The organism is Micromonospora sp. NPDC051227 (assembly GCF_044455385.1).
In the GTDB taxonomy this organism is placed as follows: Bacteria; Actinomycetota; Actinomycetes; order Mycobacteriales; family Micromonosporaceae; genus Micromonospora.
The window spans coordinates 570,285-627,162 of sequence record NZ_JBITET010000002.1 but is presented as its reverse complement, the minus strand read 5'-3'; the positions used below and the strand labels follow the sequence as shown (position 1 = coordinate 627,162).

53 protein-coding genes, 2 tRNA genes and 1 pseudogene (1 of these 56 running past the window's edge) are annotated in these 56,878 nt (G+C 70.6%); 36 read left to right on the top strand and 20 right to left on the bottom strand.

Annotation, left to right across the window (positions count from 1 at the left end):
* Positions 1–42: 42 nt before the first annotated feature.
* A complete protein-coding gene (gene trxA, locus ACIA47_RS06995; protein WP_030329190.1) occupies positions 43–405 on the bottom strand; it encodes a thioredoxin in 363 nt (120 codons plus the stop codon).
* Positions 406–952: 547 nt separating this feature from the next.
* On the opposite strand from trxA, the gene ACIA47_RS06990 reads away from it, so the two are divergent.
* The 11 genes from ACIA47_RS06990 to ACIA47_RS06940 all read left to right on the top strand — a co-directional run bounded on the left by ACIA47_RS06990 (position 953) and on the right by ACIA47_RS06940 (position 9,376).
* Positions 953–1,468 (top strand): MaoC family dehydratase, encoded by a 516-nt coding sequence (locus tag ACIA47_RS06990; protein ID WP_030486570.1) that lies wholly within the window; start codon positions 953–955, stop codon positions 1,466–1,468.
* A gap of 92 nt (positions 1,469–1,560) precedes the next feature.
* Positions 1,561–2,097 (top strand): hypothetical protein, encoded by a 537-nt coding sequence (locus tag ACIA47_RS06985; protein ID WP_396706109.1) that lies wholly within the window; start codon positions 1,561–1,563, stop codon positions 2,095–2,097.
* Between the two features lie 51 nt (positions 2,098–2,148).
* Positions 2,149–2,772, top strand: coding sequence for a TrmH family RNA methyltransferase (locus tag ACIA47_RS06980; protein ID WP_396706107.1), 624 nt, complete (start codon positions 2,149–2,151; stop codon positions 2,770–2,772).
* Between the two features lie 10 nt (positions 2,773–2,782).
* Positions 2,783–3,529, top strand: coding sequence for a DUF6758 family protein (locus ACIA47_RS06975; RefSeq protein WP_396706105.1), 747 nt, complete (start codon positions 2,783–2,785; stop codon positions 3,527–3,529).
* 116 nt (positions 3,530–3,645) lie between these two features.
* The gene (locus ACIA47_RS06970) at positions 3,646–3,804 is read left to right on the top strand and encodes a hypothetical protein (RefSeq protein WP_007455302.1); all 159 of its coding nucleotides are present in this window, start codon (positions 3,646–3,648) and stop codon (positions 3,802–3,804) included.
* A 6-nt stretch (positions 3,805–3,810) separates the two neighbouring features.
* Entirely contained in the window at positions 3,811–4,686 is an 876-nt protein-coding gene (locus ACIA47_RS06965) for a PH domain-containing protein (protein ID WP_088951386.1), read from the top strand.
* Positions 4,687–4,788: 102 nt separating this feature from the next.
* The gene (locus ACIA47_RS06960; RefSeq protein WP_396706103.1) at positions 4,789–5,571 is read left to right on the top strand and encodes a SigE family RNA polymerase sigma factor; all 783 of its coding nucleotides are present in this window, start codon (positions 4,789–4,791) and stop codon (positions 5,569–5,571) included.
* Positions 5,568–6,830, top strand: coding sequence for a hypothetical protein (locus ACIA47_RS06955; RefSeq protein WP_396706101.1), 1,263 nt, complete (start codon positions 5,568–5,570; stop codon positions 6,828–6,830). The genes ACIA47_RS06960 and ACIA47_RS06955 overlap by 4 nt, the downstream gene beginning before the upstream one ends.
* A 53-nt stretch (positions 6,831–6,883) precedes the next feature.
* Positions 6,884–7,756 (top strand): PHP domain-containing protein, encoded by an 873-nt coding sequence (locus tag ACIA47_RS06950; protein ID WP_396706099.1) that lies wholly within the window; start codon positions 6,884–6,886, stop codon positions 7,754–7,756.
* 41 nt (positions 7,757–7,797) lie between these two features.
* On the top strand, positions 7,798–8,412 hold the full coding sequence (locus ACIA47_RS06945) for a MarC family protein (RefSeq protein ID WP_091394729.1): 615 nt from the start codon (positions 7,798–7,800) through the stop codon (positions 8,410–8,412).
* A gap of 13 nt (positions 8,413–8,425) precedes the next feature.
* Positions 8,426–9,376: a RecB family exonuclease gene (locus ACIA47_RS06940; RefSeq protein ID WP_396706097.1), complete on the top strand. Its 951-nt coding sequence runs from the start codon at positions 8,426–8,428 to the stop codon at positions 9,374–9,376.
* 20 nt (positions 9,377–9,396) lie between these two features.
* Here ACIA47_RS06940 and ACIA47_RS06935 read toward each other — a convergent pair whose 3' ends face one another.
* Positions 9,397–10,260 carry an oxygenase MpaB family protein gene (locus ACIA47_RS06935; RefSeq protein WP_396706095.1) on the bottom strand — a complete coding sequence of 288 codons (864 nt, stop codon included), beginning with the start codon at positions 10,258–10,260 and terminating at the stop codon, positions 9,397–9,399.
* 59 nt (positions 10,261–10,319) lie between these two features.
* Positions 10,320–10,748, bottom strand: coding sequence for a Fur family transcriptional regulator (locus ACIA47_RS06930; RefSeq protein WP_396706093.1), 429 nt, complete (start codon positions 10,746–10,748; stop codon positions 10,320–10,322).
* A gap of 201 nt (positions 10,749–10,949) precedes the next feature.
* On the opposite strand from ACIA47_RS06930, the gene ACIA47_RS06925 reads away from it, so the two are divergent.
* Positions 10,950–11,432 carry a DUF2231 domain-containing protein gene (locus ACIA47_RS06925; RefSeq protein ID WP_396706409.1) on the top strand — a complete coding sequence of 161 codons (483 nt, stop codon included), beginning with the start codon at positions 10,950–10,952 and terminating at the stop codon, positions 11,430–11,432.
* 34 nt (positions 11,433–11,466) lie between these two features.
* Here ACIA47_RS06925 and ACIA47_RS06920 read toward each other — a convergent pair whose 3' ends face one another.
* Positions 11,467–11,973 (bottom strand): hypothetical protein, encoded by a 507-nt coding sequence (locus ACIA47_RS06920; RefSeq protein WP_396706091.1) that lies wholly within the window; start codon positions 11,971–11,973, stop codon positions 11,467–11,469.
* A gap of 143 nt (positions 11,974–12,116) precedes the next feature.
* On the opposite strand from ACIA47_RS06920, the gene ACIA47_RS06915 reads away from it, so the two are divergent.
* Positions 12,117–12,299, top strand: coding sequence for a hypothetical protein (locus tag ACIA47_RS06915; protein WP_145787501.1), 183 nt, complete (start codon positions 12,117–12,119; stop codon positions 12,297–12,299).
* A gap of 74 nt (positions 12,300–12,373) precedes the next feature.
* On the opposite strand, the gene ACIA47_RS06910 is transcribed toward ACIA47_RS06915, so the two are convergent.
* A complete protein-coding gene (locus tag ACIA47_RS06910; protein ID WP_396706089.1) occupies positions 12,374–12,694 on the bottom strand; it encodes a hypothetical protein in 321 nt (106 codons plus the stop codon).
* Between the two features lie 316 nt (positions 12,695–13,010).
* Between ACIA47_RS06910 and ACIA47_RS06905 the strand changes: the two genes are divergently transcribed.
* Positions 13,011–13,238, top strand: a complete 228-nt coding sequence (locus tag ACIA47_RS06905) for a hypothetical protein (protein ID WP_396706420.1) — start codon at positions 13,011–13,013, stop codon at positions 13,236–13,238.
* A gap of 14 nt (positions 13,239–13,252) precedes the next feature.
* Here the strand turns inward: ACIA47_RS06905 and ACIA47_RS06900 are convergent.
* Together ACIA47_RS06900 and ACIA47_RS06895 are read right to left on the bottom strand one after the other, a co-directional pair.
* A pseudogene (locus ACIA47_RS06900) lies at positions 13,253–13,393 on the bottom strand (FmdB family zinc ribbon protein); the annotation flags it as partial.
* 61 nt (positions 13,394–13,454) lie between these two features.
* Positions 13,455–14,132, bottom strand: a complete 678-nt coding sequence (locus tag ACIA47_RS06895) for a 5-formyltetrahydrofolate cyclo-ligase (protein WP_396706087.1) — start codon at positions 14,130–14,132, stop codon at positions 13,455–13,457.
* A gap of 85 nt (positions 14,133–14,217) precedes the next feature.
* Between ACIA47_RS06895 and ACIA47_RS06890 the strand changes: the two genes are divergently transcribed.
* From ACIA47_RS06890 to ACIA47_RS06865, 6 genes are all read left to right on the top strand, one after another.
* Complete coding sequence (locus ACIA47_RS06890) at positions 14,218–16,572, top strand: diguanylate cyclase (protein WP_396706085.1); 2,355 nt, start codon at positions 14,218–14,220, stop codon at positions 16,570–16,572.
* A gap of 9 nt (positions 16,573–16,581) precedes the next feature.
* Complete coding sequence (locus tag ACIA47_RS06885) at positions 16,582–17,544, top strand: UTP--glucose-1-phosphate uridylyltransferase (protein WP_396706083.1); 963 nt, start codon at positions 16,582–16,584, stop codon at positions 17,542–17,544.
* A complete protein-coding gene (gene glp, locus ACIA47_RS06880; RefSeq protein WP_091394702.1) occupies positions 17,541–18,854 on the top strand; it encodes a gephyrin-like molybdotransferase Glp in 1,314 nt (437 codons plus the stop codon). Before ACIA47_RS06885 ends, glp begins: the two co-directional genes overlap by 4 nt.
* Before the next feature lie 112 nt (positions 18,855–18,966).
* The gene (locus tag ACIA47_RS06875; protein ID WP_396706081.1) at positions 18,967–19,617 is read left to right on the top strand and encodes a GNAT family N-acetyltransferase; all 651 of its coding nucleotides are present in this window, start codon (positions 18,967–18,969) and stop codon (positions 19,615–19,617) included.
* Positions 19,618–19,823: 206 nt separating this feature from the next.
* Positions 19,824–20,600 carry a hypothetical protein gene (locus ACIA47_RS06870; RefSeq protein WP_396706079.1) on the top strand — a complete coding sequence of 259 codons (777 nt, stop codon included), beginning with the start codon at positions 19,824–19,826 and terminating at the stop codon, positions 20,598–20,600.
* Between the two features lie 241 nt (positions 20,601–20,841).
* Positions 20,842–20,918 (top strand) — tRNA-Ala (locus ACIA47_RS06865).
* A 159-nt stretch (positions 20,919–21,077) separates the two neighbouring features.
* Here the strand turns inward: ACIA47_RS06865 and ACIA47_RS06860 are convergent.
* Together ACIA47_RS06860 and ACIA47_RS06855 are read right to left on the bottom strand one after the other, a co-directional pair.
* Complete coding sequence (locus ACIA47_RS06860; RefSeq protein ID WP_396706077.1) at positions 21,078–21,890, bottom strand: hypothetical protein; 813 nt, start codon at positions 21,888–21,890, stop codon at positions 21,078–21,080.
* Between the two features lie 274 nt (positions 21,891–22,164).
* The gene (locus ACIA47_RS06855; protein WP_396706075.1) at positions 22,165–22,764 is read right to left on the bottom strand and encodes a helix-turn-helix domain-containing protein; all 600 of its coding nucleotides are present in this window, start codon (positions 22,762–22,764) and stop codon (positions 22,165–22,167) included.
* 1,057 nt (positions 22,765–23,821) lie between these two features.
* On the opposite strand from ACIA47_RS06855, the gene ACIA47_RS06850 reads away from it, so the two are divergent.
* Complete coding sequence (locus tag ACIA47_RS06850; RefSeq protein WP_396706073.1) at positions 23,822–25,084, top strand: ATP-binding protein; 1,263 nt, start codon at positions 23,822–23,824, stop codon at positions 25,082–25,084.
* Positions 25,085–26,067: 983 nt separating this feature from the next.
* Here the strand turns inward: ACIA47_RS06850 and ACIA47_RS06845 are convergent.
* Complete coding sequence (locus tag ACIA47_RS06845; protein ID WP_396706071.1) at positions 26,068–31,008, bottom strand: HEAT repeat domain-containing protein; 4,941 nt, start codon at positions 31,006–31,008, stop codon at positions 26,068–26,070.
* A 27-nt stretch (positions 31,009–31,035) separates the two neighbouring features.
* Here ACIA47_RS06845 and ACIA47_RS06840 point away from each other — a divergent pair, with 27 nt between their 5' ends.
* A complete protein-coding gene (locus ACIA47_RS06840) occupies positions 31,036–31,218 on the top strand; it encodes a hypothetical protein (RefSeq protein ID WP_396706069.1) in 183 nt (60 codons plus the stop codon).
* Between the two features lie 393 nt (positions 31,219–31,611).
* Here the strand turns inward: ACIA47_RS06840 and ACIA47_RS06835 are convergent, their stop codons facing one another.
* Complete coding sequence (locus tag ACIA47_RS06835; RefSeq protein ID WP_396706067.1) at positions 31,612–32,349, bottom strand: hypothetical protein; 738 nt, start codon at positions 32,347–32,349, stop codon at positions 31,612–31,614.
* Between the two features lie 59 nt (positions 32,350–32,408).
* Between ACIA47_RS06835 and ACIA47_RS06830 the strand changes: the two genes are divergently transcribed.
* Both ACIA47_RS06830 and ACIA47_RS06825 read left to right on the top strand, forming a co-directional pair.
* Complete coding sequence (locus ACIA47_RS06830) at positions 32,409–33,494, top strand: Gfo/Idh/MocA family protein (protein ID WP_396706065.1); 1,086 nt, start codon at positions 32,409–32,411, stop codon at positions 33,492–33,494.
* Between the two features lie 120 nt (positions 33,495–33,614).
* On the top strand, positions 33,615–34,634 hold the full coding sequence (locus tag ACIA47_RS06825) for a hypothetical protein (protein ID WP_396706063.1): 1,020 nt from the start codon (positions 33,615–33,617) through the stop codon (positions 34,632–34,634).
* A gap of 65 nt (positions 34,635–34,699) precedes the next feature.
* Here ACIA47_RS06825 and ACIA47_RS06820 read toward each other — a convergent pair whose 3' ends face one another.
* Positions 34,700–35,470, bottom strand: a complete 771-nt coding sequence (locus ACIA47_RS06820; RefSeq protein ID WP_203122826.1) for a DUF4352 domain-containing protein — start codon at positions 35,468–35,470, stop codon at positions 34,700–34,702.
* A gap of 202 nt (positions 35,471–35,672) precedes the next feature.
* Entirely contained in the window at positions 35,673–36,329 is a 657-nt protein-coding gene (locus ACIA47_RS06815) for a 4'-phosphopantetheinyl transferase (protein WP_396706061.1), read from the bottom strand.
* A gap of 198 nt (positions 36,330–36,527) precedes the next feature.
* Here ACIA47_RS06815 and ACIA47_RS06810 point away from each other — a divergent pair, with 198 nt between their 5' ends.
* A complete protein-coding gene (locus tag ACIA47_RS06810) occupies positions 36,528–36,797 on the top strand; it encodes a hypothetical protein (protein ID WP_203122828.1) in 270 nt (89 codons plus the stop codon).
* Positions 36,798–36,843: 46 nt separating this feature from the next.
* On the opposite strand, the gene ACIA47_RS06805 is transcribed toward ACIA47_RS06810, so the two are convergent.
* The 3 genes from ACIA47_RS06805 to ACIA47_RS06795 form a co-directional block, all read right to left on the bottom strand.
* Positions 36,844–37,626: a peptidase gene (locus tag ACIA47_RS06805; protein WP_396706059.1), complete on the bottom strand. Its 783-nt coding sequence runs from the start codon at positions 37,624–37,626 to the stop codon at positions 36,844–36,846.
* Positions 37,626–38,903, bottom strand: coding sequence for a VWA domain-containing protein (locus ACIA47_RS06800; RefSeq protein ID WP_396706057.1), 1,278 nt, complete (start codon positions 38,901–38,903; stop codon positions 37,626–37,628). The genes ACIA47_RS06805 and ACIA47_RS06800 overlap by 1 nt, the downstream gene beginning before the upstream one ends.
* 365 nt (positions 38,904–39,268) lie before the next feature.
* Complete coding sequence (locus tag ACIA47_RS06795; protein WP_396706407.1) at positions 39,269–40,930, bottom strand: dolichyl-phosphate-mannose--protein mannosyltransferase; 1,662 nt, start codon at positions 40,928–40,930, stop codon at positions 39,269–39,271.
* Between the two features lie 140 nt (positions 40,931–41,070).
* Here ACIA47_RS06795 and rsmI point away from each other — a divergent pair, with 140 nt between their 5' ends.
* A complete protein-coding gene (rsmI, locus tag ACIA47_RS06790; protein ID WP_396706405.1) occupies positions 41,071–41,910 on the top strand; it encodes a 16S rRNA (cytidine(1402)-2'-O)-methyltransferase in 840 nt (279 codons plus the stop codon).
* 31 nt (positions 41,911–41,941) lie between these two features.
* Here the strand turns inward: rsmI and ACIA47_RS06785 are convergent, their stop codons facing one another.
* Positions 41,942–43,000: a hypothetical protein gene (locus ACIA47_RS06785; protein WP_396706055.1), complete on the bottom strand. Its 1,059-nt coding sequence runs from the start codon at positions 42,998–43,000 to the stop codon at positions 41,942–41,944.
* Positions 43,001–43,149: 149 nt separating this feature from the next.
* On the opposite strand from ACIA47_RS06785, the gene metG reads away from it, so the two are divergent.
* The gene (gene metG, locus ACIA47_RS06780) at positions 43,150–44,952 is read left to right on the top strand and encodes a methionine--tRNA ligase (protein WP_396706053.1); all 1,803 of its coding nucleotides are present in this window, start codon (positions 43,150–43,152) and stop codon (positions 44,950–44,952) included.
* Positions 44,953–44,992: 40 nt separating this feature from the next.
* Here metG and ACIA47_RS06775 read toward each other — a convergent pair whose 3' ends face one another.
* Positions 44,993–46,240, bottom strand: coding sequence for a hypothetical protein (locus ACIA47_RS06775; RefSeq protein WP_396706051.1), 1,248 nt, complete (start codon positions 46,238–46,240; stop codon positions 44,993–44,995).
* A 129-nt stretch (positions 46,241–46,369) separates the two neighbouring features.
* Between ACIA47_RS06775 and ACIA47_RS06770 the strand changes: the two genes are divergently transcribed.
* The 6 genes from ACIA47_RS06770 (at position 46,370) to ACIA47_RS06745 (ending at position 52,433) form a co-directional block, all read left to right on the top strand.
* Positions 46,370–47,269 carry a TatD family hydrolase gene (locus ACIA47_RS06770; protein WP_396706049.1) on the top strand — a complete coding sequence of 300 codons (900 nt, stop codon included), beginning with the start codon at positions 46,370–46,372 and terminating at the stop codon, positions 47,267–47,269.
* Positions 47,270–47,315: 46 nt separating this feature from the next.
* Entirely contained in the window at positions 47,316–48,185 is an 870-nt protein-coding gene (gene rsmA / locus ACIA47_RS06765; RefSeq protein ID WP_396706047.1) for a 16S rRNA (adenine(1518)-N(6)/adenine(1519)-N(6))-dimethyltransferase RsmA, read from the top strand.
* 86 nt (positions 48,186–48,271) lie between these two features.
* Entirely contained in the window at positions 48,272–49,219 is a 948-nt protein-coding gene (locus ACIA47_RS06760; protein WP_396706045.1) for a 4-(cytidine 5'-diphospho)-2-C-methyl-D-erythritol kinase, read from the top strand.
* Positions 49,220–49,338: 119 nt separating this feature from the next.
* Positions 49,339–51,144, top strand: coding sequence for an ABC-F family ATP-binding cassette domain-containing protein (locus ACIA47_RS06755; RefSeq protein ID WP_396706043.1), 1,806 nt, complete (start codon positions 49,339–49,341; stop codon positions 51,142–51,144).
* Between the two features lie 100 nt (positions 51,145–51,244).
* Positions 51,245–51,700: a DUF4383 domain-containing protein gene (locus tag ACIA47_RS06750; protein ID WP_396706041.1), complete on the top strand. Its 456-nt coding sequence runs from the start codon at positions 51,245–51,247 to the stop codon at positions 51,698–51,700.
* A gap of 256 nt (positions 51,701–51,956) precedes the next feature.
* Complete coding sequence (locus tag ACIA47_RS06745) at positions 51,957–52,433, top strand: DUF4383 domain-containing protein (protein ID WP_203125349.1); 477 nt, start codon at positions 51,957–51,959, stop codon at positions 52,431–52,433.
* Between the two features lie 6 nt (positions 52,434–52,439).
* Here ACIA47_RS06745 and ACIA47_RS06740 read toward each other — a convergent pair whose 3' ends face one another.
* Both ACIA47_RS06740 and ACIA47_RS06735 read right to left on the bottom strand, forming a co-directional pair.
* A complete protein-coding gene (locus ACIA47_RS06740; RefSeq protein ID WP_396706039.1) occupies positions 52,440–53,138 on the bottom strand; it encodes a TetR family transcriptional regulator in 699 nt (232 codons plus the stop codon).
* A 224-nt stretch (positions 53,139–53,362) separates the two neighbouring features.
* Complete coding sequence (locus ACIA47_RS06735) at positions 53,363–54,328, bottom strand: acyl-CoA desaturase (protein ID WP_091394639.1); 966 nt, start codon at positions 54,326–54,328, stop codon at positions 53,363–53,365.
* Positions 54,329–54,645: 317 nt separating this feature from the next.
* Here ACIA47_RS06735 and ACIA47_RS06730 point away from each other — a divergent pair.
* The 3 genes from ACIA47_RS06730 to ACIA47_RS06720 form a co-directional block, all read left to right on the top strand.
* Positions 54,646–54,717: transfer RNA gene (locus ACIA47_RS06730), tRNA-Gln, on the top strand.
* Between the two features lie 110 nt (positions 54,718–54,827).
* Positions 54,828–56,360: a bifunctional UDP-N-acetylglucosamine diphosphorylase/glucosamine-1-phosphate N-acetyltransferase GlmU gene (glmU, locus tag ACIA47_RS06725; protein ID WP_396706037.1), complete on the top strand. Its 1,533-nt coding sequence runs from the start codon at positions 54,828–54,830 to the stop codon at positions 56,358–56,360.
* 58 nt (positions 56,361–56,418) lie between these two features.
* Positions 56,419–56,878 carry the start of a ribose-phosphate diphosphokinase gene (locus tag ACIA47_RS06720; protein WP_091394633.1) on the top strand. 521 nt of this gene lie beyond the right edge of the window, so the window shows 460 of its 981 coding nt (coding positions 1–460); it begins with the start codon at positions 56,419–56,421; its stop codon lies off the right edge, out of view.

The window sequence follows — 56,878 nt, the reverse complement described above, 5'->3', positions numbered from 1 at the left end:
GGCCCGATGCGGGCCCGGCCTCGCGTGTCGTCGTGGGACGACTCAGTGGTTGTGCTCGGCCAGTTGCTTGCGGACGTCGTCCATGTCCAGCGCCTCGACCTGCTCGATCAGGTTCTCCAGCGCGGACTCGGGAAGGGCGCCCGGCTGGGCGAAGACGATGACGCCGTCACGGATCGCCATGATCGTCGGGATCGAGCGAATGTCGAACTTGGCGCCCAACTCCTGCTGAGCCTCCGTGTCGACCTTGCCGAAGACGATGTTCTGGTGCTTCTCCGAGGAGCGCTCGTAGACCGGGGCGAACCGCTTGCACGGACCACACCAGTCGGCCCAGAAGTCGACCAGGACGATGCCGTCGTTGCCGGTCACCTCGTCGAAGTTCGCCGAGGTCAGCTCAACGGTTGCCATTGCACTCTCCGATCACCGCGGTTTGTCTACGTCCCGTAGAACCAGGGCTGACCGTATCGAATTCCCGCGCGGTGGGGCACGAAACGTGCGCGGGGCTGCCGGGGGTGCCGCGGGTCATCGATGCGCATCTCTTCACACCCGACCTGCGGAACGCAAGTGCATGACGCACTTGCGTGACCTGCCGTAATGGGAGCGTTTCCAGGGAGATCCACGCGATTGACCACTACGAATCGGTAACTTGGGCCTTGACGAGGAGGTATCCGGCCTGCGGAGATCGCTGGTCAACCTCCGCTTCGTCACGCACAGTAGTGTTACAAAAAGATAAATGTGACCGCGATCTCTGTTGAACCTACGCAGGCGTAGGGCAGAATTCCTCACATCAGAGCGTGGGCGGCGGGTGCCGGGGAGGGCCCCGCCGCTCATTGCGTCTCCCCCCGGAAGGGTGACCGGTGTGACATTTCCGCCGCCGTCGCGCCCCGCCGGTCGCCTTAACCATCGGTAAGGCATGCTGTGCCGAACTCCATCGCCGCCCGTCGAAGGGACCAGCATGCAGTTCGGTCGCTACTACGAGGAGTTCGAGGTCGGCGCGGTCTACCGGCACTGGCCGGGCAAGACCGTCACCGAGTACGACGACCACCTCTTCTGCCTGCTCACCATGAACCACCACCCGCTGCACATGGACGCGCACTACGCCGCGACGGCGAGCCAGTTCAAGCGCAACGTCGTGGTCGGCAACTACATCTACTCGCTGCTGCTCGGCATGTCCGTGCCCGATGTGAGTGGCAAGGCGATCGCCAACCTGGAGGTCGAGTCGCTGCGGCACGTCGCGCCGACCTTCCACGGCGACACCATCTACGGCGAGACCACCGTGCTGGACAAGCGCGAGTCCGGCTCGAAACCCGACCGGGGCGTGGTGTCGGTGGAGACCCGCGGCTACAACCAGGACGGCACGATGGTCTGCGTCTTCCGGCGCAAGGTCATGGTTCCCAAGCGGGAGTACGCGGCCGCCGCGGTGCCCGACGGAGTGGATCCGGAGCGGCCCAGCTTCCCCGAGCCGCGCTGACCGTCGCGGCGGGCTCGACCGTCGACGAACACCGGCCTCCTTCCCCACCGCGGGTCTGCTGGGGAAGGGGCCCTGTTCCCGTCGCGGGGCATATGCTGACGCCGGAGGTTCCGATGAGCCACTCCGTAGCGGGAGAGCCGTCCTCTGCCGGCCGCCGAGCCGCACCCTTGACCACCGCTGTCTACTCCGCCGCCGAGTGGGATCTGCTCACCGGCCTGCCGGGTCGGGTTCTCGTGGCCGCAGCGGCGCCCGGTCCTGGCCGGACGGAGCGTGGAGTGATGGCCGGCCTGGCCGGCCTGGATGCCGTGGCCGCGGGCCGAGCCTCCGACAGCGACCTGGTCCGCGCGGTGGTCGCCACGATCTACGCCCGCCATGACGGCACCCCGCAACCCGCCGAGCGGCTCACCGACCTGGTGGACCTGCTGGCCGCCTGCCGGGCGGCGAGCCGGGTCCTCCGGCGACGGGCCGATCCCGCCGACTCGGCCGCGTACCGCCAGTGGGTGCAGTCGGTCGCGGCCCGGGTCTGCCGCGCGGTGCCCGGCACCGGCGCGCGCCGGGTGGACCCACCGGCCAGCCCTACGGACCGGCGCTTCCTGGACCGGCTCGGTGCCGCCCTCGACCTGGGCTGACCGGCAGGTCGCCGCAGCCGGCGCCGACGCGGTCCGTACCCTCTGATGACCGTGACCGACGACCAGCTCGAGGTGGGCGTGGGCCCCTGGCCGGGGGACCCACCGGACGACCCCCGTTACGACCCGCAACTGCTGGCGGAGGGGGACCGGCGCAACGTCGTCGACCGCTACCGCTACTGGCGGCACGAGGCGATCGTCGCCGACCTGGACCGGCACCGGCACGGCTTCCACGTCGCGATCGAGAACTGGCAGCACGACTTCAACATCGGCACTGTGGTGCGCAACGCCAACGCGTTCAACGCCGCCGAGGTGCACATCGTCGGACGGCGACGGTGGAACCGGCGCGGCGCGATGGTGACCGATCGGTACCAGCACGTACGGCACCACGAGACGATCGAGGAGTTCGTCGTCTGGGCGGCCGAGCGGCAGCTACCGGTGTTCGGCATCGACAACCTGCCCGGGTCGCGTCCGCTGGAGACCGGCACCCTGCCGCGGGACTGCGTGCTGCTGTTCGGCCAGGAGGGGCCCGGCCTCTCCGCACCGGCCCGTGCCGCCTGCGCCCAGCTCTACTCCATCGCCCAGTACGGCTCGACGAGGTCGATCAACGCGGGCGTGGCGAGCGGAATCGCCATGCACGCCTGGATCCGCGCGCACGCCGGTTCGCCGCCGGACTGACCCACGTACGGTGCCGAATCGGACGTTCCGGCTTGACGTGCCGGCGGTGCGGGGAGACGGTGGGGATGTGAGTGTCGCGGTGAGTTGTCCGAGATGCGGGGGCCCGGTACGGGCGCCGGATCTGATGAACACCGACTCGAGGTGTGTGCGCTGCGGCCCGGTGCCGCCATTGCACGTGCCCGAGCACATCGGAGCGGACATCGTGGCGAGCGTGGTGGAACGGATCACCGCGACCGGCGATCCGCCGGTGACGCCGCTGTGGTGCCCGTGGCCGCTGCCGCCCGGTTGGACACTCACCGGCGTGGCGTACGCCGGGGACGACCGGACGGGCGTGCGGGCGACAGTGGTGGCCTGCGCGGGCCCGGCGCCGCTCGGTGGTGGTCCGGCCGATCTGGTCTTCGTCGCCGAGGAACCCGGTGTCGGCCTGGGCGCCCGGCTCGCCGGTCTGACCGGCCCGGATCCAGGGCCGGAGTTGGTGGACGCGCTGACCGACCCGGGGTCGGGTCATCCTGACCACGTCGGACAGGCGAAGATCAAGGTTGGTGGGCACCCCACTCCACTGTGGTTGGTGAATTCACCGACGGATCGAAGCGCGTACGCCGGCGAGGCTCGGGGAATGTGGCTCCATGCGATAGCCTGGCCGGCGAGTGCGGGTCACCTGCTCGCGGAAGACGTCGTGCTACACGACCTGACCGAGTGGACTCCGCCCGAGCTCGTGTACGGCGCACCGTCCCCGTATCTACCCGGTAGAGCTTGACAACTCTTCCGGGTTGACGGAGAACGGACGCAGATATTCACTGTACGACACCACACTGATACTCTGGGTGCCGCTGCGGTAATGGGACCCGGCGCCGCGCGAGAGGATGGCCCGCCATGGTCAAGAAGGTCCTCACCTGGGCCGGAATCGCATTCTTGATCTTCTTCGTCGCCTACCGGCCAAACTCTGCGGCAGACGTGTTCAAGTCGCTCGGCGGCGGGATCATGGATATCGCCCAGGGGTTTGGCGACTTCTTCACCAGCCTCGTCGCCTAGCCGCCGATGGGCAGCCCCTCCGGTCCACCCTTCGACCCGGACGACCCCGACCGGGAACGTCGCGAGCGAGACACCGAGCCGATCCCGCGGATCGGGCCTGACGACGGCCCGGGCTACGGGGCCGGTCCCGGCCTGTCCGACGGTCCGTCCCTTTCGGACGACGTCGGCTATGGCGACGGGCCCGGCTATGCCGGTCAGGGTCGTTCCGGTCGGGGGTGGATCCGTGATCCGGAGGCCAGCTACCAGCCACCGCAGATCTCCGAGGACGAGCTGGCCGGGTTGCGCGCCGACGCGACCGGCTCGACCCCTCGGCGGGTGCTGCCACTGGAAGACGAGCCCAGTTCGCTGGTGGCTCGCTACCTCTTCCCCACCGAGCGCTACCGGGGCGAGTGGAAGCGACACTGGATCCACCTCACCAACCCGCTGTTGATCGGCGTCGCGGCGACCTTCGTGCTCGGCTACCTCTCCGGCTTCCTCGCCGGCCAGGACGTCGGCGCGTTGACCACGATCGCCGTGCTGCTGTGGTTCGCGGTGATGGGCTGGGTGGCGTGGAAGGTCGCCGACTGGTGGTATGACCGGTTCATCCTGACCAACAAGCGGGTCATGGTGGTCAACGGCATCGTCACCCGCAAGGTGGCGATGATGCCGCTGGTCCGGGTCACCGACATGAAGTACGAGCAGACCCCGACCGGCCGAGCACTCAACTACGGCACTTTCGTGCTGGAGTCCGCCGGCCAGGAGCAGGCACTCCGCGAGATCAAGAACCTGCCCAACCCGAACGAGCTCTACCTGCGCGTCGTCGAGGAGATGTACGAGCCTCAGGCCGTCGAGGCGCGGCTCGGCAAGGAGGCCGACGAGGCCAAGGCCGACGACGGGGCGTGAAGGTTTTCGACCGAACATCGGAGCAAGTGCGCACCTTTCGTCATGGACCAGAGCGCCCCTGACGTGGCACTCTGCCAGGACGGCAGGGTGTGGAGGTGGGCGGTGACGAGCAAGGACTCGTTGGAGGAGCAGTTCCGCGAGTTCGTCGCGGCCCGCTCCGCCGCGCTCCTACGCACCGCTTATCTGCTCACCGGCGACTGGGCCACGGCCGAGGATCTGCTCCAGACGGCGCTGACCAAGACCTACCTCGCGTGGAAGCGGCTCGGCGGAATCGAGGCGGTCGAGCCGTACGCCCGGCGTGTGATGGTCAACACGTCGACCAGTTGGTGGCGGCGGCGCTGGCACGGCGAACGCCCGACCGAGGTCCTGCCCGAACGGGCCGGCGTCGACGAGATCGAGCAGCAACTTGACCGTGACCTGCTCTGGCGGCACCTCCGGGAGTTACCCAACCGGCAGCGGGCAGTGCTGGTGCTGCGCTACTACGAGGACATGTCGGAGGCGCAGACCGCCGCGATGCTGGACATCTCACCGGGCACGGTGAAGAGCCAGGCGTCCCGGGCGCTCGCCACGCTGCGTCGGCGACTGGGCGCTGACGCACCGGAGCTCGCAGCCGCCGCCGGCATCGCCGGCCGGTCGGCCGCTGCCGCCGGTGCAGGGGCCGCGATCGGTGCCGCCGGCCGGACGACGGGCTCGGGTTCCCGGACCGGGCGGGTCCCGGCCACCGGTGCCGTGGCCACACCCCGTCCCGAACGGGCGGCCGGCCGACCCGTGCCCCGCCCGGCCGCTCCGCGCGCCGCTGCGCCGCGTGCGATCAGCCCGCAGGCCGTGCTGCCCACCGCCCCGGCGGCCGTGCCCGTCGGCACGGGCTCCGGGGAACAGCAGTGAGTCAGTTCCCAGGCCGGCGCGACAACCTGACGGACGGCCCGCAGCGTTCATACCAGGTGCGGCCTGACGAGCTGGAAGGTGCGGTGCGGGAGACCCTCTCGCACCAGGTCGCCGTTGCCCGTCCACTGAGCGTCGATCCGGCCGGCCAGGCCATCCGCCGCGCGAACCGTATCCGGCGTCGACGCGGCGCCGCCGGCCTCGCCCTCGCGGCGGTCACCACCGTGCTGCTCAGCGCCGGCATGGCCCAGCTCGGTGCCGAGACCAGGCGGGACGGCTCACCCATCGTCGTGATCGGCGACCCGGACCCGACCAACCGGCCGCTCCCGACGGCCAGCGTTCCCGGCTCGACCCCCTCGCCCAGGACGTCGACCTCCCTTCTCTTCAGTGAGACCCTGGTCAACGCCGACGGGCGGCGGCTGGTGCTGCCCGACGTGGGGCCGGCCGAACACGTCCAGCCGCTGCCCAGCGGCGGCGGTTGGCTGGTGGTCGGCGCGCCGAGCACCGCAGGACGCTCCCTGTGGGTCGTGCAGGACGACGGCCTGGTGCAGGTGCTGCTGGCTGGCGCCGGTGCGATCGTCCTGGCCCCGGACAGCCTCCAGGTCGCCTGGCGTGACGGGGACGATCTGCTGGTGGCGGGCGTGGTCGGCACCCAACTCATCGGGGCCGTGCGCACTCCGGTGCCGGCAGCGGCGGAGCCCGTCCGGTTCGTCGCTGACAGCGTGCTGGTCCGACTCGATCCGGCCAGCGCCGGTCACACCCTCTGGCGGCCCGGTGCGGGGCCATTGCCCGAGGCCCTCGACCAGAAGAGCCTCAACGTCTACGGGCGGCTGCCCGACGGGCGGCTCGTCGGGCAGGTCACCACGACCGCTCCGGGCCGGACCTGCCTCGCCATCCTCGCCCCGACACGTCGCCTGGACCCGGTACGCACCGGCTGCGGTCCAGACCTGAACCGGGACGGCGTCGGCGGGGTCTCGCCGGACGGGCGGTGGCTGCTGGTCAACGGTGGGAGCGGCACGGCCGGTCGGTCCCTGCTGGTCGACCTGCAGCGGCTCGGGCCCGGTGCGACCGCCGTTGCGGCCGGGCCGCCGATGACCGGGGCGATCGTGTGGAGCGACGAGACCCAGGCCTCCTACCTCGACGGCACCGGCGAGCTGGTCCGGGTCGACGTCGGCCAGGTGCGGGCGGGAAAGCCCGCCAGCCCCGCTGCGGTGCCCAACGTGCCAGCCGGAGAGCGGCCGATCCTGGTGCAGGGCTTCTGACCCCGGGTGGCCCATGTGAATCCGGCTCGCTGTTTCCTCGGTAACGTCGGGCGGTGACCTCGCGTACCGGCTCCGCCCCAGGGATCGACCTGCACGCCCACTCGACGGCCAGCGACGGCACGCTGACCCCGGCCGAGCTGGTTGGCGCGGCCTTTGACGCCGGGCTGGGCGTGCTGGCGATCACCGACCACGACACCACGGCCGGCTGGGCGCCGGCTGTCGGCGCGCTGCCGCCAGGTCTGCGTCTGATCCGGGGTGCGGAGTTGTCGTGTCGCTGGTCCGGCGCGCAGCCGGCGGTGCCGCTGCACCTGCTCGCGTACCTGTTCGACCCGGACCACCCGGAGCTGGTGGTCGAGCTGGCGCGGGTCCGAGCCGCCCGGGAAGAGCGCGGCGAGCGGATGGTCGGCCTCCTGCGGGCCGACGGCATCGACGTGAACTGGCCGGACATCCTGGCCGGCGCGGGTGGCGGCACCGTGGGACGCCCGCACATCGCGCAGGCACTCATCCGCGCCGGCCTGATCGGCAGTGTCCGGGAGGCGTTCGGCCCGGACTGGCTGGGCGAGCGGTACCGGCTGCCCAAGGAGGACATCGACGTGTTCCGGGCCGTTGGACTGGTCCGGGAGGCCGGAGGCGTGCCGGTCTTCGCCCACCCGCGAGCCACCCGACGCGGCCGGGTGGTGCCCGACGAGCTGATCGCCGAGCTGGCCGCCGCCGGGCTCGCCGGGCTCGAAGCCGACCACGAGGACCACAGCCCGGCCGAGCGGGAACACGTGCGGGCGCTCGCCGCCGAGCTGGGTCTGCTCGTCACCGGCTCCTCGGATTTTCACGGCACCCACAAGACCGTCCAACTCGGCGCTTTCAGCACCAGCGTCGAGGCGTACGAGCGGATCGTCGCCGAGGGGGTGACCGAGGTCGCTTCGGGCTGATCCGGGTATTTCGCCCATCGCGGCGCGGCTAGGTTGATCACGTGGATCTGAAGCTGTTCGGCGAGGTTTTCGTGACCCTGCTGGTGATCACCGACCCGCCGGGCATGATGCCGATCTTCCTGGCGCTGACCGGCCCGCTGCCCGCCCGCGACCGCAACAGGGCAGCCTGGCAGGCCGTCGCGTTGGCGCTCGGCGTCATCGTGATCTTCGCGGTGGCGGGGCAGACCCTGCTCGACTACCTGCACGTGGACCTGCCGGCGTTGCAGGCGGCCGGTGGGCTGCTGCTCGTGCTCGTCGCTCTGGAGCTGCTGACCGGCAAGGCCGACGACCCGAGCCAGCAGGTCACCTCCAACATCGCGCTGGTGCCGCTGGGCACGCCGTTGCTGGCCGGTCCGGGCGCGATCGTGGCCACCATGCTCTTCGTCCAGCAGGCCGACGGGCTGGGCGAGTTCAGCGCCATCGCCGTGGCGATCCTCGCCGTGATGGTCGCCGTCTGGATCGTCCTGCGCTTCTCCGGCGGCATCGTGAAGATCCTCCGGCCGGGCGGGATCGAGGTGCTGACCCGCATCGCCGGCCTGCTGCTGGCCGCGATCGCCGTGCAGCTCATCGCCGACGCGGTGGCCGCCTTCGTCACGCAGTACGTGAACATGGCCTGACGGCACGCACGCGATGTCGGAGGTGGATGGCAGGATCGCAGGCGTGCGACGATCCTCATCAGCGGGGCGGCCGGCCGCCGGCGGCCGGGCCCCGCGGCAGCGCGCCGGCGACGCCGAGCAGCTCGGCTTCGAGGGCATGCCGGAGCGGCTGTTCGTCTGCACCCCGAGCAAGCTCGGCGCGTACGCGGACTGCCCGCGTCGCTACCGCTACTCCTACGTCGACCGGCCCACCCCACCCAAGGGCCCTCCGTGGGCGCACAACTCGCTCGGTGCCAGCGTGCACACCGCCCTGAAAAACTGGTATGCGTTGCCTGCCGACCGGCGGCGTCCCGAGGCGCTGGCCACGCTGCTCAAGGGCACCTGGGTCCGCGAGGGTTACCGCGACGACGAGCAGGAGCGGGCTGCCTACCGGCGGGCGTTGGGATGGCTGGAGGCGTACGTCGAGACGCTGGAGCCGGATTCCGACCCGCTCGGCGTGGAGCGGGTGGTGGCGGTCAAGACGGCGGTGTTGGCGTTCAACGGTCGCGCCGACCGGATCGACTCGCGGCCCGGCCTCGAGGGGCCGGAGCTGGTCATCGTCGACTACAAGACCGGCCGCACCGGGCTGGACACCGACGACGCCCGGGGCTCGCAGGCGCTGGCGCTCTACGCGTACGCCGCCGAGCGGGTGTTCCGTCGGCCGTGCCGCCGGGTGGAGCTGCACCACCTCCCGACCGGCACGGTCGCCGGCCACGACCACACCGTCGAGTCGCTGGCCCGACAACTGACCCGCGCGGAAGAGACAGCCCGCGACATCATGGCCGCCGAGCGGGCAGTCGCCGACGGCGCCGACGCGGACGAGGCTTTCCCGGTGGCACCCGGCCCGCGCTGTGGCTGGTGCGACTTCCGGCGGCACTGCCCGACGGGCGCGCAGGCCCCGGGCAAGGAGCCGTGGGCGGCCATGGACCGGCCCGCCGACGGCTGATCGCCCTGCCGAGGGTCGGGTCAGCCGGCCAGCGAGGCGGCGGCGTGCCGCGCGGCCCGCTCCTTGGCTGCCTGTATCAACGGCCCCTCCAGGTAGCGGCGGGGGACGGCGGCGAACGCGAGCCGCAGCGCGCGCACGGTCAGGTCCGCCGACAGCGCGGTGGTCGGTAGACCGAGACCTCCGTACATCCGGCGTGCCCACGTCGGCAGCAGCGCGAACGCGGTGCCGGCGATCCCCAGGTACGCCCAGCGTGGCGGGCCCAGCGTGAGCCCCAACCGGACCGGCAGGCTGAGCTTCCACGGCAGCGGCGGGGCGGTGAGGAACACCGCCGTCTCGGCGGCCTCCCGGGTCATCCGCAACTGTGGCCGTACGGCCTCGTAGTAGTCCGCGACCTCGGCGGCGGTCCCCGGGACGGTGGCCGGGTCCAGGCCGACCAGGGCGGCGGCGCGGCGCTGCTCGGTGTAGTAGCCGTCCACCTCGTCGTCGCTCAGCGGCAGCCCGGCGCGTCGAGCCGTGCTCAGGAACGACTCGACCTCGGTCACGTGCACCCAGCGCAGCAGGTCCGGTTCGTCGATCCGGAACTGCTCACCGGTGAGCGTGTCGGTGGCCCGCAGTCGGTCGTGCAGGCGGCGCAGCCGGGCCCCGGCGGCCTCCGCCTCGGCGGTGGTCCCGTAGACGGTGGTCGCCACGTAGGTCGCGGTGCGGACCAGCCGGCCCCAGGCGTCGGTGCGGTAGTTGCTGTTCTGCGCGACCCCGGCCATGGCCCGGGGGTGCAACGCCTGGAGGTAGAGCGAGCGTAGGCCGGCGACGATCAGGATCGGCTCCTCGTGCACCTTCCACGTGACCGAACCCGGACCGAAAAGGCCGAGGTCATCGGAGTCCACCGGTCAAGAGTGCCACGGTGCGGCCGACCTCGCCGGTCACGTGCCGCCGGTGCCGGTGATCAGACGTCGGCGGAACGGCGGGCCCGGCAGCTGGGGCAGAGACCCCAGAAGGTTACTTCGGCCTCGTCCACCTCGAACCCGTGCGCGCTGTTCGGCTCCAGGCACGGGGCGCTGCCCACCGCGCAGTCGATGTCGGCGATCTCGCCGCAGCCCCGGCAGACCACGTGGTGGTGGTTGTCGCCCACCCGCGCCTCATAGCGGGCGGGACTGCCCGCCGGCTCGATCCGGCGTGACAGCCCGGCCCGGGACAGCGCACCCAGCACGTCGTAGACCGCCTGGGTGGAGACCGAGTCGAGGCGTTCGCGAACCCGCCGGGTGATCTCGTCGACCTCCAGGTGGCCGCCGCCGGCGAGCACGTCGAGCACCGCGAGGCGGGGGCGCGTGACGCGTAGGCCCCTCGATCGCAGCAGCTCCTCGGCACCGGACATTGGCCAATGACAACACGCCCGACCCGCATCGACAACCGTCGCCCGCTCCGGGTGGCCACCGACACAGCCAGGCAAGATCGGGAGTACGGCCCGGAGGATGAACCCGATCGACGCGGCGCGCGTGTCACCGGTCGAGAGCCTGGGGACGATCGGCGGCCCATAGGCTGACCACCCCTGACCATGATCCACCTGGAGGGTCCGATGTTCGAGGAGATCCTGGGTCTACCGGTGCACGTCCTGGTAATCCACGCGGTCGTCGTGTTCGTGCCGCTGCTGGCGGTGCTGGCCATCGCGTACGTGGGGCTACCGCGGTGGCGGCACCGGCTGGACTGGGCCCTGGGCCTCCTCGCCGTGGCCGCGCCGGTGACCGCCTACGTCGCGGTCAAGTCGGGTGAGGCACTCACCGACGCGCTGGTGGCCCGGGGCTTCCAGGGGCCGATCCTCGATCAGATCTTCGAGCACTCCCGCTACGGTGACATCCTGTTACGCGTCGTGGTGCCGCTCGGGATCGTGGCCATCCTGCTGCTCGTGGCGACGAGTGGGCACCCCCGGGTGCCGCAGCTGCCCGCGCTGGTCATCCCGGTGCTGGCGGTAGCGGCCGTGGGGCTTTCCATTGCCGCAGTGATCTACGTCTACCTGACCGGCCACTCCGGCGCCGAGACGGTTTGGGGCACCACCCTCTGAGCTGCTGTTCACTGCCGCTGCCCGGGGATGGGCATCAGAAGATGACTCGCGAGCAGAGCAGGCAGAGCAGCACCAGAAGCACCACGCCGGCCGCAGCGCCGAAGCCGTAGGTGACCCGCTGCGAGCGCTGCTCGGCCGCGTCCAGGTCGGCCATGTCCTGCGGTGGCAGCTGTCGCGGCGGCGCCGGCTGCAGATGTACGGGTGGACGCCAACCCGCCGGCGGCGGCACGCTGGGCGGCGGGCCGGAGTACGCGCTGGCAGTACCGCCCTCCGGCGGTGGACCGGTCTGCCCGGCCAGCGGCGGGCCGGCGTTTCCGCTGGGAGGATGCCCCGTCGATGCTGGGCTGGCCGGCTCGTTCCGCAGTGGGTTGGTGGGCCCGGTCGGTGGTGGGTTGCTGGGCCCGCTTGTCGGTGGGTTGGTGGGCCCGGCCGGTGGTGTGGTCGCGGGCGCGGCGGGAGGTTGGTCCGCCACCGCGTCGTCACCGGTGTCGGGCCGTCGCCAGTAGTCGTCCGGGCTGCTGCCACCGCTGGGGGTCGTCACGCCGTCCGACGCTACCAACGCCACCGGCGGCTCGGTCGATTCTGGCCGGCGCGCCCGGGTTCGGCGGTCCGGCCGGCTCTGGCCGGCGTGCCCAGCGCCGATGGCCCGGTCCACCGCCGTCGGCTGCGCTAGTCTTGCCGCTCGTGAGCACCGAGGACCCCGGCACGCACGGCGCACCTGGAGACGATGACCGCGCCGTCGACCTGAGCGAAGACTTCGTGGTGCTGCCCGAGCAGACCACTGACGACACCGACCGTGGCTGGGGCGAGCGGTCGGGTGGCAACGACGACTGGCTGCTCGCCGAACGCCCCCCGCACTGGGACTGACCCCGGCGGCTCGGCCAGCTCCCCACGATGCCGCGGGTCCGCGACGCCGAGCTGGCCCGCGACACCGATCCGGACTAGGCCGGCGGGGCGGGGCCTACGCGGCCGGGTTCTGCGGCCGACTCGTCAGGGGCGCTCGTTGACCTGGGGACATTGAAGACGCCCGTCCTGCTGGATTCGGCCGATCGGCTCCCGTCGACCTGCCGGGCCGTGTCGTCAGCGACCGACGGCGCATCGGAGGGCACAGCGGTCGGTGGGCATCCGGCCGGGGTGTGCAGGACTGCGGCGGCCAGGCCGAGCAGCGCGGCGACCAGACCGGCCCGAAGCAGGGTGCGCCCGCCGGGCAGGTTGAGCCGTCGCAGCGGGCGCAACGCCCGCGCGGAATTCGGATCGAGCATCGCCTCTGCCGCCTCCCGTCCCCGAGCGCCGCAGTGGCACCCATGGACGGCAGGCTAGGCATTTCCCGCCGCCTCGACGGACCCTCCGGCCCACGCCTGTGGACAACCGCGCGGCCTGTGGATAACGCCCATCCGCCGGTTCGATCTGTTAGGGCACCCCGCCTTGATCGACTCGCGATCAAGGAATCCGGGCGGTCAGCGCAACGAGGACAGGCCGATTTCCTGGAACCCGAGTGGATCATCCGACCGGCTGAGGCGGCGATCGAGTTGATCGAGGCCCGACCCGTGGTGGGGTCGGGCCTTCGGCGATCAGGACGTGGAGCTGGCCGCCGCCGCCTTGCCGCCGCCCGATCCACCCGAGGACGACCCGGAGGAGGACGACGAGCCCGAGGACGACCCGGACGACGACGAGGACCCCGAAGAGGACGACGAGGACGACGAGGACGACGAGCTGTCACCGGAGGACGACTCGGACTTCGCCGGCTTGGTGGCCGTGCCGCCGGCGGTCGTCTCGGAACCGGAAGCCCGGGAGTCGGTGCGGTAGAAGCCCGAACCCTTGAAGACGATGCCGACCGAGTTGAAGACCTTGCGCAGCCGCCCCTGACACGCCGGGCACTCGGTCAACGGCTCGTCAGAGAAGGACTGCACCGCCTCGAGCTGCTGACCGCACGTGGTGCAGGCGTACTGGTACGTGGGCACGTTCTCCTCCGGATCTGGCTCAGCCAGTTGGCACTCGACGTATTCGAGTGCCAATGGTGCGTCATTCGCCCCGGGTTCGTCCAGCAGACGTGTGGGGCGCGACACCGTGCGCCGCTCCCGGGCCGCCGTCAAGCGTACGCACCCCGTCGGCGGGAGTGACGACTGCGCGCACCCGACGGTCGTGGGGCTCTGCCGGCAGCGCCTCGACCAGCTCACCGTCGTGCAGCGGCACCACCGTCAGGGCCGCCTCGGGTACCCGGGCGAGTGCGCGGTCGTACGAGCCGCCACCGCGCCCGAGCCGCCGACCGTGGCGGTCGACCGCGAGAGCCGGTACGACCACGAGTTCCGCGTGTGCCACGGCGGTCACCCCGAGGCGGGCACCGACCGGTTCTCGGATACCCCGTCCCGCCGGGATCAAGGCATCGGGCCCGGTATAGGCCGCCCAGTCCAGATCCAGGTCGGCGAGGAGCACCGGCAGCAGCAACTCGGCGTCCGCCGGCAGCGCCGCCCGCAGCACCTCGGGCAGGTCGGCGCCGCCCGGTTCGGAGCCGACCGGCACGTACGCCGTCATCCGGTGCGGGCGCAGCCGGTGTACCAGTGCGACCAGTTCGGCCTGCACGCGCTCGGCGGCGGCTGCCCGGGTTGCGGCGGGCAGCGACCGGCGGCGAGCGAGCCGCTCGACGCGGGTGTCCCGCTTCTCCATCCGGGTCACTTCCGCTTCATCAGAAAATTCCGGCACGCAACACTCCTGACGCAACGCCTCTCCCACGGTTGCACTGTGTCAGCATCGCAAGCAACGGAGGCGGAACTTCCGGGGGGACCGAGTGACGCTACGCGGGCGGTTGACGGCAGCCTTCCTCGTGGTGGTGCTCGGGCCGGTCCTGCTCGGCGCGCTCTTCGTCGCCTCCACCGTCGCGGCGGTCGACCGCAGCCGCTCCACCGAGCGCCTGGCGGTGGCGGCGTCCACCGTTCGTACCTCGGTCGACGCGCTCTGCCAGCAGCTACGCGCCACCGCCGACGCGGTGGCGCTCACCGCCGATTCGGCCGTCGCCGCCGCGCAACTGGTCGGCCGGGGTCTGGCCGCCGCGGTGCTGATCACCGACGTGGCCGGACAGGTCACCTACATATCGCCCGGTGCGCCGCCGACCCCGTGGCAGGACTGCGCCGGCTCGACCGAGGGCGCGAACGGGGGCTCGAACCCAGGCTCGGCCGGCCCGGTCCGTGCGCTGGCCGCCCAGGTCGACCTGCACGATCGCGCCGGCACGCGGCTCGGCACGGTGACCGCCGCGCAACTGGTCGACCCGCCCTTCGTGGCCCGACTGGCGGCGGTGACCGGGGTGGCGGTCACACTGCTCGACAGTGGGGCCAGCGCCGCGCGGGTCACCCACACGACCGAGTCCCGTGACGTCCGCGACGCGGTGCTGGCCGCCGCCGTCGGCGTCCGGGGCGAGCAGGTCACCGAAACCAACGAGGGCCGGTACGTGCGCAGGCTCGGACCCTCCGACGCGCAGCCGCTGCCACTGGTGCTCTCCGTGCCCAGTGAACGGCCACCGGGGCTGCACGCCACGCTGCTCGGGGTGGTCGTGCTGGCCGGGTTGCTCGCGGTGCTGACCGCCTGGCGGCTGGCCCGGGTGACCACCCGGCCGCTGGCGGAGCTGGCCGGTGCGGTCGACCGGGTGGCCCAGGGTGACCTGACCGCCCGGGTGCCGGTACGCAGTCGCGACGAGTTGGGACGGTTGGCCGCCGCGTTCAACCGGATGACCCGGGAGACCGGCGCCTACGTCGCGGCGTTGACCAGCAACCGGGACCAGCTGCGCGGGCATCTCGCGGTGCTCGGCGACACGCTGGCCAGCACGCACGACCTGCAACGCATCCTGCGGGTGATCCTGCGCAGTGCCATCGGGGCGACCGGCGCGCGAGCCGGTGCCGTACTGCTGGTGGAGACCGGCGGGGTGCTCGTCTCGCAGTGCACCGAGGGGTTGGACGGTCGCTGGCCGGCCGAGGAGGCGGACGGGTCGCAGACGCTCCGGGTGCCGGTCGGCGTCGGCGTGGTCGGTGAGGTCGCGGCCACCGGGGAACCGCAGCGGGGCAGGGCGGAGCCGACCGAGGCACCAACGGGCGAGCCACGCTGCCGCACCTACGTCGCGGTTCCGTTCGCCGCCCCGGCCGGCGGTGCCACGGCCACTATCGGCGGACCCTCCGGGGCGCTCGACGAGGCGGACGCGGCGGCCGCGCTCGGCGTGCTGGCTCTCTACGACCGGCTGGGCGCCGACGAGTTCGACGACGACGACCTGGCCACCCTGCGCACCTTCGCCGGTCATGCGGCCGTGGCGGTGGACAACGTCCGGGTGCACGAGGAGGCGCAGCGGCTCTCCCTCACCGACCCGCTCACCGGGCTGTGGAACTACCGCTACCTGCGCGAGTCGATCCGGCGGGAGGTGGAACGGGCCAGCCGCTTCGGGCGGATGCTGAGCGTCCTCGCGTTGGACCTGGACCGGTTCAAGGACGTCAACGACACCTACGGGCACGCCGCGGGGGACACCGTCCTGGCCGAGTTCGCCCGGCGGGTGCGCGGGGAGATCCGTGAGGTCGACCTGGCCTTCCGCCAGGGTGGTGAGGAGTTCGTGCTGCTGCTGCCGGAGACCGACGCGCGGGGCGCGGCGATCGTGGCCGAGCGGCTCGGCGCGGCGGTGCGCGACACGCCCATCGCCGTCGAGGCGTACGCCGGGCCGGTCCTGGTGACCGTGTCGGTGGGCATCGCAGTCTTCCCGGACCACGGCAGCACCGGGCGCGAGGTGCTGGAGGCCGCCGACGACGCGCTCTACGCGGCCAAGGCGGCGGGTCGCGACACGTACCGGGTCGCCGAGGTGCGCTCGGATCTGCCGACCCGGGAAATTCCGGTGCTCGCGTGTGCGGTGAGCCCACCCGACGGGCTGCCGCGCGCCGGCCAGCCGGTGCAGGCCAGCCGGGAGCCGGGCGGGCCCGCCCGGTCCGACCCGGCGGTGGGCGTACCGGAATCATCGCTGGCGGGCCCGGCGCACGCCCGACCGGATTCGGCCGACGACACGCCGGACAGCGCGACGGGCCCGGCGCGGGCCGGCCCGGACGTGGCGTGGCCGGGGCCGGGTGGCGGCGCGTCTTCTGGGCCACACCCGCCGCGGCAGAGCCGTGGCCGATAGTCTCGCGGCATGTCGGAGCACTCAGCGAACCCCTCATCGACGGTCGCCGCAACTGGCCGTCCCCTGGCGGTCAAGGCCGTCATCCCGGCCGCCGGACTGGCCACCCGGTTCCTGCCGGCCACCAAGGCGGTGCCCAAGGAACTGCTGCCGGTGGTGGATCGGCCGGTGTTGCAGTACATCGTCGAGGAGGCCACGCAGGCTGGCATCGGTGACGTGTTGCTGATCACCGGTCGGGGTAAGACGTCGATGGTGGACCACTTCGACCGTCGCCCGGACCTGGAGACCAGGTTGGAGGAGAAGGGCGACTCCGAGCGGTTGGCCGCCGTACGTCGGCCCAGCGAGCTGGCCGAGATCTACACCGTGCGGCAGCCCGAGCAGCTCGGGCTCGGCCACGCCGTCGGGTACGCCGAGTCGCACGTCGGCGACCAGCCCTTCGCGGTGCTGCTCGGCGACGAGTTCGTCAAGCCGTCGGAGCCGCTGCTGCCGGCGATGCTGGAGTTGCAGGCCCGCACCGGCGGTGTGGTGCTCGCCTTCTTCGAGGTCGACCCGGCTGAGACCAAGCGGTACGGGATCGCCTCCGTCGAGCCGGCCGAGTCGGAGCTGACCGACATCGGCGAGGTCGTCAGGGTGACCGGGATGGTGGAGAAGCCGCAGCCCGAGGACGCCCCGAGCAACCTCGCGGTGCTCGGCCGCTACGTGTTGCCGGGCAAGATCTTCGACGCGATCCGGCGGACCAAGCCGGGCAGCGGCGGCGAGATCCAGCTGACCGACGCGATGGAGCTGCTGCGTACCGAGGGCGTCCCGGTGCACGCGATCGTCTACCGGGGCACCCGCTACGACACCGGCATGCCGCTGGGGTACCTCCAGACGGTGGTGCAGATCGCCGCCGAGCGCGACGACCTGGGCGCCGAGTTCCGGTCCTGGCTGGCCGACTTCGTCAAGGCCGACGCGGCAGGCGGATCTGGTACATGACCGCGACGGCCGACGCCGAGGCGGCCGCGAACGAGTTGACGCCGCTCGCCGACTACCTGGGCAGCGTGCTGCGCAGGTTGCGCGCGCTGCCGCCACTCGACCTCGACCTCACCCAGGCGCACGGCAATGTCCTCGCTGAGGACGTCGTCGCGCCGCACGCCTTCCCGGCCTTCGACCAGGCGGCCGTGGACGGCTACGCCGCGCGCTGGGAGGACATTTCCGGAGGGGGTCGGGGGCCGAGCTACGTCCCGGCCCCCTCCGGCACGCCCGGTGGCCGCACCATCCGGCTCAACGTGGTCGGCGATCTAGGCGCCGCGAGCTGGCGGCCGGTCCGGCTCACCCCCGGCTCGTGCTTCTCGGTGGCCGCCGGGGCCCCGCTGCCGGTCGCCGCTGACGTCGTGGTCCCGGTGGAGTGGACCGACCAGGGCATGGCCGCGGTGGAGATCTTCCGCACCCCCAAACGGGGGTACGGGGTACGCCGAGCGGGTGAGGAGCTGCCCGCCGGCACCCTGCTGGCTCGGGCCGGCACCTACGTGTCCCCGGCCCTGGTCGCCGTCTTCGCGGCTACCGGCATCGGGCACGTGGTGGTCCGGCCCAGTCCACGGGTGGTCATCGTGGCCACCGGTGACGAACTCGTCGACGTGGGCCGGGGCAGTCAGCCCGGCCAGGTGGTGGACGCGAACTCGCACGCGCTGACCGCCGCGGCGGCCGAGGTGGGCGCGCTGGCATACCGGGTGGGAATCTGCGACGACGACCCGGAGGGGCTGCGCGGGCTGCTGGAGGACCAGACGCTGCGCGCCGACCTGATCATCACCACCGGGGGCACCGGCACCGGCCCCGGAGACATGGTGCGTCGGATCCTCTCCCGCCGTGAGGGCGGTCGCGCCGGGCCGGTCACCTTCACCGACGTGGCGCTCTATCCCGGCACCGCGCTCGGGTTCGGCACGGTCGGCGCCGAGGAGGTGCCGGTGGTCTGCCTGCCCGGCGACCCGGGCGCCGCGTTGATCGGCTTCGAGGTGCTGGCCCGCCCCGCCATCCAACTGCTTGCCGGCGCCGAGCCGGTGTTCCGACCCAGTGTGCGGGCACACCTGCTGGAGACCGTGTCGTCGCCGACGGGGCTGCGCGAGTTCCGACCGGCGCACGTCGCCGAGCGACGCGGCGGCGGGTACACGGTCCAGCCGCTCAGCGGCGGGCCGTTCACCCTCTCCGGGTTGGCCGAGGCCAATGGGCTGCTGGTGCTCGGCGAGCGGGTCACCACGGCCGCAGCCGGCTCCACCGTGGACGTCCTGCTGCTGGACCGCCGCCGGTGACGCGTTCCCGGCCGGTCCGCTCGCGGCCCGCGTCGGGTGATCGTCGGATCTGTGCGGTGAACGTGGTGGAGCTACTTGCGCGCGACACGGTCCCGCGCGGGAGACTGTGCGGGTGAGTCTCTTCGGACCCGCGCGGGCCCCGGGCTGGCCGGTGGAGCTGGCCGACGGCCCAGTGCTGCTGCGGCCCTACCGGCGCTCCGACGCGGCGGCGTGGTCGGAGGTGCGACGGGCCAACCGGGCCTGGCTGGCACCCTGGGAGTCGTCACTGCCCGGCGGTTGGGACGAGATGAACTCGCCGGCCGCGTTCCGCTGGGTGCACCGTGACCAGCGGCGTTCGGCCCGCGACGGTGAGGGCATGCCGTTCGCGGTCTGCCTGCGTGAGGCCGACCGGGACCGGCTGGTCGGGCACATCAACGTGGGCAGCATCGTGCGGCGGGCGCTCTGCTCCGGCTACGTCGGCTACTGGGTGGACGCGCGGGTCGCCGGCCAGGGTGTGATCCCGACGGCGCTGGCGCTCGCCGTGGACCACGCGTTCGGGCCGGGCGGGCTGCACCGGGTGGAGGTGAACATCCGTCCGGAGAACCGGCCGTCCCGGCGGGTGGTGGAGAAGCTGGGCTTCCGCGAGGAGGCGTACCACGTGCGCTACATGCACATCGACGGCGCGTGGCGGGACCACATCGGGTACGCGATGACGAGTGAGGAGATCGCCGCCGAGGGTGGCCTGCTGGCCCGCTGGCACCGGGTTCGCGCCAACGCGCGGTAGGAGGATTTCCCGACATCCGCCCACTCGTCCCACGGACGGGATCGGCGCGGCGCGGTGGCATCCCGGTCGGTGCGCCGTAACCTCAAGTAACTGCAAGCTGCGGCAAGCGCTCCCCGGCCGGACGATCCACGCGCCCACGCGTGATCGATGGAAGATCCTGCGGTCGGATGGCGGTTGCTTCGAATTCGGTGACGGGAGGGGTGAGGGTGCCGACCTCGGTGCTCCTCGCCGTCCTCGCCGCCGCCGGCCTGCTCGCCCTGGCCCCGGCGTTGGTTCGCCGGTACGACGCCACCGAGCGGCTGGTGGCGGAGCGGGCGCAGTCGACGGCGCGGGTGCTCCAGCGCCGCCGACGGCGCCGCACTGTGCCCGGACGGCGACCCGTCCATCCTCCGCGCTCACTGGTAGTCACCCTCAGTGAAGACGCGACTACCGGTGCGTTGAGCGCGCCGGTCTCCTCGCCACCGGCCGTCCGCCGCTCCGGTCGCCTGCGCGCCGTGCCCGCCGCACCGAAGCGGTCCCGTCGCCGCCCGCCGCCGCGCCGACAGCACACCCCCGCCGTGTACCGGCGTCGCCGGGTGCTCGCCGCCCTACTGCTCCTCAACGTCGTCGAGCTGATCGGCGTGCTGTTCGTCAGCCCCGGCTTCTGGGTCGGCTTCGGGGTCACCTTCCTGCTCCTGGCCCTGTACGTCGTGCACCTGCGGGGCCAGGCCCTCGCCGGGCGTCGCCGCCGTCGCGCCCGGGCCCGGGAGGCCGCCTGGTTGGCCGCCCGGCAGGCCGAGGTGCGCCGGGAGCAGGCCCGGCGGGCCGCGGCCCGCCGGGAGGCGCAGCGCCGCCTCGCCGCCCAGCGCGAAGGGGTACGCCGAGCCGCCATGGGCCTGGACCGGCCGGGAGACCTGCCGGCGGCGGTCAACGGTGGATCGGTCTCGTACCGGCGCTCGGGCGGCCTGCGTGGCCGCCCCTACGAGGCCGGCCGAGGCGCCTGACGCGGGTGCTGGTCGTGCCCCGGGCCCGGCCGTGCCTGGCCGGCTTGATCGACTCGGGTTCCTGGAAGTCGGGTGGTTGTTGCGTCCGGGATGCCCCGATTTCCAGGAAGCCGAGTCGATCTTCGGGCGGGCCGCGGCGCCGGGTCGGGGGCGGATTCGCGGTGGAGGCCGGCGACCTGTTAGCCTTGCTGCCGGCCCGCCCGGTGTAAGCCGGGTGGGACCGAAGCCGGTTCGCCGGCGGGGGGCTGTGGCGCAGACTGGTAGCGCACCTCGTTCGCATCGAGGGGGTCAGGGGTTCAAATCCCCTCAGCTCCACCAGCAACACGTACGACCTGGGGAAACCCCGCTAGCAAGATCAGCGGGCACAGATCCGGCACAGATCAGCGAGAATCCAGGGCCTTCGGGCCCTGTTTTCGTTTGGCGCTCGCGTCGCGGAGTGCGCCGCTGATGATGTTGCGGCGGCGGTCTTTCTTGGGCCTAAGGGGCACTTGTGGGTGCCACAGATGGCTGTGGAGATGGATTAGGGGTCGTTTTGGGAATTGGGACTGCATCCTCTGGACACTCAGGAACGTGTGCATGCGGGCCGTTGAAGTAGCTAAAGAATGGGCGTACCCAAAAGGAGCGAGTCGTGCCACACGGTTGACGGTCGGTAATATCGTCCGTTTTAAGAGCCATGATCGTTCGGTCATTTTCCCGCATGATGGTCGTAAAGCGGTCATCCTCTTTCAAGATGTAAGCGGTAGTAGTTTCATTGCCGTGCGTCACGACTTGTTGCGGAAGCCACATGCCGCTGGAGAAGAAAACCAGGATAATGAGCGCATATGCATTCATCTGGAGTTGGTGCTCAGTATCGCTCCTCTGTTCGGCACGCAGTTCACGGTAGGTTTTGGCACGCTTGCGAACCCTCCGCATGAAGAAAACCTGTATCGCGCACATGATCGCAAAAAAGCCGACGGTAAGGGGCGACTGGATTAAAAGTATGACGATGCCAAGCGGCCCAAGAATCCGAGCGGATAGATGCTGCTGGCGAAATTTTGCGGCAGGAAGGGCACTGTCGTTGATAATAAAAAACGCAAGCAGTAGGTAAGCCACTATCAGCGGAAGTGCTTCCAGTGTTGATGCGAGCACGAGGGGGATCAGGCCGACCGACTGCGCGAGAAGAAGAAGGACCGCCGGATCAAGCTCGGAAACTCGAGTAAGCTTGAAGGCTGCAATGGTGATCGGGACAAGGGTTATCGCCAGGCCAATTACCTCCCAGGGTGGACGCGCTTCTCCACCTGACCTCCGCATCAAATCGCCCTCCGAAGTCAAGAGTTGGTACGAACGGGCCCGCAGCAAGGGTAAGAAGCAAGTTCAAGCCAACAGCGACAGCACACCCGGTCCCGTGCCCGGTCCGTGCCAGACGCAGCGGTCAACATCGGCCAGCAAGGGTCCGTCGGAAGGCTGGCGTGCTGGCCTGCGCTTTCCAGGTCAGCAGGCACCACGCCCGGGGCGGTTGCTCAACCCGATGCCCAAGCTGATGCTCGCCACCCTTCGGGAGTCGGTCGACGCCGCCGTTTATGCGTCAACCCACGAGCAGCGTGGGAATCAGGCCCAGCAGCGCACCTACTACACCGCCGACCAGCGTCCAGACCAGCTTGGACCGCCACCCCGAGTCGGCTAGAAGCTGCTCGATCAGCTTGCCCTGTTGCTCGATCGCCTGGCCGAACTGCTCAAGCATCCGGCGCATCTCTTCGGTGCCCTCGCCAGGACGGATTCGCGATAGGAGATCCTTTGCGGTCGCGGCTGCGTTAATTTCGCCCTGTCGGACGTATGCGACGCCCCGTGCGAGAACAGGCCTGATCACGGACGGCTTGATGTCGACAACGACGACGTCCTGGCCGTCGATGGCCACAGTCTCGATGTCAACGCTTGGCATCGGCGTCAACATGTCGAGTGCATGCATGATCGCTCGCTGGGCTCGTCCTGCATCCACTCCGCGGACGGCCGGCTCTGCCCCGGTAGCCTCGGTGACTCCGAGGATCAGGCGACCCCCCGAGGCGTTGGCGAGCGCACCGATGTTCTGGGCGATGACACCGGGGTGGGGCACAGCCCCTTTGAACTCGGTGTGCTGGTCTTCGCCGTGGGAGACGAGCGCTCTGAGTTCAGCCGGAGAGATGGACATGCGCTGCATCCTAGGAGAGCCGATCAACTGCCCGTCCCCGCTACCGACTCGACGGGCCAGCAACGAGACGCTAGAGGGACCCGAGGAAGCGGGTCCCTCTCGGCCATAGCAGCCGATCAAACGACACTGCGTTGGCGACTTCGGCGGGTGACGCGGCCACCGTGCGCTTGAAGATCACCGGGCACAGATCCGGCACAACCGGGACCGAAAGGCCGTGTCAAACGTCGAGAGGCGTTGGCGACGGATGCGCAGGCCAGCCCGGCAATCCGTCCGATAGGAGATGATCTATCAAGGGCGAAGGTGTAAGGGGTTCAAATCCCCTCAGCTCCACCAAGAAACAGCAGATCAAGGGCGGGTTTCCGGATGACGGGGAGCCCGCCCTTGATCGTTTGACCGTCGGACAGAGCCCCAGACCGCGGCACAGGGCGGCAGAACTCGAGCCGAACGGCTGAGTTCGACGGAGGCGGTGGCCCCAAGCGTGAGGTTGCGCAGCGGTCGAGTGCCCCCACGATGTGCGTCACCGTGCGGCTCATGGCTCCCGCCCGTCACTTTGACGGGGCGCTGTGCGTCGATGAAGACGTGGTTCGCTGAATGCTGAAGTAATTGCTAGCTACAGGGTGCGTCCCGGTGTGAGAGAACTTGACCGCTAGCACTCCTGGCGTTGAATCGCTGACGCCAGCACCGATCCGCGGCGCATCGATCCACCGGCACGTAAAGAACCTCTGGCGGATTATCGAACCGGACCTGGACGTCCGCGAAACCGGTCGGTACCTCCTGCTGGCTGGCACGGGCCACCCGGGTCCGCAAGACCACCCGTCCGACGACAGCCGCCGGCGGCTTGTCCGTGACCTTCAGCAACATCAGAGTGCTCACCGCCAGTTGACCAAGACTGCGGCAAGTCAGTGCGGCCGAGCCCTGTGGCGGTCCGACGATGTTTTTTGCCGATCAGTGTGCCGCCGCATATCGAACGCCACAGGCCCGCGAACCGAACATCGCCGAGCCGCAGATCGAAAGCAGACCCGCCCGCAGATCGTAACCCCGCCGGTTATCATGACTCGTGCCCACACCGCACTTGATCCCCCGCCACGCCGCCGCGCAGGTCGACGCAGCACTCGCTGACACCCGCGTCGTGCTGATCAGCGGAGCACGCCAAGCAGGCAAGAGCACCCTGGTTCGCATCGTCGCGGGCGACCGGCTCGCCGAGCGCCGCGATCTCGACCGGGCGCAGGACCGGGCCGCGGCGATCGCCGACCCGGTTGGTTTCGTGGACTCCGCCGAACTGCTGGTGATCGACGAGATCCAGCGCGCTCCGGAATTGCTGCTGGCCATCAAGGCGGCCGTCGACGAGGACGTTCGTCCCGGCCGCTATCTGCTCACCGGCTCATCGCGGCTGTTCGGCATGGTGGCTGCCCCGGACGCGCTGCCCGGCCGGATGGAAACCGTCGAGCTCTGGCCGTTCTCACAAGGTGAACTCGACGGCGAGCCGGACGGATTCGTCGACGCCGTCTTCGCGCTCGGCCCCGAACTGCGACACGAGTCGGACGTGACCCGCGCCGACTACGCGGCCAGGATCGTGCGAGGCGGCCTGCCCGAGGCCACGAACCGCGTCGACCCGCGGCGCCGCCAACGGTTCTTTGACTCGTATGTCCAAGCGCTCATCGATCGCGATGTGCGACAACTGTCCGACATCCAGCACAAGGGCGAGCTGCGCAAGCTGGTGCGCCTACTCGCCGCCAGATCCGCGACCATCATCGCCGCCAACGCCCTCGAATCCGCCCTCGGACTGAGCCGCCCGACGATCGCACGATACTTCCAGGCACTGGAAGAGATCTTCCTCATCAAGCGGATCCCCGGTTGGTCCCGAAATCTTGGCACCCGTTCAACTGCCGCGCCGAAACTGATCTTTGTCGACTCGGGCATCGCCGCCAACGAGATCGCGATCGACGTCCGCGCACTGCTCCGGCCTGGCGCATCGTTCGGCGCATTGCTCGAATCATTTGTCTTGTCCGAGCTGTCCCGCCAGCTCACCTGGTCGGAGCAGTCTGTCGACCTCTCTCACTACCGCGACCAGAGTAGGTACGAGGTCGACGCGGTGCTCGAGAACAGATCCGGGCATGTGGTCGGGATTGAGGTCAAGGCAGCCACAACCGTCGGATCCGACGATTTCCGCGGATTACGCCGACTCGCCGACCGCCTCGGCGACGACTTCATCGCCGGCATCGTCCTCTACACCGGGACCTCGACACTGCCGTTTGGCGACAGGCTCCGCGCATTGCCGGTCAGTGCATTGTGGCAGGTTGCCGGCCCACGGACAGGCTGACCGGGGCGCTCGCCTCCGGCGGGGACGGCGCCAGTGCGAGCATCCGCCCCGGGTCGAGGTCCGCCGGCGCCTCGTCAGTGGGACCGAGCTGGATCTCCACTTCGTATCGGGTGGGCTCGTCCGGGTCTACCAGGTGGTAGCGCGCATGCGCGGTGGGTGGCGTTTTGGCCTCGGCGCCCTTTGGCGAGCCAGGGGCCTGCGATGCGATCAGGCGGCCTGAACAGCGCCGGTACGAAGAATCGCCGCCGTGATCATTTCGGTGTGGAGCGTCGTCGAGTACGCCTCGCGGGGCATCACTCCCGAAAAGTCGCCCGCCGCCGGACGACCCCGGGTGGCAACGTGGCACCGTTCGATATAGGACTACAGTGCCTCGGTGAGGTGCATCGCGATGAGGTCGTCGAGGTCCGGGATCTCGCGGCGGAGCCGATCCAGGTAGCCCTCCGGATCACGAGGCTCCCAGCTGCCGCCTTTGGCGACTCATTGCCTATCAGCCCAGAGGCTCCGCTGCCAGTTGTCATGCGGCAGCGAGCGAACTGACTTGCGAGGGCGATGACGCCGAGGGGGGCGCGGCGGCATGGTCAGGCTGTGCCTCCTACCAAGATCATTTGACCGTCCCTTGACCGTCGGCGAGGCTTCCAAGGGGTATCGGAAGCCGGATCCGCGTGATTTTCGAAATTCTTCTAACCCGTAATCGAGCCAGGCTGACGTGTGGTGTAAGCATCGCCGAACGTGGACAGTCGATTGATCGAGTTGTTGCGGGTGCGGTGTTGTGGCGCGGATCAAGGTCGTTGCACGCGGCATTTGTTGTGGCGAGGCAGGTGTCAGCCCAATCCGTCTTACCTCGGAATGACGCGTGCTAACGATCTTGCTCGCGTCGATGACAAGTGGCCCTCTCGTTCGCATCGAGGGGGTCAGGAATTCATCAACATCATCCAGACCGGCCCTTGCCACGCCACTCCACAGCCAACTGGACGGCGTTGGATCTAGACCTCAGGAATTCGCGGTACTGGCAGGCGTCTGCTCAACTCCCGTGCCGCCGCATGCGCGACGCTCACGTCCGAGTCCTGTAATCGTTCCTGCAGCCAAGCCGAGATTTCTGGGTCTCCCGGCCGCGTGGCGCCCAGGGCCCGTACGGTGGCCAACCGTACGTCTGACCTGGCGTCCTCAGCTCCGACTCTGGCCAGGGCCGTGCGTTCGTCGGGGTGCACGGACCAGCCCAGCGCCCACGACTCTACTGCGGCACTGCGCACCATTGGGTCATCGTCGTGCAGCGCGAAGTCACGCACTGACGTCAGAACCTGCGACTGGTGACCGCCCAGGTACGTAGCGAGCAAGATCGCTTGGCTTCTGGGCTCCCAGTCGTCGTCTTCAGCCGCCCGTTTCACAAGCCACTCGACGATCTCGGGGCCGCCCTGCATCATCCCGGCCACGGTCTGCAGCGCCTCCGCGCGGACAGTGGGGTCCGGATCTTCCTGCGCGTGGTCACGGGCCCACTCCACGGTGGCGCTCTCGGGTCCCCAATACCGGCAATTTTCGAGAAGGGCCAGCCGTGCGGTGAGGTCGAGGTCGTCCACAGCGCGGAGCCGGGCAGTGACTCCGGGGAGGTGCGTCCAGGAACTGCTGATCGCTTCGATCACCGCACAGCGGACCAGGGGACTGGTGTCGTCGAGTCGCTGCCACAACCATTCGAGCAGACCCGGGCGCGTCTCCCAGTGCCGCGCGTGCGCGGCGAGCGCTGTGGCGCGCCCTCCGGGCTGCGGTGCGCTCTCGGCCATGTCGATGAACCACTCCTGGATACCGTCGTCGAAGTACCACCGGTCGACGATCTTGTTCAGGAGCGCTTGCTGCGCGACCTTGTCGGACGTGGTCGGGTAGACAACCTGAAGGTCGGCAGGTCCGTCGACGCTGTGGACCAGCGCTTCCACCCGCACTGTCTCGGGCTCATCGGATACCGCGACATTGCGCAGCCACCCCACCAGACCCGCGTCACGGGCTCGGCGGCCGAGTGCCCGCAACACGCTCTGCCGCAACCGCGGAGAAGTCTCGCGGTCGAAGCGCTCCCGCAACCATGCAGAGCTCGTGGCAAGGTCCACGTCCCGGATCGCGTAGGGCAACGCCTCTTCACGCGCTCCGTCAGACGCGTCACCTTCGGCCATTTGCATCAGTACCGCACGCAAGGACTCTTGACCATGCGCCCGGAAGCTGAGACGAAAAACCAGCAACTCGTGTATCTCGCCGAGGCTGCCGCTCGCGATAGTGGCCTCGACCCAGGCGCGAGCGGCAGGCGACCTGCGACCTCGCTCAACGATCGCGGTGAACGCGGCGAGCCGGACGGCGTCCGAGTGGTCCTCCACCAACCTGGTTCGCATCCACTCCAGTTCTTCCGGCGAGTCACCCATGCGCTTGGCCAACTCGTCGAAGGCATCACTTCGGATGGACGGGTGGATGTCCCACTCGACCATGCGTAGGAGCAGCTCTCTGGCTTCCTCGCCCCAATGGACGCCCAGATATCTGATTGCGTTGGAACGAGCCGCGTATGGGTTCCCTGGCGCAACTATCGCTCGAAGCCGCTCGGTGAACCATGGTTCGTGGAGCCACCGAACCGCTAGCCCGTCGATGGCGATCGCTTCATCGAGGCCCCCGTCGCTCCCGGTACGCAACCAGTTCAGCGTTTCCTGCCGCTCCGGCCACGCCTCCACGATCATCTGAACGACGGCCGTGCGGACGTAGGACGACGGCTCCGTCCGCACGAAGGCCAGCAGCCATTCGAGGAGGTCGGGTTCCGTGGACTGTCCTATCACCGCCTGCACGGCTTCGCGGCGAACTGAGGAATCAGGGTCGGTGGCTGCGACTGATCTGGCCCAATCGCCCGGGACATCGGCTTGGGACAGAAGGTGCACGAGGATCGTCCGCACGGAGCCATCTGGTTCGGTGGCAAGGGACGTGCGGAGCCAGTCGCACAGTTCGGGGCTCATCGTGTGCTTCGCCAAAGCTTCAGTCGCGGTTTGGCGCACCAACCAACTCGGATCGCTGCGTGCCCAGCGGCGGAGGTCGGCCTCGGAGCCCGGGGCCAGCTCCGACTCGCCGAGCGCATGTACTGCGGCGTGGCGGGCGTCGTGGTCCGGCTCCAGTGGCACCCGACCGCGCAACCAACGAACCACGTCGTGATCTCCACGCCATGCGGATCCGACAGCAGTGATGGCGGCCGCGCGGGCCTCGTTCGTGCTCTTCTCAGCAAGGCCGACCAGCCACTCCCGCACACCGGGCACATGAGCCCATCCTGCGCCGACGGCCTTGATGGCATCAGTCCGCGTCGAGGGCGAACCCTCCACGAGCGCCTGCAACCACGCCAACACGTCGCTGTCAGGGGACCACCGTGACGCCAGGACCTCGGCGACTGGCCGCTGCGCGACGCCCCGCTCGAGCAGGTCCTGTAGCCAGGGCAGGGTATTTTCGTCGTCTGCCCACTTCTCGGCGACGACACTTACAGCAGTGTCGACGATGTCGACCCCTGCCTCCTCCGACACCATGCTCCGCACCCAGTTCGCGTCGGCGGGACCGAGCCAGCGCTTGAGCCCTGCCAGTGCCGCCGACCGCACCTCGGCTGTCTGGTCTCCGGTCGCCAGCGCCCGCAGCAGGGCGCTGACCTGCGGTACCTCGTCCTCCCCGCTGGTGAGACCGCTGATCGCAGCGACGCGCACCGCCGGCATGGAACTGGACTTCGTCTGCTCCATCAGTACTTCCGACAGGTCAGCATCGTCGTTGGAGAGTAGGACGGCGATGCGTGTCGCCAGGACGAGCGCCCTCGCGTTGGAATAGTTCGCCTGCAAGGCCAACGATCGGTGATGCTCGGCGAACCAGGCTCGGTAGACCTCCCGGCCCGCCCAGTAAGGCCCGAAGCTTGCCAACACCGACGGCACGCTGTTCTCCAGCAGCAGGGTCAGGTCGCTGTCATAGTTGCGCTGCCGCAGGCTCGCCACCAGCAGGGTCTCTGTCAGCGCCCGCATCACTGCGCAGCTGGTGTCGGCCAGCGGTCCCAGGCGGCGGACTTCACTGAGGCACTGCAAGGCCAGCACGATATGGTGCGGGAGGGCGTGCTTCTGCCGTCGCCAGTCCGGGTTCAGCTCGAGTAGGTGCTCGACCACCAGCCGCGCGAAGTCCTGACTGAGCATGCCAGTGATGTGCCGCAGCACCTCGTGCCAGGCAGGGTCGCTCCACCGGGCTGCAAACAGCTCCAGCAGGTCGGACTCGTCGAGCTTGCGCTCGGCAAACCGTCTCACCAGGTCTTCTGCCGCCAGGTACTCCAGGAACGCCCGGTGCACGAACCCGTAGACCCCGGCACCGAAACGCGACAAGATGAAGTTGCGGTGGCGGAACTGCTCCAGCATCTGCTCGGCGCCCGGCCTAGCCTGGTGCATGGGCAGTTCCAGGTCATCGTGCAGATACTGCTCGAACTCCTCAACGAGGTCTGCACCCGGGATGTGATTGCCCGCCAATCCTTTGGGCGCGGCCTGCATCCGCCGAGCGACGCGGCGCAGCAGTTCAAGCTTGTCCTCCTCCACGATCGTCGGCATGCCCTCGGCAAAGCGGCTTGCAAGCAGGTATTTGTTCGGGTCCCAGTGCTGCACCAAGACCGTCACCGCGTGCTGGTGCACCGCCCGGCGGTCCCTGGGTAGCTCACGGCGCCTGCCGATGATTGCCAGGATCGTGAGAAGCAATGGGTTGCCCGCCAGCTCGGACACCGCCTTCGACTCCGCCATCGCTGCCATCAGCCTGCGCCGCAGCCGGGCGGACTCTGCGGGATCGTCGGGCAGCGCGGTGTCGAACCACCGCCTCACGAAGGCCCCGACCTGCTCGGTGGTGAGGTCCTCCAGCTTGTGGTGGGCGAACCCGGCAGTGTCCAATACAGCCCGCTGGTAGCCGACCACCCGCGAGGTGACGACGACCTTCGCTCGCGGGTACTTCGCCGCGAACGCCCCGATACGCTTGCTGATCGTCGTACGCTCGCCGGGGTCGAACACCTCGTCCAAGCCGTCGAACACGACCAGCGTGCGTCCCCGGGTGAGCAGGGACTCGGTAGTCGCTCGGGGAAGGCCGAAGCCCTCCGTGGCGTGCGTGTGATCGATCAGGTCGAGGAAGTCGCCTCCGCCCGAGGCGTACGAAGCGAAGATCCGCAGCTCCACGACCAGCGGCACCAGCCCACGAAGCGGCTCCAGCTCCGGCGGCGGGGGCACGGCGTCGGCCAGCGCTAGGGCCAGGTAGCGAGCGAGGGTCGACTTGCCCGCGCCGGGGTCGCCGAGCAGCACCGTCCGCATCGCGCTCGGATGGGCCAGAACAGCGAGTACCGACCGCCGGGGTCGCTGCTGGTAATCCTGGCGCAGCCGGGTGAGTAGGTCGCGGTCGAACCCAGCGGGGAGATCGGCGGAGCTGACGTGCCCGGAGTCGATCAGCCGCAGCCAGACATCTCGAGGCAGCTCGGCTCGTGGCGGATTGGCCCGCACGTCCTGCCCTATGAACACCTCCCGCAAGCGCACCGGCGGGTGCTCGTCCTGGTCGTTGAGCGGGATCAGCGCGTCGAGCTGCAACGGTCCGAATTGCCTCCGCACCACGTCGAGGTAGTCGGCGACCGTGATGTCTACCCGCTGCGGCGCCGACCGGAGCGCCTGCCTGTACCGCTGCCACCAAAACGACCGGTCGCGGTGCTCCGCAGGCAGCCTGCGCCCGCCATAACCCAAACACGCTTCGATGAAGGCCATCACCGTCGCGTCCCTGGGCGAGGTCGTCCCCTTTAAGAGGTTGCCGACATTCGACTTCGACAGCGCCCCATGCCGCTTCGCCAGCGTCTCATAACCCGGTCCACCTACGAGTTCGCGCAGTTCGCGCAGGACCTCACTAGCCTGCTCGTGCACGCCGCTCTCGTCCACTCTCCAGCCTTTCCAGCCTGTCCGTCAGTGGAGGGGACCCCGAGGATCGTCGAGTCCGTCGAGGTCAACGCTTTGAAAGGAGGGTTCTTCATGTGGCACGACATCCTGGAGTGGCTACCGACCATCATCAACATCATCCGTTCAATCACCGCTGTTATTAGCCTGTCGATCTCCGTGCGACGGCTACGTAGGCGGCTGACCGAACGCTGAGTACCGACGTGCCGGTGGTGCTCCGAAGAGCACCACCGGCACGCGTCATCCCTGTGCCAGGTAAGCGTCGAAGTCAAAAGCCCATCCGGAACTTACGGACACGTGCGGGACTGCCGGCAACGCCGCTAAGCCAGGCCGGCGCTACGTGACAAAGTCCCGATTTCTCATCCGGTCGAGTCTTGCACCAGTGAAACCAGTGCAGCAAGGCAAAGCTGTTCAACGCCCAAGCGCACCTTGTCCAAGCTGGATCCGGCCCGAGGCGGTGCTACCCCGCTGATCCCTTGCTTACAACAGGCCGCCGCGGAGTGAATCACGGCTTCATGGGCGATGCACCGAAGATCGCCACAGCGACACTGCCGTCGATCGTCTGGGAGTCCGGATCAGTGCTACGCGCTAGGCGAAGCGTTCGGTCGTCACCGGTATCAAGCCGTGCTGTCGCAGGACGTTCGTCAGCTCGGACAGGGTCGAGCCGAGCGTCGCGGTGGCATCGGTCCTCAGCAGCGCGGTCATGTCGAGGCACCAGGCGAGGGAGTGGCCAACGCGGCGCAGATCCCAGGTGAACTGGTCGCCGTGCTTGTCGAGACGGCCGCTCGCGGCGGACGCGACGGTGCCGCCCGCCGGTGTCCGCCAGGCCGTCCGCAGGCTCGCCACCTGCTCGTCCCGGAGGTCCTTGGCGAACAGGACGCGGTACACCCGCCGCTCCTGGAAGCCGGCCGGCGGCTGTGCGGGGCCGAGCCGCAGCGGCGGGGCGGTGGCGATCGGTTGCCGGTCGAGAAAGTGCGTACGAAGCACGGACTCCTCGGGCAGATGCCCGCCACCCAGCGTGCGGTAGACCTCCTCGGCCTTTCGACGGGAGGTGGGCACCACCCGCGCCAGCACCTCGGGGTGGGTGCGAATGCCGCGGCTCAGCGTGGCGGAACTCCACCAGCCGGCCTGCGGCGTCCAGCCGGCGCTGTCCAACCCCGTCGTGGTGAAGTCGTGGTGCCGGGTGAACTCCTCGACGACGATTCCCTCCACAGTGGTGGTGGCTGGGTCTCGGTCGCCGAGTCGAGGTAGGACCAGGTAGTAGTCGAGGGGTGGTCCGGCGTCGGGCATCAGCACGGGTACGGCGCGCAACGGCTCGGTGGTCATCAGCACAACCGTAGCGAAGAAGAACGGTTAGCATCCGGACCCCTACGTGAGGAGCTCAGATGACTTCGGTGGCCCAGACCCGGTTCGGCATCATCGGCAGTGGCTGGCGGGGTGAGTTCTTCCTCCGCCTGGCCCGGCTGCTCGCCGAGCGGTTCCGGGTGACCGGGGTGGTGACGCGTACCGAATCGCGGGGAGCTGCTGTGACGGCCGACTGGGGAGTGCCGACCTTCCGCACGACGGCGGAGATGCTCGCCCACGAGCGGCCGGACTTCGTCATCGTGTCGGTGCCCTGGCCGGTGACGCCCGAGGCGACCCGGGAACTGGTGGCGGCCGGCGTACCGGTGCTCGCCGAGACGCCGCCCGCTCCCGACCTGGCGGGTCTGCGCTCGCTCTGGGCCGATGTCGGAGGCAGCGGCCTGGTGCAGGTCGCCGAGCAGTACCTGCTGATGCCCGGGCACGCGGCGCGGCTGGCGTTGGTCCGCGCCGGGGTGCTCGGTGAGCCGACCTCGGTCCAGATCTCCTCGACCCACCTGTACCACGCGGTCTCCCTGATCCGGGGTCTGCTCGGCGTCGGTCACGAGAGCGCCGAGGTGAGTGCGCGCGCCTTCGTCGCGCCGCTGGCCAACCCGCTTACGCCGACCGGCTGGAGCGGCGACGACACCCCGCAGCAGCTCTCCACCATCCTCGCGACCATCGACTTCGGCGGGCGGATGGGGTTGTACGACTTCACCGACAACCAGTGGTGGAACCCGCTGCGCAGCCGCCGGTTGGTGGTCCGGGGCTCGCGCGGTGAGCTGGTGGACGACCGGGTGGTCCGCCTCGTCGACCCGAGCACGCCTGTGGAGTCGTTCCTGACCCGGCGGCAGACCGGTCTCGACCTCAACCTGGAAGGGCTCGACCTCAAGCACATCAGCTTCGACGGCGACGTTGTCTACCGCAATCCGTTCGTCGGCAGCGGGATGTCCGACGACGACATCGCGGTGGCCGACATCGTCGCCCGCGCCGGGGCGTGGGCGCGGGAGGAGGGCCCGGCTCCGTATCCCCTCGCCGAGGCCTGCCAGGACCACCTGATCAGCCTCGCCATCGAAGAATCGCTGCGCACCGGCCAGCCCGCCGTCACTGGCGAGCAGGCGTGGGCGCGGTAGGTCGGGCGGATCCACTTCTGTCCCTTGGCTGACAGTACGCAACCGAGAAGTCAGCTCACCTGTGGAGCCGAGTATCAACCGAATGCCCGGGAGTACCCGGGCCGCACACGGGGAGCAAGGATGAATCGAAGCACTCGACGCCGGATGCTCGCAGCGACCGCAACCGGTCTGCTGGCCACCTCTCTTGGCGTCGCTGTCTCCGCGACCGCGACCGCCGCGCCCGGCGGGGCGGCCCTCCGCACCTGCAAGATCAGTACGCTGCCGTACCCGACCGACACCTATCGCGCCGACGCGAACGCGGTCGACCCGACGGGTCGCTACGTCGCGGGCACCGCGCTGCGGGTCGGTGAGACCGACAACCAGTACCTGCTGCTGTTCTGGGACGGGCAGCGGGTCACCGAGCTGGAGTCGCAGGGTATGGCCACCCCCGTCGACATCAACGCCGACGGCGTGGTGATCGGCAACGGATGGGCGGAGACCGGCTACGGGCAGCCGTGGAGGTATCGCGACGGCAAGCTCGAGCAGTTGCCGGTGCTGCCGTCCACCGGCATCTTCGTCAGCGCCATCAACGATGCCGGCGACATCGTCGGCTACGGCTCCGACATCGTCCCCGGGGAACTGGTCGCGCTGCGCTGGCCGGCCGCCCGTCCGGGCACTGTCGAGGTGCTGGACGCTCCGGTCGACGCTCAGGCGGGTGGGATCACCGACAACGGGACCATCGTCGGTAGCGCCGGACCCTTCGGAGACTGGAACAGCTGGGTCCGCCGGCCGAACGGCCGCATCGACGCGCTCACGTTCCTCGGCGCCGAGTGGAGCACGGCCGGCGCGGCGGCGGGCCGCTGGGCGATCGGCCAGGTATGGCTGGGTGGTGGCACCAGCTCGTCCAGGGTGCGGTGGGACCTTCGGAACGGCTCGCACACGTTGCTCGACCAGGAAATGCCGGCACTGACCGATGTCAACGCCAAGGGCGTCGTGGTGGGTGGTGACCGCGTTGCCAGGGGCTCCACCTCCCGGGTGCTGCCGGGTGGCGGCGAAGGGGTGGTCGTCGGTGCGCGGTCCATCTCCGACTCGGGCACCATCGTCGGGTTCCGCAACGTCCTCGCCGACCGGTTGACTCCGGTGCGCTGGACGGGCTGCTGACCCACCGACTCTCCCACCGCGTGGGGCTGGCCCGGACGGGGCCGGCCCCACGTCGCGTCAGCGCGTCACGGCTTCCAGGAACCGGCGGTCTGGAACTGGTCCTGGTACTCCAACGCGCCCGAGGTGTCGTGCACGTCGAACACCACGCTGCCGGTGCGTCTGGTGCCAGCGGTCAGGTCGTCGACGGCCGGCATCGGTTTGCCGCAGCCGGAGAAGGCTCCACCGATCGCGGTGGTCTTGGTGCCGTCGGCGGCGACCCACTGGAAGTAGAGCGGGTTCGTCGACGCGGTGCCCTTGGTGACAGCCACCGTCACGTCGGCGATCACGTACATGCCCTCGCCGGGCTTCAGTCCGTGGGACTTGCAGGGTTTGGTGGCGCTGCTGAACTTCGTCACGGTGATCTCGACGGTGCCTGCCGAGCTGTTGACGACCAGGGTGTCGCCCGGCGACATGTCGCGGGTGTCGCCGTTCGCCGGCGGTGGGGTCGGCGGGGTGGCCTGTGCCTCGCTCACCGTGGTCGAGGTGCCTTTGGTGCCGATGACGACCGCCACGATGCCGCCGGCGCAGGTGAGCAGGGTGAGCACGGCCGCGGTGACCGCGACGAGCACGACGGACTTCTTGGCGCGGTCCGTCTGCGCCAGGGGTGGTGCGATGATCGGGTAGCCGGGGCCACCTGGTGCCCGATATCCGCCGCCAGCGCCCGTGTACCCGCCGGCCGCCGGGTACGCAGCCCCCGAGAACGGCGGCTGCGGTGTCGCCGCGAACGAGCGGGTCGGCTGCTGCGGGTTCGGTTGTTGGGGGTCGTGCGGCCTGACGCGGGGCTGGGGGTGGGTCACCGTACTCCTTGACGCTTCGGTACGTGCGGTGCGGGAACTCTTCGACGTTACCGTGGGTGGCGGAGCGTCCAGTGGCCACGCCGGAAGGCTTCCCACCGTGAGGGTGCGAAACCACTCTGGCCAGCATGGACGGTGTTCAGTCGGTCACCGAACGCCAATGTGGATCGGTGTTCCATTCATCGCTATGAGTAACCGGGCGAGGTCAACGTGCCGACAGCACGGCGGCGGTGCGGACCAGCCCGTCGGCGATCACGAACCGGCCACTGATCGATGCCGGCGGGTCGTCGACCCCCGCGGCGTCCACCCGTGCCGGTGCGATCCGGGCAGTGAACGTGCCGGCGTCCGGATCAATGTCGAGTCGGGCGTCGTGAAAGTCCAACCAGCCGCGGACGACTGGATGCCACACCTTGTAGACGGTCTCCTTCGCACTGAACAGCACGACCGGCCAGTAGGTGCCGCTGGGTAGCCGGGCGCATGTTGCCTCCTCCTCGGGCAGCAGCACGAGTCGGCGTACTCCCGGATTGACCTCGCGGTGCTGCTCGGCGTCCATTCCGACGGACCGGATGTCGGTGGTGTGCGCCGCCGCGGCGGCGCAGTAGCCGGCGGTGTGGGTGATGCTGCCGACCACCCCGGCCGGCCAGACCGGCGCGCGGTCGGCGGCGGCCGGCACGGCGGTCGTCGGCAGGCCGAGGTCGCGCAAAGCCCTGCGGGCGCAAATCCTCCCCGCCGCGAAGTCCCGCCGACGGGTCTGCACCGCCCGCTCGCCGAGACATGCCTGCTCAGCGGGGAGCAATTCGCCCGTCCAGTCCTCGGGCCCGGCGACGGCGACGGCGACCGTCGATGGCAGCAGGTCACGCATTCCGGTGACCTACTCGTCGGTAGGAATGACGTATCGAGTTAACCGTCAAATTTCCGACTCCCACGACCGTCGAAGGTACCGCAAAGATGTAACACCGGAGGGACGCGCAGCGCCCTCCCTGATGGCTCCGGGGGGACCACCATCAATGCTGGCCGGCACGGCAGCCGCCAGCCCCGTGGACATCTGGAAGGACGTGCGATGACCGATGGCCTGGAACGGCCGGGGGTGCGGGCTGACGAACACGCCCCGAAGACCCCCTGCTGGAGCTGCGGCTCCTGCGGTGACGAGTGGCCGTGCGCGACGAAGCGCACCCGGCTGCTGGCGGAGTACGGGGGTGATCGCGCCATGCTCAGCGTCTATCTGGGCTCCTGCCTCGCCGCCGCCACCGAGGATCTGCGCGCGGCCCCGGTGATGTCGCTCCAGGACCGGTTCATCGGCTGGTTGCCGCGCGGCTCCCGGCGTAGCTGAGTCTCTGGTGGCCCCGCCGCTGGGCGGGGCCACCAGAGACTGGCGTTCAGCGACGTCGAGGGCGTCGGGTCACCGCGAAGCCGAGCACGCCGGCCACCGCGGCGAGCACGCCGCCGATGCCGGTCCAGACCCAGCGCGAGCCGAGATCCGGCAACCAGTCCGCCAGCGAGCCGCTCTCGTCGTCGGCCTCGACGTCCACCGGGGGTACGGCGTTGAGCACCGTGCCGGCCTTGGTGTTCGGCACCAGCGGGGCGGCCAACTCGCCGTCGTCAGCCGAGGCGCCCCGGTCGGCGATGGTGCCGACCAGCAGGTCGACGTCGATCGGCGCACCGAGATCGGGCTCCGGCAGCTCGATCACGGAGAGTCGGACGACGTACGTGCCGGGCAGTGGGTCGGCCGACCAGGGCTCCGCCCACGACCGCACCTCGCGCAGCGTGCAGCCCAGCACCACGTTCGACGCCTTCGCGTCCACGGTCGGGGTCTGGGCCCCCGCCGTGCACGCCTGGCGTCGGCGCAGCCCGTCGAAGACGTCCACCGTCCAGGCGGAGGCGCCGCTGCGTCCCTTCGGGAAGGTGACGGTGGCGTTGATCTCGTGCACCTGGCCGGCCGTCGCCGGGAACGACCAGTAGAGGTGGTCGCCGATCGAGGCGTCCACCCGTACCGGTTGTCCGGCGGTGATCGGGGTGGCGGTGAGGAACGACGTGCCGGCACGGTTCACCGGCGTGGCACCTGGGGAGGGGGTCGGTGCGGCGACGGCCGCAGCGGGGAGCAGAGCGGCCATGCCAGCGGCGAGCAGCGCCGCCATCGACCGGAACAGTGCAATACGCATCAGTTCTCCCTCCAGGTGGCGACCCACCAGCGGGTGAGCAGACCGGCGAGCAGACCGGTGATCAGCCCGGCGATGGTGAGCAGGGCGAGCAGCGCCCAGCCGCGGCCGAGGTCCGGTCCGTCCGGTGCGGGTGCGGCGGCGACCACGTCGATGGTCAACTCCACCGGCATGCCCGGGGTGGCCGCGGTGCCGCGACGCGGGGCGAACGAGTTGCTGACCACCAGGCAGACGGTGGTGGGTTCGATGACCGGCGCGGAGCTCTGCTCGGTCTCGGCGGCATCCTCGTCGTCGGCGGTGGCCGACCAGCGGAGTCCGGCGGAGAGCACGTCGGCCCGCCCGCTGCCGGCGTCCGCGCCCCGGACGAGCTCCCGGCCGTCGGCCGCGGTGGCCCGCAGCAGCACCCCGTAATCCCGGTTGACGGCCCGGTCCAGCGCCATGCTCACCGAAGCCCGCAGCTCCTGCCCGGGGCGGATCGGCACCCGGTAGTAGCGATGCTCGGAGAACGCCTCCCGGTCGGCGTAGACGCCGGGGGCGAGCAGTGGCGCCGAGTCGCACGCGCTCGTGCCGCCGACAACGGTCGGGGCCCGGGTGTGCGTGTCTGCGGCCCGCTCGACGAGCTGTTTGATCCGGTCGGTCAGCTCCTCGGCGCTCTGCGCGGCGGTGTAGGTCCCGCCGGTCGCGCTCGCGATACAGAGCAGTTGCCGGCGAACCTTCTCGTCGGGGGCCAGACCGAGGGTGTCGACGACCAGGCTGGTGCCCTGGGCGGCCAGTTCCCGGGCCACCTCGCACGGGTCCGGCGGAGCACAGGTGTCCTCGCCGTCGGTGATCAGCACGATCCGCCGGGTGGTGGCTCCGGTGCCCAGGTCCTGCGCGGCGGAGCGCAGCGCCAACCCGACCGGAGTGAACCCGGTCGGCCGAAGCGTCGCCACCGCCGCCTTGGCAGCGGACCGGTCCACCGGCCCGACCGGCACGATTTGCTGGGTGTCCTGGCAACCGACCTTCTTGTCCTTGCCGCGGTAGGTCGCGCCGAGCACCCGGATGCCGAGCTGTGTCTCCTCGGGCAGCGCGTCCACCACTTCGTTGAAGGCCTGCTGGGCGACCGATATCCGGGTGCGTCCGTCGATGTCGGCAGCGCGCATCGACCCGCTGACGTCGAGCACCAGCTCGACCCGGGGCGGCTCGGGCGCCGGCTCCTCGTCGGCCTGCGCCGGCCCGGCCAGCGCGGTGGTCGCCAACAGTCCGAGAAGGACCGCCGTCGATCGTCTGAAGTTGATCACGATCCGCAGTGTAGTGAGATCCACTTTGGATGATCGTTTGGGTGCAGGCGTGCGAAACCGACGACTCCGGATGGGCCAGGGACCGCCTCTGGCCGGCCGCGCCCACGCTCAGGGTCCACGCCGGGTCACCCTCGGTCAACTGTGCGAGGGAAGGTGTCGGCTCGGCCAGCATCCGTCGGAAATCTGACCCAAGTCGACCCGTTGTGCCGGTGGTGCGCGGTGGTTAAGCTCTTCATGCGCGCCCCAATCGCCCGCTTCCCCCGTGGCAGGCGATCGGGGCGCGCGTCTTTGTCAAGAAGGGCCCGCACGCTTCGGCGTGCGGGCCCTTCTTCCGTCGCGCTGTGCGGCGCGTCGCCCGTCGATGCTTATATCCACCGACCGTCGAGCCACATCCGGGACAGCCAGTCCGAGTACGGAATCACCCGACCCACGAAGATCGGATAGAAGTACGCGAAGCAGAGCGCCACCAGCAGCACGTACGCCCCCGCCGCGATGCTGCCCACCAGTCGGCGCTCATAACTCGGGTCACCCGGCACCAGCCGCGTCACCGCACCCACGTCGCCCCCGGCGGGCGCGATCAGCGCGCCCAGCACGTACACCACGGCCAGCACCAGGAACGGCACCGCCGGCGCGGCGTAGAACGAGAACATCGTCCGGCCGTCGAGGGCGAACCAGAACCACGGCAGCAGCCCGGCGGCCACGGTGAGCAGGATGGCGCCGGCCCGCCAGTCCCGACGTGCCACACCCAGCCAGGCCAGCGCCACCAGGGCCGGCAGGAACGACCACCAGAGCAGCGGGGTGCCGAGCAGCAGAATCTCCGAGGCGCAGCTCGCCGCGCCGCAGACGCCGTCGCCGGCGTAGTGGAACGCCACCGGCCGACCCAACAGCAGCCACTGCCACGGCCACGACTGGTACTTGTGCGCGTCATCGAGCTGGGCGTGGAAGCCGTACGCCGCGCGGTGGTATTCGAAGAGATTGATCAGCGGGCCGATCACCGGCCGGTCGCTGAGCCGGGAACCCGGGTAGGACGACGCGAGCCGGTAGTAACCGTCGTCGGTGAGCAGCCAGCCCGACCAGGTGGCGAGGTAGGTGCCCAGCATGAGCACACCGGCGAGCACCAGCCAGGGCAACTCGTCGACGAGCGTGTCCCGCCAGGGCCGGCGGACGCCCGCCGAGCGGCGGACGCCGACCTCCCAGAAGAGCACCAGCAGCGCGAAGGCCGGCACGAAGTACAGGGCGCTCCACTTCACCGCACAGGCGCAGCCAATCAGCACCCCGGCGGCCAGCCGCCACCACGGCCAGGTGCGCCATCCGGTCGGCGGGCGGCCGGCCCGGCCCGGCTGGCTCGGATCGAGCCCGCCGTCCAGGGCCCGAGCCCAGCGCCGACGGCGGGCGTCCCGATCGAGCACCAGCGCGCCGAACGCCGCCAGCACGAAGAAGAGCAGGAAGATGTCGAGCAGGGCCGCGCGGGACAGCACCAGGTGGAAGCCGTCCAGGGCGAGCAGCAGGCCGGCCGCGCAGCCGAGCACCGTCGAGCGGAACATCCGCCGACCGATGCGGACCAGCAGCAGCACCGACAGCGTGCCGATCACCGCCGCCGAGAATCGCCAGCCGAACTCCGGCGCGGTGGTCATCAGGTGCCCGGGGACGGAGACCTTGGAATCAGCGTCCTGATAGCCGAACGCCCACTCGCCGACGCCGATCAACCACTTGCCCAGCGGCGGGTGCACCACGTACGACGGGACGTTGTCCTTGTAGTTCCACTCCACGCCACGGGAGATCAGCCCGTAGGCGTCCTTGGCGTAGTACGTCTCGTCGAAGATCTTGCCCTTCGGGCTGGAGAGCCCGACGAAACGCACGATCGCCGCGATGGCCACCACCACTGCCGTGGCCAGCCAGGAGAACCGGTCCACCTGGGTGTCGACGGTGGCGAACCGTCGCCGGACCACAGCGGCCACCCCGCCGCCCTCGGCGCTCGGTGGCGTCGGCTCCTGGTTGGCACTGGGCTCGCCCGTTATCTGGATCATCTTGTCCGGATCGGCGCTCGGGCTCTGCGCTGTCGACGCACTCGTCACCCGGCGATCGTAGGCTGCCAGGGTGTCCGGTGGCGCCCGTCGTCCCTGATACCGGTATTCCCAGCAATGAAGGAGACGAATCCGTGGGTGAAATGTCCGAAGTTGGGCGCCTGATTCTGCTCGGTGCTCCGCTCGGCAACCCCGCCGACGCCTCGGCCCGACTCCGGGAGGTGCTGATCAGCGCCGACGTGGTCGCCGCCGAGGACACCCGGCGGCTCACCCGGCTGGCCCGCGATCTCGACCTCACCGTCGGTGGTCGAATCGTCTCCTACTTCGAGGGCAACGAGGAGCGGCGCACCCCCGAGCTGGTCGAGGCCATCCTCGCCGGGTACGTGGTGGCGCTGGTCACCGACGGCGGGATGCCCAGCGTCTCCGACCCCGGCTACCGGCTGGTCCGCGCCACGTTGGACGTCGGGGCGCCGGTCACCGTCGCCCCCGGGCCCAGCGCGGTCACCACCGCGCTGGCCGTCTCCGGGCTGCCCTGCGACCGGTTCTGCTTCGAGGGCTTCCTGCCCCGTACGCCCGGCGGCCGCCGATCCCGGCTGCGCACCCTCGCCGCCGAGGAGCGCACCCTGGTCTTCTTCGAGGCCCCGCACCGGATCGGAGCGACGCTCACCGACCTGGCGGACACGTTCGGGGCGGACCGGCCTGCCGCGCTCTGCCGCGAACTCACGAAGACCTACGAGGAGGTGCTCCGCCGCCCTCTCGGCGAGCTGGCCCGGTGGGCCACCGAGGGGGACCCGCGCGGAGAGATCACCCTGGTGGTGGCCGGAGCCCCGGTGACCGCGGCCGAACGCCCCGACGACGACACCCTGCGCGCCGCCGTCGCCGAGCGGGAGGCCGCCGGTCGGTCCCGCCGGGACGCCATCACCGACGTCGCCACCGAGTACGCGCTGCGCCGCCGGGACGTCTACACGATCGTGCACAGCTGACCGAGGCGGTCCGGTCCGCCGGCCGGCGGGTTCACCACGCGGCGGCCAGGAAGCCGACGGTGATCAGCGTGGGGCCGGCGATGGCCGCGGCCACGGCCCAGCGGCGGTGTCGGCGACCGGGCAGCCGGGCCGACCCGGTCCACCGGACGATGCCGCCGGTGCAGGCCACCACCACCAGTAGACCGGGCAGCCACCGCAGGTGCCGGCCCACGCCGACGTCCGCGTACGCGGTACCGCTGTCCGGGCCGGTCATCCGCGCCGGCAGCGCGGTGCCGGCCGTGCTCTCCTCGACGGGCACGCCGCTGACCCGGACGCCATGGGCGATGAACCGCCCGTCCTCGGCCGTGAAGATCCCCCGGCACCGCAGGGTGAGCCCGCCGCCGGAGCAGTCGTCGATCACCGCGGTGCCCGTCCGGGCGTGCCCGACCGCGAGCCAGAACGGGCCGGCGCTGACCCAGGCGAAGAAGGCCGCGACCAGGCTCAGCACCACCAGCGCGGCGAGCCCGGGCAGCGGGTCCGGCGGTGGGGGCGTGCGGCTGGGTGCCCGGCGCAGCGCCAGCCGGAAGCCGCGAAGCCGCGCCGGTGCCGCGTCCTTGCGGACCGGAGTGCCGTCCCAGTGCACCTGCTCGATCGGCGCCCAGAAAGCGCCGGCGTCGTCATCCGGCGGGTCGCCGTCGGGCCCATCGTCGCGCTGCCGGCGGCCCTGCTGCCGGACCGGCACCCGACGCGGCACCGCGTCCACCGGCGCGCCGGTGGTCGGCTCCACCTCGACAGGCTCCGCACCGGCCGGTGCCGAGCCGGCCGGCGGGCCCGACGAGCCGGGCCGGACCGGGCTGGGTACGGGTGCCCCCGGGGTCGGACGGGTCGGTGTGGGTGACGGCGCCGTCGGCGTGGGCCGGGCCGGGGCGGATCTCCCCGCCGGGCTGGGCCGCTGCGCACCCGGGTCGGCGCTGGGCACGAGCCGGGGCTGCGGCGCGACCCCGGCGACCCGGGACACGGCGGGCTCGGGCCCCGGGTCGTCGCCGACCGCCGACCCGGTGGGACGGTCCTCGTGGTCCCGTGCCGCTCCTCTGCCCGTCACGACGTTCATTGCACACCGCGCCAGGAGGTGAAACGGGCAGGTGAGCCGCGTGTCGACGACAAATCGGACCAACGGGCGGGGTGGTTGGCCCGGTCCGCCGGTCCGGCACCCCCCATTGGTTCGCGAACGCCCCGGACGGGTCACTAGGCTCACTGCTCATGAGTCACGTTCTCGCGGCAGTGGCCTGGCCGTACGCCAACGGCCCCCGCCACATCGGCCACGTCTCCGGTTTCGGCGTTCCCTCCGACGTCTTCGCCCGGTATATGCGGATGGCCGGCCACGACGTGCTCATGGTCTCCGGCACCGACGAGCACGGCACCCCGATCCAGGTGCAGGCCGACGCCGACGGGGTGACCCCGCGCGAGCTGGCCGACCGGTACAACAGGGTGATCGTCGAGGACCTGCACGGCCTCGGTCTCTCCTACGACCTGTTCACCCGCACCACCACCCGCAACCACTACGCGGTGGTGCAGGAGTTGTTCGAGGGGATGTACCGCAACGGCTACATCGTGCCGAAGACCACAATGGGCGCGATCTCCCCGTCCACCGGGCGCACCCTGCCCGACCGCTACATCGAGGGCACCTGCCCGATCTGCGGGTACGACAGCGCCCGCGGTGACCAGTGCGACAACTGCGGCAACCAGCTCGACCCGATCGACCTGATCAACCCGACGTCGCGGATCAACGGAGAGACTCCGAAGTTCGTCGAGACCGAGCACTTCTTCCTGGACCTGCCGGCCCTGGCCGAGGTGCTGCGGCAGTGGCTGGACACCCGCGAGGGGTGGCGGCCCAACGTGCTGCGGTTCTCCCGGAACCTGCTCGACGACCTCCAGCCCCGGGCGATCACCCGGGACCTGGAATGGGGCGTACCGATCCCGCTCGACGGCTGGCGCGACCGGCCGGACAAGCGGATCTACGTGTGGTTCGACGCCGTGATCGGCTACCTGTCCGCCTCGATCGAATGGGCCCGTCGCTCGGGCGACCCGGACGCGTGGCGGAAGTACTGGTCCGCCGACGGAGCGGGGAAGGACGCCCAGTCCTACTACTTCATGGGCAAGGACAACATCGTCTTCCACTCGGTGATCTGGCCGGCGCTGCTCTCCGGCTACTCCGGCGAGGGCTCCCGCGACGGTGAGCCGGGCGAGCTGGGTCGACTCAACCTGCCCACCGAGGTGGTGTCGAGCGAGTACCTGACCATGGAGGGACGCAAGTTCTCCTCGTCCCGCAAGGTGGTCATCTACGTTCGCGACTTCCTGGAGCGCTACGACGCCGACGCGCTGCGCTACTTCATCGCCGCCGCCGGCCCGGAGAGCAACGACACCGACTTCACCTGGGCCGAGTTCCTGCGCCGCAACAACGACGAGTTGGTCGCCGGTTGGGGAAACCTGGTCAACCGGTGCGTCTCGATGGCCGCGAAGAACTTCGGGGCGATCCCGCCGGTCGACCCGGCCGGGCTCACCGAGGCCGACCAGGCGCTGCTCGCTGTCGCCCGGACCGGGTTCACAGGAGTCGGCGACCTGATCGGCCGGCACCGGCAGAAGCAGGCGATCGGTGAGGCCATGAAGGTGGTCGCCGAGGCCAACAGGTACCTCTCCGAGCAGGCGCCCTGGAAGCTCAAGGATGAGGCGGACAAGCCCCGGATGGGCACCATCCTGCACGTCGCCCTTCAGGTGATCAGCGATGCCAACACGCTGCTCACCCCGTTCCTGCCGCACTCCGCGCAGCAGGTGCACGAGCTGCTCGGGGGCACCGGCGTGCACGCGCCGATGCCGGTGATCGAGCAGGTCGACGACCTGGACGGCGGCCCGGCGTACCCGGTGCTGACCGGGGACTACACCGTCGGCGCGCGCTGGGAGTCGGTGTCGATCGAGGCGGGTCGCCCGCTGGCCGCGCCGAAGCCGGTGTTCCGCAAGCTCGACCCGTCGATCGTCGACGAGGAACTGGCCCGGCTCGCCGACTGAGCGCACGACGCGCGGCGGCGGGTGCCCCGCCGCCGCGCGGTCACATCGCGTACCGGGTGTCCATCACCTGGTCCTCGGTCACCTCGGCGCCCGGCGCCCAGGCCTCGTAGATGCCACGTTCCTGACACTGGGCGCCGGTCGTGACCACGGTGTCCGGGTTCGGGTAGCGCAGGCGCACCCGCAGCCAGCCGGCCTCCTCCCGCAGCACCAGGCACGGCACGCCCCGCCACTGGGCGAACCGGACCCGGCGGGCCACCGCGTCCACCGGGTAACGGGCCGCCCGGGTCATCGCCAGCACCCGGAACCCACCGGGTAGATCGGCGACCGCCTCGTACTCGCTGTCGCCGTACATGCCGACCAGCTGGGTGGAGCGGGGGGTGTCGGCATTCGGCACGTACTCCTGGTCCGGGGAGAGGCCCGGCACCGCGGCCAGCAGGTGCCGCCACTGCGGGCCCACCATCCGTAGCCACCCGCGCTGCTCGGCCTGGTAGGTGTACAGCACCACCTCCACCCCCTCCGCCGGGTACGCGATGAGGGCGGCGTTCGCCGGCATCGGCAGGTCGGCGAAGTCCCGGGTGACGAACTCCGGGATGAGCTGACCGTTGCTGGGCACGAAGCCGGTGCCGAGCACCGGGGCGCCGAGCCGGTCCCGGGAGGCCAGCGCGGTCAGGCCGCAGTGTGCCGGGCCCACCGGCACGTCGTAGTCACCCGGGTCGGACGCGCGCCAGCGCAGCGCGTACGCCACGTCCGGGCCGTCCCGGCCAGCGTCGCCATCGGTACGCAGCACCGTCGTCGTCGCCGGTGTACGCAGGTGCGCCACGTCGTGCTCGCGATAGCAGAAGCCGTGCGGCAGCCAACCCCGTACGTAGCCGGCGAGCTGCTGGGCCGAGAGCACCTTCATCATCCGGGTGCCCCGCCGGACCACCGCCGACGCGCGCGCCGCCGCCAGCATCGGGTCGCCCGCCGCCGCCGGCTGCTGGCTGAGCTGGTGCAGGTACGCCCAACCCCGCTCGCGGTGAGCGGGGATCAGCAGCGGCGTCTCCGGCTCGTCTGCCGGCTCCGTCGCCCCGTGCACCGCGGTCACCTCGGTGACGTGCACGAACCGGTGCCACGGCAGGGCGCTACCCGGGCGAGGTGCCCACTCGAAGCCGGTCACCTCGTCGGCGCTGAACAACTCGTACGCGGCGCCTCGGGCGATCTCCTCGGCCGGGTACACGCCGCCGCCGAACGCCACGTGCAGTCCGGTCCGTTCACCGGCGCTGCCACCGGCCTGGGGGGTGACGCTCATGCCGTCGCCTCGCTGCTCGGTGGGATGAGGTTCGCACGCTGTCGCGTCCGCTCGTGAGCGACCGTAGAGTCGCGCGGCGTAGTCGGGGTGAACGTCGGGTGGCGGGCAGATGGACAGGCCCGGTGTGTGATGCTGTCGCTGATGAGCGAGCCCACTGAATCCCGCCGCGAGCGTGCCGCCCGGCGGGCCGGAGAGTTTCCGCCCGCCCCCGAGTCGTTGCCCCGGGCGGTGCTGGACAGCCACACCCACCTGGACATCACGGTCAGCGAGGCCGGTGTACCCGGCGGCGGGCCGGCCGACGACCCGGTTGCCGTGGCCATCGCGTTGGCCACGAAGGTCGGCGTGGACCGCCTGGTCCAGGTGGGCGTGGACGTCGCCTCCTCCCAATGGGGCGCGGACACCGCCGACCGGTACCCCGCCGTGCTGGCCACCGTGGCGCTGCATCCCAACGAGGCGCCCCGGCTCAGCGACCTCGACGAGGCGTTGCGGGAGATCGAGGCACTCGCCGCCCGCGACCGGGTCCGGGGGATCGGCGAGACCGGAATGGACTTCTTCCGGACCGGCGACGAGGGGCGTGCCGCGCAGGAGCAGAGTTTTCGGGCGCATATCGCCATCGCCAAGCGGTACGACAAGACCCTGGTCATCCACGACCGCGACGCGCACGCCGACGTGCTGCGAATCCTCGACGACGAGGGCGCTCCCGACCGGGTGGTGCTGCACTGCTTCTCCGGCGACGCCGACTTCGCCCGCGAGTGCGTCCGCCGCGGCTACCTGCTGAGCTTCGCCGGCACCGTCACCTTCGGCAGCGCGACGGCGCTGCGCGAGGCCGCCGCGCTCACCCCGATCGAGCAGATGCTGGTGGAGACCGACGCCCCGTACCTCACCCCGATGCCGTACCGCGGCCGGCCGAACGCGTCGTACCTGATTCCGCTCACCGTCCGCGCGCTCGCCGCGACCACCGGCAGCGACCTGGACGAGCTGTGCACGGCCATCTCCGCCACCGGCGACCGGGCCTTCGGCCCATGGTGAGCCCGGCCCGACGGTCGGCACCGACCCCGTCGCTACGCTGCCAGCCATGACCGGTCTCCTCGGCCCGGCGGAGATCCGGGAACTCGCCGCCCGGCTGGGCGTCGCGCCCACCAAGAAGCTGGGCCAGAACTTCGTGCACGACCCGAACACCGTGCGCCGGATCGTGACCGCCGCCGGCCTCACCGCCGACGACGTGGCCCTGGAGGTGGGGCCCGGGCTCGGCTCGCTGACCCTGGGGCTGCTGCCGGTCGCCGGGCACGTGCACGCCGTGGAGATCGACCCGGTGCTCGCCGGGGCGCTGGCGGAGACCGTCGAGCGGCACGCCGGGGCCGACGCCGCCCGGCTCACAGTGCACCGCGCGGACGCGCTGCGCATCGCCGCCGCCGAGCTGGCCGACCCGGCACCGACCGCGCTGGTGGCGAACCTGCCCTACAACGTCGCCGTGCCAGTGGTGCTGCACCTGCTCGCCGTGCTGCCCACCCTGCGACACGGCCTGGTGATGGTGCAGAAGGAGGTCGCCGACCGGCTCGTCGCCGGTCCCGGCTCCAAGGTGTACGGCATCCCGTCGGTGAAGCTCGCCTGGTACGCCCAGGCCCGGGGCGCCGGCAAGGTGCCGCCGAACGTGTTCTGGCCGGTGCCCAACGTCGACTCCGGCCTGGTCTCCTTCACCTGCCACGAGCCGCCGCGCGCCGACGTACCGAGGGAGCGGGTCTTCGCCGTGGTGGACGCGGCGTTCGCCCAGCGGCGCAAGACGCTGCGCGCCGCGTTGGCCGGCTGGGCCGGTGGCGCGGACCGGGCCGCCGCGGCGCTCACCGCCGCGGGCGTCGACCCCGGTGCCCGCGGGGAGTCACTGACCGTCGAGCAGTTCGCCGCCATCGCCGCGTCGGCTCCGGTCGGTACGCCGGCCGGGAAGTAGGCTGACGCCGTGCCCGCCGAGGACGCCGAGGAGCTGATCGTGGCCAAGCCGTTCGACATCCGCCTGCACCTTCGGGACATCACCCCGTGACCGAGGCCTGGCGACCGGACGACGACGAGCGACGCGGGGCCATCGGCCCGGTGCGGGTGCGGGTTCCCGCGAAGATCAACCTGCACCTCGGGGTGGGCCCGCTGCGACGAGACGGCTACCACGAGCTGAACACGGTCTACCACGCCATCTCGATCTACGACGAGCTGACGGCCCGCCGGGGCGACACCCTCGCCCTGACCATGGAGGGTGAGGGCACGGGCGAGCTGGCCCTGGACGACACCAACCTGGTGATCCGCGCCGCGCACGCCCTCGCCGGGTACGCGGGGGTGCTGCCGCACGCCCGACTGCACCTGCGCAAGCAGATCCCGCTCGCCGGTGGATTGGCCGGTGGCAGCGCCGACGCGGCCGCCGCGCTGGTGGCCTGCGACACGCTCTGGGGCACCGGGCTGTCCCGCGACGAGCTGGCCGGCATCGCCGCCGACCTCGGCTCCGACGTGCCGTTCCTGATCTACGGTGGCACGGCGCTGGGCACCGGGCGGGGTGAGGCGATCAGCCCGGTGCTGGCCCGCCCCACTTCCTGGCACTGGGTGGTGGCGATCGCCGACGTCGGCCTGTCCACCCCGACCGCGTACCGGGAGCTGGACCGGCTCCGCGACTCCGGTGCCGCCGGCGCCCCGCTGGGCAGCACCGACGCGCTGCTGGGCGCGCTGCGCCAGCGTGACCCCCGGGTGCTCGCCCGTACGCTCGGCAACGACCTCCAGGACGCCGCGCTGGCAATGCGCCCGGCGCTGGCCGACACCCTGAAGGCCGGCGAGGCGGCCGGCGCGCTCACCGGCATCGTCTCCGGCTCCGGCCCGACCTGTGTGTTTCTCGCCGCCAACGCGGCCGACGCGGAGCGGATCGCCGCCGAGCTGACCGCTGCGGGCGTCTGCCGGGAGGCGCGGGTCGCGCACGGTCCGGTCGCCGGCGCCCGCGTCGGCTGACGACGCGTCCCACCGGGCTGCTGGCGCGCGGCGCGGGCGTTCGGGGCGTCCGCGTACCCTTGGGACAGGCGTCCAGGTGCCCGCCGGCACCGGGACGCCTTGATCATGAAGGGTGGAACGTGGCGAACATCGTCAATCTGGACCGGGTGTCCAAGGGGTACGGCGCCGCCGGGCGGCTGCTCACGGACGTTTCGCTCGGCCTGGACGACGCCGACCGGATCGGCGTGGTCGGCCTCAACGGCGCCGGCAAGTCCACCCTGCTGCGGCTGCTCACCAAGCAGGAGGACCCCGACGACGGCCGGGTGACCCACCGCCGTGACCTGCGCGTGCTCTGGCTGCCGCAGCAGCTCACCCTCGCCCCCGAGGCCACCGTCCGGGACGTGGTGCTCGGCACCGCCTGGCTCGCCGAGGGCATGGGGGCCGAGCACGAGTGGGCCGGCGACTCCGGGGTGCGAGCCATCCTCGACGGCCTCGGCATGCCGCACCTCGGCCTCGACCAGCCGGTCGGCCCGATGTCCGGTGGCGAACGCCGCCGGGTGGCGCTCGCCGCGCTGCTCGTCCGCGACTCCGACCTGCTCATCCTCGACGAGCCCACCAACCACCTGGACGTCGGCGGGGTCGACTGGCTGGCCCGGCACCTGGTCGGCCGCAAGGGAGCCCTGGTCGTGGTCACCCACGACCGGTGGTTCCTGGACGCGGTCTGCACCAACACGTGGGAGGTCGCCGACCAGACCGTCCGCGCCTACGAGGGGGGCTTTGCCGCCTGGACCCTCGCCCGCGCCGAGCGCGAGCGGGTCGCCGCCGCCACCGAGGCCCGCCGGCAGAACCTGCTCCGCAAGGAGATCGCCTGGCTGCGCCGTGGCCCGCCCGCCCGGACCTCCAAGCCGCAGTTCCGCATCGACGCCGCGAACGCGTTGATCGCCGACGTGCCACCGGCGCGCGACACCATGTCGTTGCAGCGGATGGCCACCTCCCGGCTGGGCAAGCAGGTGTACGACCTGGAGAACGTCGAGCTGCACGCCGGCCCGAAGGAGATCCTGCGCGACGTCACCTGGCTGGTCGGCCCCGGCGACCGGATCGCCATCCTCGGCGCGAACGGCGCCGGCAAGACCACGCTGCTACGGATGCTCGCCGGCATCACCCGCCCCGACGGTGGCCGGTTCGGCACCGGCTCCACGGTGCGGCCCGCCTTCCTCTCCCAGGAGCTCAGGGAGTTGCCCGGGCACCTGCGGGTGCTGGAGGCGGTGGAGGAGGTCGCCCGCCGGGTTCAGCTCGGCGACCGCGAGGTCTCCGCCGCGCAGCTCGCCGAGGTGTTCGGCTTCGACGACCGCCGGCTCTGGACCCCGGTCAGTGACCTCTCCGGTGGGGAACGCCGCCGGTTGCAGATGCTGCGGCTGCTGGCCGGCGAGCCCAACGTGCTGCTCTTCGACGAGCCCACCAACGATCTGGACACGGACACTCTCGCCTCGCTGGAGGACCTGCTCGACTCGTGGCCCGGCACGATCATCGTGGCCAGCCATGACCGGTATCTGATCGAGCGGGTCACCGACACGGCGTACGGGATGTTCGGCGACGGTCGGCTGGTGCACCTGCCGGGCGGTGTGGACGAATACCTCGCGCGGACCGCCGAGCGGGCCGGCTCTCCTCGGGCGGGCGTCACCTCGACCGCCGCGCCCCCTGCCGCCTCGCCAGGCGGCATGTCCGCCGCGGAGGTCCGTCAGGCCCGCAAGGAGCTGACCCGGCTGGAGCGGCAGCTCAGCAAGCTCGACCAGCGCGAGACCACGCTGCTCGATCAGCTCGCGGCGGACGCCACCGACTACGCCCGGGTCGCCGAGTTGGACACCCAGCTCAAGGATCTGCGCGCCGAACGGGAGCGGATCGAGGAGAGCTGGATGACCCTCGCTGAGGACCTGCCCGAGAGCTGACCGTCCGGGCGCGCCGGTCCGGGCCCCGTGTGCGGCGTCACACCACCACATGCGAGACAATCGTCGGCGACACCTACCCCACGGCGTTGGAGACACAGACATGGCACACACCCCCGTCAACCACCCCGCGCGGCCGATCTACCGGGCGATCGGCGGGCTGACCGGTCTGTACCTGGTCGTCTTCGGTGTGCTCGGCATCATCGCGAGCGCCGGCAACGAGATCCTCGCCCAGGACGACACCCGGGTCCTCGGTCAGGGCACCAACCTCGGCTTCTCGCTGCTCAGCGTGCTGCTCGGCATCGTCGTGCTGGTCGGCACCGGGCTCGGCCGCAACATCGACGTGGCGATCAACCAGTGGCTGGCGTACAGCCTCATGGTGGTCAGCCTGGCCGGTCTCGCGTTCATCCGGACCGACGCCAACATCTTCAACTTCAGCATCACCACTGTGATCGTGGTGATGACGGCCGCGCTGGTGCTGCTCATGGTCGGCATGTACGGCAAGGTCGGCACGGAGGACGAGGCGGAGGCGTTCCAGAAGGCTCGTCTCGTTCTCTGAGCTTTTCTTTGTGGTTGCGGCCGTGGGTCGCGGTCGTGGGTCGTGGCCGTGGGTCGCGGCCGTGGGTTTTCGCCGGAGCCCGAGCTGCTCCGGGCGGTCAGGCTTGATCCCTGCGCAGCTCGGGCTCCGGCGAAAACCTGACCTGGTCCAGCCTTTCGGCGGACCTTCCGGCTTTCTGGTTCTCCGGACAGTCGGTCTTGCCTCAGGTGACAATCCTCCTGAATTGGTCTAACTCAGGTGGATGGGGTTCAGGGCTATGCCGCATTTTCCGGTCAACCATCCGGCACGGCCGCTCTACCGGGTCCTCTCCGGGCTGATCGGGGTCTACATCCTGGTCTTCGGCGTCTGGGGCGTCGCCGAGACGATCGGCGACCCACTCTTCGCCCGTACCAGCACCTGGGCCCTCGGACTCCGGACCAACCTGGCCTTCTCGCTCGCCTCGGTGGTCTTCGGGGTCGTCCTGATCATCGGGGCCTCACGGCGCACCAACCTCGGCCACTACATGAACCTCACAGCGGGCGTGGTGTTCCTGGTGACCAGCATCCTGATGATGTCGGTGCTGCAGACCGAGGCGAACTTCCTCAACTTCTCGATGTCGACAGTGATCGTGTCGATGCTGTTCGGCCTGATCCTGCTCGGCACCGGCCTCTACGACAAGGTCGGCCCACCGGAATCCGCCGAGGCGGAATTGGAGCACCGCAAGCACCCGGTGGCCGACGCGCACCGCCGCTGATCGGGGTCAGTTGCGCCGCGCGGTGATCAGCGTCGGCTTCGCCTCCAGGTGCGACAACCCGTTCCAGGCCAGGTTCACCAGGTGCGCCGCCACCGTCTCCTTGCGCGGCTTCCGCACCTCCAACCACCAGCGGCCGGTCAGCGCCACCATGCCGACCAGCGCCTGTGAGTACAGCTCGGCGAGCTTCGGGTCGTACCCGCGGCTCTTGTACTCGGCGCCCAGGATGTGCTCGACCTGGTGCGCCACGTCGTTCATGACGCTGCTGAAAGTGGCCGTGCCGGACAGTAGCGGCGACTCGCGGACCAGCACCCGGAAGCCACTGGTCTCCTCCTCGATGTAGGTCAGCAGGGCCAGCGCAGCCTGTTCCAGCAGCTCCCGCGGATGCCCGGCGGTCAACGCCGTGGTGATCCGGTCCAACAAGGCCCGGACCTCCCGGTCCACCACCACCGCGTAGAGCCCTTCCTTGCCACCGAAGTGCTCGTACACCACCGGCTTGGAGACCTTGGCGCGGGCCGCCACCTCCTCGATGGAGGTGGCGTCGAAGCCGCGCTCGGCGAAGAGTTGCCGGCCGGTCGCGATCAACTGCTCCCGGCGTTGGGCCGCCGACATGCGGACCCGGGAAGGGGCCTTGGCTTTCGGTGCCGCCGGCGGCGTCGCCCGTCGGCCGCCGACAGTTGCCGCCGCCTCGTCGCTGACCTCAGGCATGTCGCCGCCTCGCTGGCGCTCGGTGACGCCCTGCCGTGGAATGGTTCCTCCGCTGTGCCCGTTCACGTGGTCGCCTCACTGTCGGGCGGTCCGACCACCCTGACGCGCCGTTCGACCGTACCCGGATCGGGCCCGCAGCCCCGTCCGCCGAGCCGCCTGGTCCCCCCGCATGGCTCGGTCATCCGGCCATCCTGCCAGGCGGCATCCCGGTGCACCGCCCGGTTTCAGCGGGGTGCGACAGGCTTCACGAGTTTGGCGGCGAGGCGCTCCGGCTTTGGCCAGCGCACCTGCGTCGCCGCGCCGGTCTTCTCGAACAACCAGATCACCCGGGCGGAGATGTCCACCTGACCGCGCAGCACGCCGTGCCGGGCGCTGGTCGGGTCGGCGTGGTGCAGGTTGTGCCAGCTCTCGCCGAACGACAGGATCGCCAGCGGCCAGAAGTTCGACGCGCGGTCGCCCTGGCGCATCGCGAACGGACGCTCACCGTAGACGTGGCACACCGAGTTGATCGCCCAGGTGACGTGGTGCAGAAGGCCGATCCGGACCAGCCCCGCCCAGAAGAACGCGGTCAGCGCGCCCTGCCAGGACCAGGTCACCAGGCCGCCGATCAGCGCCGGGCCGAGCAGCGAGATGGCCACCAACGCGGGGAAGAGTCGGTCGACCCGGCTGATGTCCCGGTCGGCGATGAGGTCCGGTGCGAAACGCCCGCGGTTGGACAACTCCCGGCGGAACAGCCAGCCCACGTGTGCGTGGAACAGGCCCCGGGTCAACGCCCAGAAGCTGGTGCCGAAGCGCCACGGCGAGTGCGGGTCGCCCTCCAGGTCGGAGAACGCGTGGTGGCGCCGGTGGTCGGCGACCCACTGAATGATCTCGCCCTGCACCGCCAGCGAACCCGCGACCGCCAGAGTCACCCGCAGCCACCGCTTGGCCTTGAACGAGCCGTGTGTGAAGTAGCGGTGGAAGCCGACGGTGATGCCGAGCCCGGAGACGACGTACCAGACCAGGCCGATGATCACGTCGGTCCAGCCCAGCCAGCCGCCCCACGCCACCGGCACGGCGACCAGCAGGGCGACGAAGGGGATCACCACGAAGGCCCAGAGGGCGGCCAGGATGCCGGGGGACTGGCTGCCGTCGGTGAGTGGTTTGGGGCCGGGGCCGGCGGTGTTGGAATCGAGCAGAGCAGTCGACATGGGACCTCGCAGGGGGATGGTTTGGATCACGAAGCTACGCCTACGTCACCGTAACTTACGGCACCGTAGATCGCACGGGGAGGTTTCGAATGATCTTCGTGTAGCTGCTCGAACTCCCAGGTCAGCAGGCTCGGTGGCGGGCGTCTGACCGGCCCCGGAAACGAGGGATCGAGGTCCCGGCCGCTCACCCCGAGAGGTCGACGGCGTCGATCTCTCACGGTACGGCGGGATGAGCGATGGCGCCCGGCGGCCGGGGCGCTAAGGTGTAGCGGCGGGATGTCCACCCATCCCTCAAGCGACATGCTCAGCGTCGCTGATCGGCCGTGGTGTAATTGGCAACACCCGGGTCTTTGGTACCCGTATTTCAGGTTCGAACCCTGGCGGCCGAGCTGCCCACCTGCGCCCGTTTTGGGGTCCGGTGGGGGTAAGAGGGGAACGTGCCGGGCCTCGCGGCTAGCATGGCCGCGAGAGTGTCCGCCGTCCCGACGGGAGCCACGTCGTGCCCCAGCCCCACCTTCGTACCGTCGTCGTACTCGCCGCCGGTGAGGGCAAGCGGATGAAGTCGACACTGCCCAAGGTGCTGCACCCCCTGCTCGGTCGCACGCTCCTCGGTCACGTGCTGAGCGCCGCCGCCCCGTTGGGCGCAGAGCGCACCGTCGTCGTGGTGGGGCACGGCGCCGACCAGGTGCGGGCGCACCTGTCCGAGGTCGCCCCGGACGCCACTCCGGTGCTCCAGGCCCAGCAACTCGGCACCGGGCATGCCGTACGGATCGCGCTGGAGGCCGTACCGGATGGCGCCGGCACCGTCGTGGTGATCAACGGTGACGTGCCCCTGCTGCGACCCGAGACGGTGGGCGCGCTGGTGACCGCGCACGAGGAGGCCGCCGCGGCGGCCACCGTGCTGGCCGCCGAGGTGCCCGACCCGACCGGCCTCGGGCGGATCGTGCGGGACGCCGACGGCCGCCTGGAGCAGATCGTCGAGGAACGCGACGCCGACACGACGCAGCGCGCGATCCGGGAGATCAACGCCGGCATCTACGCGTTCGACGCGGTGCGGCTGCGCGAGGCGCTGGGCAAGCTCTCCACCGACAACGACCAGGGCGAGGAGTACCTGACCGACGTCTTCGGTCTGCTCCGTTCCGCCGGTGAGCCGGTGGCGGTGCACGTCGCCGTGGACCACGTCGAGACGTTGGGCTGCAACGACCGGGTGGAGCTGGCCACGCTGCGTCGACTGCTGCGCGACCGGATCAACGAGGCGTGGATGCGCACCGGGGTGAGCCTGCTCGACCCCGTCACCACCTGGATCGACGTGACGGTGGCGCTGGACCGGGACGCGGTGGTCGACCAGAACACCCAGTTGCGCGGCGGCACTGTGGTCGGCGCGGGCGCGCTGATCGGACCGGACGTCACCCTGATCGACACGATCGTCGGCCCCGCCGCGTCGGTGATCCGCAGCCACGCCGTCGGCGCCGAGGTGGGCGCGGGCGCGACCGTCGGGCCGTACGCGTACCTGCGGCCGGCCGCCCAGTTGGCGGAGAAGGCGAAAGTCGGCACGTTCGTCGAGGTGAAGAACTCGCAGATCGGCGCCGGCGCGAAGGTGCCGCACCTGACGTACGTCGGCGACGCGACGATCGGCGAGCAGACCAACATCGGCGCCGCGTCGGTCTTCGTGAACTACGACGGGGTCAACAAGCACCGCACGGTGATCGGCAGCCACGCGCGGACCGGTGCGGACAACATGTTCGTGGCACCGGTCGAGGTGGGCGACGGGGCGTACACGGCGGCTGGTTCGGTGATCGTCGACGACGTTCCGGCCGGGGCGATGGGCGTTGCCCGGGCGCGCCAGCGCAACATCGAGGGCTGGGTGGTCATGCGGCGCGCCGGCACTGCCGCGGCGGAGGCGGCGCAGCGGGCCGGCGACGCGAAGGGTGCGTCCGGTACGACCGGTGCCGCAAGCCACAGTGAGGCAATCCACGGGGCGACCGAGACGGTGGGCGGCGCATCCGGCGCGGGAGATACTGCAACCGAATAGTCCCTGACCCACCACCACCGGGTCAGGTACCGCCGACATAACGGGAGCAGACGGGCCCATGGGCAGCATCGTCGCCGAAAACCGCAAAAGCCTGATGCTCTTTTCCGGACGTGGCTTTCCGGAGTTGGCCAAGGAGATCGGCGAGGTGCTCGGCGTCGCGCCGACGCCGGCCGACGCGTACGAGTTCGCCAACGGCGAGCTCTTCGTACGGTTCAAGGACTCGGTACGTGGTTCGGACGCCTTCGTGGTGCAGTCCGTCACGCACGGGGTGAACACCTGGGTCATGGAGACCCTGATCATGGTGGACGCGCTGAAGCGGGGGTCGGCCAAGCGGATCACCGTGGTGCTGCCGTTCTACCCGTACGCCCGCCAGGACAAGAAGCACCGTGGTCGGGAGCCGATCTCGGCCCGCCTGGTGGCGGACCTGCTGAAGACCGCCGGCGCGAACCGCATCCTCACCGTCGACCTGCACACCGCGCAGATCCAGGGCTTCTTCGACGGCCCGGTGGACCACCTCT

Coding starts and splice junctions, on each gene's coding strand:
- trxA (WP_030329190.1), bottom strand. CDS start 405: ATGGCAACCGTTGAGCTGACCTCGGCGAACTTCGACGAGGTGACCGGC.
- ACIA47_RS06990 (WP_030486570.1), top strand. CDS start 953: ATGCAGTTCGGTCGCTACTACGAGGAGTTCGAGGTCGGCGCGGTCTAC.
- ACIA47_RS06985 (WP_396706109.1), top strand. CDS start 1,561: ATGCTGACGCCGGAGGTTCCGATGAGCCACTCCGTAGCGGGAGAGCCG.
- ACIA47_RS06970 (WP_007455302.1), top strand. CDS start 3,646: ATGGTCAAGAAGGTCCTCACCTGGGCCGGAATCGCATTCTTGATCTTC.
- ACIA47_RS06965 (WP_088951386.1), top strand. CDS start 3,811: ATGGGCAGCCCCTCCGGTCCACCCTTCGACCCGGACGACCCCGACCGG.
- ACIA47_RS06940 (WP_396706097.1), top strand. CDS start 8,426: ATGTCGGAGGTGGATGGCAGGATCGCAGGCGTGCGACGATCCTCATCA.
- ACIA47_RS06930 (WP_396706093.1), bottom strand. CDS start 10,748: ATGTCCGGTGCCGAGGAGCTGCTGCGATCGAGGGGCCTACGCGTCACG.
- ACIA47_RS06925 (WP_396706409.1), top strand. CDS start 10,950: ATGTTCGAGGAGATCCTGGGTCTACCGGTGCACGTCCTGGTAATCCAC.
- ACIA47_RS06910 (WP_396706089.1), bottom strand. CDS start 12,694: ATGCTCGATCCGAATTCCGCGCGGGCGTTGCGCCCGCTGCGACGGCTC.
- ACIA47_RS06885 (WP_396706083.1), top strand. CDS start 16,582: ATGTCGGAGCACTCAGCGAACCCCTCATCGACGGTCGCCGCAACTGGC.
- glp (WP_091394702.1), top strand. CDS start 17,541: ATGACCGCGACGGCCGACGCCGAGGCGGCCGCGAACGAGTTGACGCCG.
- ACIA47_RS06860 (WP_396706077.1), bottom strand. CDS start 21,890: ATGCGGAGGTCAGGTGGAGAAGCGCGTCCACCCTGGGAGGTAATTGGC.
- ACIA47_RS06855 (WP_396706075.1), bottom strand. CDS start 22,764: ATGTCCATCTCTCCGGCTGAACTCAGAGCGCTCGTCTCCCACGGCGAA.
- ACIA47_RS06835 (WP_396706067.1), bottom strand. CDS start 32,349: ATGACCACCGAGCCGTTGCGCGCCGTACCCGTGCTGATGCCCGACGCC.
- ACIA47_RS06830 (WP_396706065.1), top strand. CDS start 32,409: ATGACTTCGGTGGCCCAGACCCGGTTCGGCATCATCGGCAGTGGCTGG.
- ACIA47_RS06825 (WP_396706063.1), top strand. CDS start 33,615: ATGAATCGAAGCACTCGACGCCGGATGCTCGCAGCGACCGCAACCGGT.
- ACIA47_RS06815 (WP_396706061.1), bottom strand. CDS start 36,329: ATGCGTGACCTGCTGCCATCGACGGTCGCCGTCGCCGTCGCCGGGCCC.
- ACIA47_RS06810 (WP_203122828.1), top strand. CDS start 36,528: ATGACCGATGGCCTGGAACGGCCGGGGGTGCGGGCTGACGAACACGCC.
- ACIA47_RS06805 (WP_396706059.1), bottom strand. CDS start 37,626: ATGCGTATTGCACTGTTCCGGTCGATGGCGGCGCTGCTCGCCGCTGGC.
- ACIA47_RS06795 (WP_396706407.1), bottom strand. CDS start 40,930: ATGATCCAGATAACGGGCGAGCCCAGTGCCAACCAGGAGCCGACGCCA.
- rsmI (WP_396706405.1), top strand. CDS start 41,071: ATGTCCGAAGTTGGGCGCCTGATTCTGCTCGGTGCTCCGCTCGGCAAC.
- ACIA47_RS06785 (WP_396706055.1), bottom strand. CDS start 43,000: ATGAACGTCGTGACGGGCAGAGGAGCGGCACGGGACCACGAGGACCGT.
- metG (WP_396706053.1), top strand. CDS start 43,150: ATGAGTCACGTTCTCGCGGCAGTGGCCTGGCCGTACGCCAACGGCCCC.
- ACIA47_RS06775 (WP_396706051.1), bottom strand. CDS start 46,240: ATGAGCGTCACCCCCCAGGCCGGTGGCAGCGCCGGTGAACGGACCGGA.
- ACIA47_RS06770 (WP_396706049.1), top strand. CDS start 46,370: ATGCTGTCGCTGATGAGCGAGCCCACTGAATCCCGCCGCGAGCGTGCC.
- rsmA (WP_396706047.1), top strand. CDS start 47,316: ATGACCGGTCTCCTCGGCCCGGCGGAGATCCGGGAACTCGCCGCCCGG.
- ACIA47_RS06750 (WP_396706041.1), top strand. CDS start 51,245: ATGGCACACACCCCCGTCAACCACCCCGCGCGGCCGATCTACCGGGCG.
- ACIA47_RS06745 (WP_203125349.1), top strand. CDS start 51,957: ATGCCGCATTTTCCGGTCAACCATCCGGCACGGCCGCTCTACCGGGTC.
- ACIA47_RS06740 (WP_396706039.1), bottom strand. CDS start 53,138: ATGCCTGAGGTCAGCGACGAGGCGGCGGCAACTGTCGGCGGCCGACGG.
- ACIA47_RS06735 (WP_091394639.1), bottom strand. CDS start 54,328: ATGTCGACTGCTCTGCTCGATTCCAACACCGCCGGCCCCGGCCCCAAA.